Source organism: Microbacterium sp. NPDC087592 (assembly GCF_044743585.1).
Taxonomy (GTDB): domain Bacteria; phylum Actinomycetota; class Actinomycetes; order Actinomycetales; family Microbacteriaceae; genus Microbacterium.
The window spans coordinates 112,593-169,087 of the sequence record NZ_JBIUWT010000002.1; the positions used below are offsets into that span (position 1 = coordinate 112,593).

48 protein-coding genes (2 of these 48 cut by a window edge) are annotated in these 56,495 nt (G+C 68.3%); 31 read left to right on the forward strand and 17 right to left on the reverse strand.

Going from position 1 to position 56,495, the window contains the following annotated elements:
* Positions 1 to 238: the 3' portion of a hypothetical protein gene (locus ACIOTO_RS13515; RefSeq protein WP_400858276.1), read on the forward strand. 602 nt of this gene lie to the left of the window's left edge; only the last 238 of its 840 coding nucleotides appear in the window; its start codon lies off the left edge, out of view; the stop codon is at positions 236 to 238.
* A gap of 152 nt (positions 239 to 390) precedes the next feature.
* Here the strand turns inward: ACIOTO_RS13515 and ACIOTO_RS13520 are convergent, their stop codons facing one another.
* A complete protein-coding gene (locus tag ACIOTO_RS13520; RefSeq protein WP_400858277.1) occupies positions 391 to 4,353 on the reverse strand; it encodes a helix-turn-helix domain-containing protein in 3,963 nt (1,320 codons plus the stop codon).
* A 535-nt stretch (positions 4,354 to 4,888) separates the two neighbouring features.
* Here ACIOTO_RS13520 and ACIOTO_RS13525 point away from each other — a divergent pair.
* From ACIOTO_RS13525 to ACIOTO_RS13535, 3 genes are all read left to right on the forward strand, one after another.
* On the forward strand, positions 4,889 to 5,467 hold the full coding sequence (locus ACIOTO_RS13525; RefSeq protein WP_400858278.1) for a hypothetical protein: 579 nt from the start codon (positions 4,889 to 4,891) through the stop codon (positions 5,465 to 5,467).
* A 132-nt stretch (positions 5,468 to 5,599) separates the two neighbouring features.
* Positions 5,600 to 6,097 (forward strand): hypothetical protein, encoded by a 498-nt coding sequence (locus ACIOTO_RS13530; RefSeq protein ID WP_400858279.1) that lies wholly within the window; start codon positions 5,600 to 5,602, stop codon positions 6,095 to 6,097.
* Entirely contained in the window at positions 6,094 to 6,852 is a 759-nt protein-coding gene (locus tag ACIOTO_RS13535) for a pentapeptide repeat-containing protein (RefSeq protein WP_400858280.1), read from the forward strand. Before ACIOTO_RS13530 ends, ACIOTO_RS13535 begins: the two co-directional genes overlap by 4 nt.
* Here the strand turns inward: ACIOTO_RS13535 and ACIOTO_RS13540 are convergent.
* Positions 6,849 to 7,382 carry a hypothetical protein gene (locus ACIOTO_RS13540; RefSeq protein WP_400858281.1) on the reverse strand — a complete coding sequence of 178 codons (534 nt, stop codon included), beginning with the start codon at positions 7,380 to 7,382 and terminating at the stop codon, positions 6,849 to 6,851. The genes ACIOTO_RS13535 and ACIOTO_RS13540 overlap by 4 nt on opposite strands.
* Positions 7,383 to 7,419: 37 nt before the next feature.
* Positions 7,420 to 8,256 carry a hypothetical protein gene (locus tag ACIOTO_RS13545; RefSeq protein WP_400858282.1) on the reverse strand — a complete coding sequence of 279 codons (837 nt, stop codon included), beginning with the start codon at positions 8,254 to 8,256 and terminating at the stop codon, positions 7,420 to 7,422.
* A gap of 156 nt (positions 8,257 to 8,412) precedes the next feature.
* Between ACIOTO_RS13545 and ACIOTO_RS13550 the strand changes: the two genes are divergently transcribed.
* Positions 8,413 to 9,099: a hypothetical protein gene (locus ACIOTO_RS13550; protein WP_400858283.1), complete on the forward strand. Its 687-nt coding sequence runs from the start codon at positions 8,413 to 8,415 to the stop codon at positions 9,097 to 9,099.
* Positions 9,096 to 9,674 (forward strand): hypothetical protein, encoded by a 579-nt coding sequence (locus tag ACIOTO_RS13555; protein WP_400858284.1) that lies wholly within the window; start codon positions 9,096 to 9,098, stop codon positions 9,672 to 9,674. The genes ACIOTO_RS13550 and ACIOTO_RS13555 overlap by 4 nt, the downstream gene beginning before the upstream one ends.
* A 20-nt stretch (positions 9,675 to 9,694) precedes the next feature.
* On the opposite strand, the gene ACIOTO_RS13560 is transcribed toward ACIOTO_RS13555, so the two are convergent.
* Positions 9,695 to 10,231, reverse strand: a complete 537-nt coding sequence (locus tag ACIOTO_RS13560) for a hypothetical protein (protein ID WP_400858285.1) — start codon at positions 10,229 to 10,231, stop codon at positions 9,695 to 9,697.
* Positions 10,232 to 10,569: 338 nt separating this feature from the next.
* On the opposite strand from ACIOTO_RS13560, the gene ACIOTO_RS13565 reads away from it, so the two are divergent.
* Positions 10,570 to 11,874, forward strand: coding sequence for an ABC transporter substrate-binding protein (locus tag ACIOTO_RS13565; protein ID WP_400858286.1), 1,305 nt, complete (start codon positions 10,570 to 10,572; stop codon positions 11,872 to 11,874).
* Between the two features lie 159 nt (positions 11,875 to 12,033).
* Entirely contained in the window at positions 12,034 to 16,560 is a 4,527-nt protein-coding gene (locus ACIOTO_RS13570) for a polysaccharide lyase family 8 super-sandwich domain-containing protein (RefSeq protein WP_400858287.1), read from the forward strand.
* Positions 16,561 to 16,703: 143 nt separating this feature from the next.
* On the opposite strand, the gene ACIOTO_RS13575 is transcribed toward ACIOTO_RS13570, so the two are convergent.
* Genes ACIOTO_RS13575 through ACIOTO_RS13585 form a run of 3 tightly spaced genes read right to left on the reverse strand, consistent with a single transcriptional unit; the run spans position 16,704 to position 19,628 of the window.
* The gene (locus tag ACIOTO_RS13575; RefSeq protein WP_105710228.1) at positions 16,704 to 17,786 is read right to left on the reverse strand and encodes a glycosidase; all 1,083 of its coding nucleotides are present in this window, start codon (positions 17,784 to 17,786) and stop codon (positions 16,704 to 16,706) included.
* A 34-nt stretch (positions 17,787 to 17,820) separates the two neighbouring features.
* Positions 17,821 to 18,693 carry a carbohydrate ABC transporter permease gene (locus ACIOTO_RS13580; protein WP_400858288.1) on the reverse strand — a complete coding sequence of 291 codons (873 nt, stop codon included), beginning with the start codon at positions 18,691 to 18,693 and terminating at the stop codon, positions 17,821 to 17,823.
* A complete protein-coding gene (locus ACIOTO_RS13585; protein WP_400858289.1) occupies positions 18,690 to 19,628 on the reverse strand; it encodes a carbohydrate ABC transporter permease in 939 nt (312 codons plus the stop codon). Before ACIOTO_RS13585 ends, ACIOTO_RS13580 begins: the two co-directional genes overlap by 4 nt.
* A 217-nt stretch (positions 19,629 to 19,845) precedes the next feature.
* Here ACIOTO_RS13585 and ACIOTO_RS13590 point away from each other — a divergent pair, with 217 nt between their 5' ends.
* Both ACIOTO_RS13590 and ACIOTO_RS13595 read left to right on the forward strand, forming a co-directional pair.
* Positions 19,846 to 20,964, forward strand: coding sequence for a LacI family DNA-binding transcriptional regulator (locus ACIOTO_RS13590; protein WP_105710225.1), 1,119 nt, complete (start codon positions 19,846 to 19,848; stop codon positions 20,962 to 20,964).
* The gene (locus ACIOTO_RS13595) at positions 20,961 to 21,746 is read left to right on the forward strand and encodes an HAD-IIB family hydrolase (protein WP_036303254.1); all 786 of its coding nucleotides are present in this window, start codon (positions 20,961 to 20,963) and stop codon (positions 21,744 to 21,746) included. The genes ACIOTO_RS13590 and ACIOTO_RS13595 overlap by 4 nt, the downstream gene beginning before the upstream one ends.
* Positions 21,747 to 21,768: 22 nt before the next feature.
* On the opposite strand, the gene solA is transcribed toward ACIOTO_RS13595, so the two are convergent.
* Positions 21,769 to 22,950: an N-methyl-L-tryptophan oxidase gene (gene solA / locus ACIOTO_RS13600; RefSeq protein ID WP_400858290.1), complete on the reverse strand. Its 1,182-nt coding sequence runs from the start codon at positions 22,948 to 22,950 to the stop codon at positions 21,769 to 21,771.
* Complete coding sequence (locus ACIOTO_RS13605) at positions 22,947 to 23,513, reverse strand: TetR/AcrR family transcriptional regulator (protein WP_029261516.1); 567 nt, start codon at positions 23,511 to 23,513, stop codon at positions 22,947 to 22,949. Before ACIOTO_RS13605 ends, solA begins: the two co-directional genes overlap by 4 nt.
* Before the next feature lie 94 nt (positions 23,514 to 23,607).
* Here ACIOTO_RS13605 and ACIOTO_RS13610 point away from each other — a divergent pair, with 94 nt between their 5' ends.
* From ACIOTO_RS13610 to ACIOTO_RS13635, 6 genes are all read left to right on the forward strand, one after another.
* A complete protein-coding gene (locus ACIOTO_RS13610) occupies positions 23,608 to 24,834 on the forward strand; it encodes an amidohydrolase family protein (RefSeq protein WP_400858291.1) in 1,227 nt (408 codons plus the stop codon).
* Positions 24,835 to 24,839: 5 nt separating this feature from the next.
* Positions 24,840 to 25,733 (forward strand): alpha/beta hydrolase, encoded by an 894-nt coding sequence (locus ACIOTO_RS13615; protein ID WP_400858588.1) that lies wholly within the window; start codon positions 24,840 to 24,842, stop codon positions 25,731 to 25,733.
* On the forward strand, positions 25,726 to 27,105 hold the full coding sequence (locus ACIOTO_RS13620; RefSeq protein ID WP_400858292.1) for an FAD-binding oxidoreductase: 1,380 nt from the start codon (positions 25,726 to 25,728) through the stop codon (positions 27,103 to 27,105). Before ACIOTO_RS13615 ends, ACIOTO_RS13620 begins: the two co-directional genes overlap by 8 nt.
* Positions 27,106 to 27,300: 195 nt before the next feature.
* Positions 27,301 to 27,687, forward strand: coding sequence for a hypothetical protein (locus tag ACIOTO_RS13625; protein WP_262001178.1), 387 nt, complete (start codon positions 27,301 to 27,303; stop codon positions 27,685 to 27,687).
* Between the two features lie 92 nt (positions 27,688 to 27,779).
* The gene (locus ACIOTO_RS13630; protein ID WP_262001177.1) at positions 27,780 to 28,880 is read left to right on the forward strand and encodes an ATP-binding protein; all 1,101 of its coding nucleotides are present in this window, start codon (positions 27,780 to 27,782) and stop codon (positions 28,878 to 28,880) included.
* Between the two features lie 44 nt (positions 28,881 to 28,924).
* Positions 28,925 to 29,467, forward strand: a complete 543-nt coding sequence (locus ACIOTO_RS13635) for a hypothetical protein (protein WP_262001176.1) — start codon at positions 28,925 to 28,927, stop codon at positions 29,465 to 29,467.
* A gap of 28 nt (positions 29,468 to 29,495) precedes the next feature.
* Here ACIOTO_RS13635 and ACIOTO_RS13640 read toward each other — a convergent pair whose 3' ends face one another.
* Positions 29,496 to 31,289: a 2-isopropylmalate synthase gene (locus ACIOTO_RS13640; protein WP_400858293.1), complete on the reverse strand. Its 1,794-nt coding sequence runs from the start codon at positions 31,287 to 31,289 to the stop codon at positions 29,496 to 29,498.
* A gap of 184 nt (positions 31,290 to 31,473) precedes the next feature.
* Between ACIOTO_RS13640 and ACIOTO_RS13645 the strand changes: the two genes are divergently transcribed.
* Entirely contained in the window at positions 31,474 to 32,142 is a 669-nt protein-coding gene (locus ACIOTO_RS13645) for a FadR/GntR family transcriptional regulator (RefSeq protein WP_400858589.1), read from the forward strand.
* A gap of 11 nt (positions 32,143 to 32,153) precedes the next feature.
* Here ACIOTO_RS13645 and helR read toward each other — a convergent pair whose 3' ends face one another.
* Positions 32,154 to 34,286, reverse strand: a complete 2,133-nt coding sequence (gene helR, locus ACIOTO_RS13650; RefSeq protein ID WP_400858294.1) for an RNA polymerase recycling motor ATPase HelR — start codon at positions 34,284 to 34,286, stop codon at positions 32,154 to 32,156.
* Between the two features lie 164 nt (positions 34,287 to 34,450).
* On the opposite strand from helR, the gene ACIOTO_RS13655 reads away from it, so the two are divergent.
* Both ACIOTO_RS13655 and ACIOTO_RS13660 read left to right on the forward strand, forming a co-directional pair.
* Positions 34,451 to 35,035 carry an NADPH-dependent FMN reductase gene (locus ACIOTO_RS13655; protein WP_400858295.1) on the forward strand — a complete coding sequence of 195 codons (585 nt, stop codon included), beginning with the start codon at positions 34,451 to 34,453 and terminating at the stop codon, positions 35,033 to 35,035.
* A 263-nt stretch (positions 35,036 to 35,298) separates the two neighbouring features.
* Complete coding sequence (locus tag ACIOTO_RS13660) at positions 35,299 to 35,682, forward strand: hypothetical protein (protein WP_400858296.1); 384 nt, start codon at positions 35,299 to 35,301, stop codon at positions 35,680 to 35,682.
* Positions 35,683 to 35,713: 31 nt separating this feature from the next.
* Here ACIOTO_RS13660 and ACIOTO_RS13665 read toward each other — a convergent pair whose 3' ends face one another.
* The 3 genes from ACIOTO_RS13665 to ACIOTO_RS13675 are packed head-to-tail and all read right to left on the reverse strand — an operon-like array spanning position 35,714 to position 41,498.
* Positions 35,714 to 39,181: an error-prone DNA polymerase gene (locus ACIOTO_RS13665; RefSeq protein WP_400858297.1), complete on the reverse strand. Its 3,468-nt coding sequence runs from the start codon at positions 39,179 to 39,181 to the stop codon at positions 35,714 to 35,716.
* The gene (locus ACIOTO_RS13670) at positions 39,181 to 40,719 is read right to left on the reverse strand and encodes a DNA polymerase Y family protein (protein ID WP_400858298.1); all 1,539 of its coding nucleotides are present in this window, start codon (positions 40,717 to 40,719) and stop codon (positions 39,181 to 39,183) included. Before ACIOTO_RS13670 ends, ACIOTO_RS13665 begins: the two co-directional genes overlap by 1 nt.
* Positions 40,716 to 41,498 (reverse strand): hypothetical protein, encoded by a 783-nt coding sequence (locus ACIOTO_RS13675; RefSeq protein ID WP_372466520.1) that lies wholly within the window; start codon positions 41,496 to 41,498, stop codon positions 40,716 to 40,718. Before ACIOTO_RS13675 ends, ACIOTO_RS13670 begins: the two co-directional genes overlap by 4 nt.
* A 131-nt stretch (positions 41,499 to 41,629) precedes the next feature.
* Here ACIOTO_RS13675 and ACIOTO_RS13680 point away from each other — a divergent pair, with 131 nt between their 5' ends.
* The 6 genes from ACIOTO_RS13680 to ACIOTO_RS13705 all read left to right on the forward strand — a co-directional run bounded on the left by ACIOTO_RS13680 (position 41,630) and on the right by ACIOTO_RS13705 (position 46,028).
* The gene (locus ACIOTO_RS13680; RefSeq protein ID WP_262001168.1) at positions 41,630 to 42,100 is read left to right on the forward strand and encodes an A24 family peptidase; all 471 of its coding nucleotides are present in this window, start codon (positions 41,630 to 41,632) and stop codon (positions 42,098 to 42,100) included.
* A 51-nt stretch (positions 42,101 to 42,151) separates the two neighbouring features.
* Positions 42,152 to 42,367 (forward strand): hypothetical protein, encoded by a 216-nt coding sequence (locus tag ACIOTO_RS13685; protein ID WP_029261531.1) that lies wholly within the window; start codon positions 42,152 to 42,154, stop codon positions 42,365 to 42,367.
* Positions 42,360 to 42,974: a CYTH domain-containing protein gene (locus tag ACIOTO_RS13690; RefSeq protein WP_262001167.1), complete on the forward strand. Its 615-nt coding sequence runs from the start codon at positions 42,360 to 42,362 to the stop codon at positions 42,972 to 42,974. The genes ACIOTO_RS13685 and ACIOTO_RS13690 overlap by 8 nt, the downstream gene beginning before the upstream one ends.
* 63 nt (positions 42,975 to 43,037) lie before the next feature.
* Positions 43,038 to 44,198 carry a type III polyketide synthase gene (locus ACIOTO_RS13695; protein ID WP_400858299.1) on the forward strand — a complete coding sequence of 387 codons (1,161 nt, stop codon included), beginning with the start codon at positions 43,038 to 43,040 and terminating at the stop codon, positions 44,196 to 44,198.
* Positions 44,195 to 44,920: a methyltransferase domain-containing protein gene (locus ACIOTO_RS13700; RefSeq protein WP_400858300.1), complete on the forward strand. Its 726-nt coding sequence runs from the start codon at positions 44,195 to 44,197 to the stop codon at positions 44,918 to 44,920. The genes ACIOTO_RS13695 and ACIOTO_RS13700 overlap by 4 nt, the downstream gene beginning before the upstream one ends.
* A complete protein-coding gene (locus ACIOTO_RS13705; RefSeq protein WP_400858301.1) occupies positions 44,907 to 46,028 on the forward strand; it encodes an FAD-dependent oxidoreductase in 1,122 nt (373 codons plus the stop codon). Before ACIOTO_RS13700 ends, ACIOTO_RS13705 begins: the two co-directional genes overlap by 14 nt.
* A gap of 67 nt (positions 46,029 to 46,095) precedes the next feature.
* On the opposite strand, the gene lpdA is transcribed toward ACIOTO_RS13705, so the two are convergent.
* Complete coding sequence (gene lpdA, locus ACIOTO_RS13710) at positions 46,096 to 47,493, reverse strand: dihydrolipoyl dehydrogenase (protein ID WP_029261536.1); 1,398 nt, start codon at positions 47,491 to 47,493, stop codon at positions 46,096 to 46,098.
* 9 nt (positions 47,494 to 47,502) lie between these two features.
* Positions 47,503 to 48,153 carry a copper resistance protein CopC gene (locus ACIOTO_RS13715; RefSeq protein WP_400858302.1) on the reverse strand — a complete coding sequence of 217 codons (651 nt, stop codon included), beginning with the start codon at positions 48,151 to 48,153 and terminating at the stop codon, positions 47,503 to 47,505.
* A gap of 101 nt (positions 48,154 to 48,254) precedes the next feature.
* On the opposite strand from ACIOTO_RS13715, the gene ACIOTO_RS13720 reads away from it, so the two are divergent.
* From ACIOTO_RS13720 to ACIOTO_RS13730, 3 genes are all read left to right on the forward strand, one after another.
* A complete protein-coding gene (locus ACIOTO_RS13720; protein ID WP_029261538.1) occupies positions 48,255 to 48,740 on the forward strand; it encodes an FHA domain-containing protein in 486 nt (161 codons plus the stop codon).
* Entirely contained in the window at positions 48,740 to 49,426 is a 687-nt protein-coding gene (locus ACIOTO_RS13725; protein ID WP_372466526.1) for a MerR family transcriptional regulator, read from the forward strand. The genes ACIOTO_RS13720 and ACIOTO_RS13725 overlap by 1 nt, the downstream gene beginning before the upstream one ends.
* Positions 49,427 to 49,526: 100 nt before the next feature.
* Positions 49,527 to 50,072, forward strand: coding sequence for a MerR family transcriptional regulator (locus tag ACIOTO_RS13730; RefSeq protein ID WP_029261540.1), 546 nt, complete (start codon positions 49,527 to 49,529; stop codon positions 50,070 to 50,072).
* Positions 50,073 to 50,147: 75 nt separating this feature from the next.
* Here the strand turns inward: ACIOTO_RS13730 and ACIOTO_RS13735 are convergent, their stop codons facing one another.
* On the reverse strand, positions 50,148 to 50,960 hold the full coding sequence (locus ACIOTO_RS13735; protein ID WP_029261541.1) for a ParA family protein: 813 nt from the start codon (positions 50,958 to 50,960) through the stop codon (positions 50,148 to 50,150).
* A 93-nt stretch (positions 50,961 to 51,053) separates the two neighbouring features.
* On the opposite strand from ACIOTO_RS13735, the gene ACIOTO_RS13740 reads away from it, so the two are divergent.
* The 3 genes from ACIOTO_RS13740 to ACIOTO_RS13750 form a co-directional block, all read left to right on the forward strand.
* Complete coding sequence (locus tag ACIOTO_RS13740) at positions 51,054 to 54,461, forward strand: pyruvate carboxylase (RefSeq protein WP_400858303.1); 3,408 nt, start codon at positions 51,054 to 51,056, stop codon at positions 54,459 to 54,461.
* Positions 54,462 to 54,529: 68 nt separating this feature from the next.
* On the forward strand, positions 54,530 to 56,335 hold the full coding sequence (locus tag ACIOTO_RS13745) for a MinD/ParA family protein (RefSeq protein WP_400858304.1): 1,806 nt from the start codon (positions 54,530 to 54,532) through the stop codon (positions 56,333 to 56,335).
* Positions 56,335 to 56,495, forward strand: partial view of a peptide deformylase gene (locus ACIOTO_RS13750; protein WP_400858305.1) — the 5' end (the start) only. The gene runs 331 nt beyond the window's last position; only the first 161 of its 492 coding nucleotides appear in the window; its start codon is at positions 56,335 to 56,337; its stop codon lies beyond the right edge, outside the window. The genes ACIOTO_RS13745 and ACIOTO_RS13750 overlap by 1 nt, the downstream gene beginning before the upstream one ends.

A 56,495-nucleotide genomic window follows, 5' to 3' on the forward strand; every position in this document is an offset into this window, starting at 1 on the left:
GCCTGTCGCCCGCGTCATGTTCCCGGACCTGGCAGAGGTGATGTGGGGCGTGCCGGTTGTCGGGGAACAGACGGATAAGCAGATCGCTGGTTACGGGTATCACGCCCGCCCGAAGACCCAGAACATTACGGTCCCATGGCACAAGGAACGCTACTTCAGCCTCGCTGCGGCGCTCACCAAGTATTCACTCGACCTCATCGGCCAGCCGCAGGGAGAAACTGAGCCTGGGCAGGTGTAGCGCCCGCAGCCGAGATTTGCTGAGAGCGCAACCTGGTGGGCGATCGATCAGTTGAGCAGCCCTGCGGGATACTTCCGGCGTGGATCGAGTGCTGTGAGAATGGATCGCGGATGCCTCCCCACGATCCATCGTCGTGGAGGGGTAGAGGAGCATTACCCGTCGTCGCCCATCCGTTCAGCTTCTGCGTCGTTTCGGCGGGCTTCATGCTGATAGCTATCCGCGATGCCCCGCAGGATGCGAGCCGTGCGTGGCCACCCTGTGGCGATCTTGCTAGCCATCTCCCGGTACTGCTGTTCGAGTACACGTTCCTGATCGCCGCCATCGAACATGCCACGCGAAGTCACACCACGTTGATTGGTCTTGCCGATGTGCAAGCCTGTATCGATCCGTGCATTGCCTACGTTTTCGATGACTTCCCGAACGGCTTCGGCTGGCCAAACCCCGTCTGACCCAACAGGGCTCGAGGCAAGTACCTGCCCGATCTGCTCGTCGCCGATCGATGCTCGCCCACTATCCGCGAGGGCAAGGCGGGCGGCGCGTACCCATTCCGTGAGGTGGTCAGCGTCGATATTGCCGTCGTCCGCGAGTCCGGGGAGCGTGCGCCATTTGCGGAGCACCGAGAAGGATAGGTGCGCGAATGCCTGCTGCTGTGGTGTGGGCGTTCGTTTGGGCTCCCCTTCCGCGCGGAAGATGGCGCTCACCATGTTGACGAAGTCAGTGGGATCCTTGCTCAGCGCCCGATACAGGGCGCCCGAAGGCTCATGGTCGTGGACAAGCTCAAAGAACATGAACTCGTAGCCTGGGAGCTCGTCGTCGTCGGGCACCCGTTGTTCCATGTATTCCAGAAGTTTGCCGACGTAGTAGCCGCTCATCGTCGTGTCCTGGGGCGGCTCCGCTCCTCGACGTAATGCGTCGAACACCTCCTTGACGAGACTGATCTCCGGTTCCTGATGCTCATGCAGCATGATGCTCAGAAGTGCCATCGCCTCCCAGGGGCGACCATGTTGAACGAACCGCCGAACGCCCTCCGCCCGATCGTCAGAGGCCGCAGCGAAGGGCTGAGCTCGCTTCCAGTAGGCCTCTTCGAGTCCTTCACCCAGCGAGGACACCTCAGTCCAGTACTGGCGGGAAAGGGGCACTGCCGCCATCAGAATCTCTCGTGCTTTGGGCTCCTGAAGCGCCGGGCTTGCGAAGGCTTCCTTCAGCCACTCCATCCCGACTTCGTGGATCTTCACGCTCACGTAGTTCAACGCTGCTTGATTCAAGTTGGGCTCCGATGAACTCAGCCACCCGAGAATCTCTTGATCTCGCGCGTTGGCCGTGCCTGCGAGCAGCCGTCCCACGACATGGGGTGTCTTGACATCGATGGTGAGCGAGCGCAGTGCGTCTGAGCCGAGCACAAGTACGTGGTCGAGCGCCTCGCGTTGAAGCCGCGCGAGTTCGATGTCGTATCCTTCGTCGCCCAGCTTGAGATTGGGTACGTGAGCCCGCCAGTCGAAGAGACTGGAGAACCGGCGCCCATCTTGGGTGGGGGCGAGGGCGTCGGCAAGTTCGCGGAACGTGACCACGTCCTCAGCGGGCATAGCCCACTCGGCGTCGGAGTACTCCTCGTGCCGATCTGCCTCGCTGCTCAGCGTTTCCCAAACCTCATACATGTCGTCGGGCGACCAGTCTTGAGCGCCGACGACCTCGCGGAGCTTGGCTAGGACTGCGACCCGTTCCTGAGGCGGCAGTTCATCGATCTGCGGAACAAGCTCTTTCCAGCGTGCTGCGTCGGTCCCAGCAGCGGCGGTGACGAGGATCACGAGCTCATGAACGAAATGCCCCCAGTCCGCATAGGTGACCGATGGCCGGATGGGAGACCAGTCGCGATACGTCGGAGCGTGCGGCTGGAAAGCAACTGCGTGACTCTCAGGCCAGACGCCGAGGGCAAGCTTCCAGCCGACATCAGGTTCGCGCTGCATGAGGCGCGCGATCACGGCGAGTTTGTCGTCGACGCTCGCGCCGCTCTGAGGCAACCAGCCCGCGGCGACATTCTGCAGGCTCTCGATCGGACGATTGCTTAGCCGACCACCGGGATCCAGCGCGGACAGCCTTCCGAGAAGCGCTGCCGACCGACCGAAATAGGTCGGCGACCAGCACAGCGTCTCGAGTGCCCACAGCAAGTTGGGGTGTGGCGACGATGGTCCGAAAAGAGTGTCCGCGCCGCTGTCTTGGAACATCGTGCGAAGAATCGGGTCGGCGCGGTCCAAGTCGAGTTCAACCGCATCCTGAAATACCTCCGGGGCGGCTTCCGCCAAGCTGGGCAGAACACTGGCCAGCCGAGCCCAGGTCGTTCCTGTGTCGTCGGCGTTTGCAGCTTGAAGTAGATCGTGGACGAGCCGGCTGACCCGCCCCTGCATGGCTAGGTCAGCGGGAAGCTCGACGTCGCTCGCGGTGGCGAGCGCTAGTCCGTCCGCCACGCCTTTCCTGAGCGTCTCTGAATGGGTCGGGTTGGTGCCTTGGGTGCTCGCGGTCAGACGAGCGACGGCATCCATGCCCTGGTAGGGGTCCGGTGTCAACAGGACATCTGCGACAACCTCGGCCCACCTCGCTAGTTCACCATCAGTGAGCGTCGGTAGGAGAAGAAGAGCGGCCTCTGCCGGCGAGGTCACACGCCAGGTGCCGCCCGAACGGACGAACGGTGCATCCGCACGGCCGGCGAGACTCTTCAGAAGGCGATCGATACTATCGCGTGATCGCCCGGTCAGTCTCTCGATCACTGCGAGGTCGCCTTCAGCGTTCGTCCACGAACCAACCAGAACGAGCGGGGCGAGGATAGCGGCTTGATCGGCATCAGTGACCCACTTTGGGGCTCGGAAGCGTGGCTCGCGCGCGATCGAGCGAACGAGCGCGGGTACACTGCGACGCGCGAGGGCCACCATCGCCTCGGCCTTGTTCGAGTCGGACACGACGGCCTTAAGCGCCTCGCGAGCGGCTGCGCGGTCTACCTTGCGGAGCTCAATCTTCTTGGCGTTTCGAATGATGTCGCCAGGCTGGGCGATCAAGATCACCCGATGTCCGTTGTCGACGGCGGCCGCGAGGTCGGGCGCATCGGAAAACAACGGAACGAGAATCAGAGGAGACCGCGATTCGGTCAGCCGCTGCCAGGCGGTGCTGTCGGTGACAACAATGGCCCGGTGCAGAAGGTCGTTCTGCGCAGCCAAGGCGGCGAACGTGAAGGCAAGGGCCTCATCGCGCCATGGCGCTTGAATGGCCAAGATCGCATCGCCGGATCCTGCAGCAGTAAGGGTTGCACGCAACTCGTCGGCCTCAGCGGCGCGTCCAGCTGCGAAGAAGTCAGCCGGGAGCGCCACCGTCGTGCGACCCTGAAAAGCCTGCCACCACCGTTCGATGGTCTGTGCGTCTCGAGGTCGGTAGCCTAATCGCTCCGAAATCCAACGATGTACGGACGGCGATTCTTGGAGCCAACTCTCCAGAGTGTGCGCATCGATGGCCTTCACGTCAGAGAACTTCTTCTCGGCGGCGCGATCGGAAGCCCACGCGCTACCGCCAGCCCAGTTCCTCGGCGTGGCGAAGACAAAGACTGAACTCGCGTCAGCGGGGAGCGCGAGCACCCGCTTGTCGTAGTCGCGCTGGGCCTTTCCTTTCGGGTTGGCGTCCGTGCCGAACTCGAAGCGCAACTCGCCGACTGGAAGGTACGCACTACCTGCAGACGTGGCGGTGCCGTCCCAACCAGAGGCAGCCGCACCCTCGTGGGCACGGACTTGCAGATTGCTGATCCCGGGGGTCACCGCGAGAAGACGACGCATCAGCTCGGGAAAGGCGGTCTTCGCATCATCGCGGGCAGCCCAGGTGTTCAGTTCGTTAGCGGTGATGAGCTCAGGCCCGTCCGTGCGGAGCGCGGGTGCGACCGACGAAGCGCTCGAGCCACGTTCCTTCTGAAGGCGCAGTACTTCTTCTCTGGCAAAGCGATGCTGCTTCGAACCAGGCACACGAGCCGATACGAGGGTGCCCGCCGTCACCCAGTTCCTGACCGTGTTCTCGTGTACTCCAAGAAGCTTCGCGGTTTCGCGAACGTTCAGGAACGGCTTGAGCTCATCTGCACTGTTCATGACACATGTGTAGCAAATTGTGGACTTTGTGTACATGACTTGTTTTCCAGGAAGCCAAACCTCCGACGCTTCCCCAAGGTGACGCGGAAGTCGTCTGCGCGGGTCGCAACCGCATGAATCGCGAGCGAGCGCCTCCGTTTCCGTGAGTTCAACGGGAGGCGTATCCTGTGCCAGATCTGCCGGAAGAAACGTGCTTCTGGAGTCTGCTCAGTCGAGAACAGAGCGCTCGGGACCCCAAAATAAACCCCACGCAAACCCCTTCCGAATATGCGAGAACCTGCAAAGAGTCGGGACCTGCCCGGGACCTGATTCATGCAAACCAGGCAATCCATGATGTGAAATAAGGTCTTTCGAGGGGCAGAGAAGCCCGGAAAATCAAGGATCGGGGCTGAACCGTCTACCTGGGGTCCTGAGGTCGCAGGTTCAAATCCTGTCAGCCCGACCACATGAGGCTCGGAATCACGCGGAAGTCGCGAGATTCCGGGCCTCTGTCGTATCCGTCGCCGCGCGCCGAGGTGCCCCATAGGCTGGGCGCATGCCTGCGTTCTTGTTCCCCGCGTTGCCGGATCGCGGGGATGAGGCGCGGTTGGGTGGCGCTCCGCCATCGGCGATCGAGACGCATCCGCTTCTGGAGACGCATCGGTATCTGCTGACTCTCGCCGCGGGCTGCGCGTCGTGGACGGGCGGCCGTGAGGTGTCGGTGGTGCTGCGTGCCGGCTTCGGCATCGAAGACGAGGATGTCGTCTATCCGAACATGGCGGTGCGGGCGATCGTCCATGACCCCTCGCCGCGTGGCGGACGGGACGACCTGGGCTGGCCGGGGCTGCGTGCGACAGCGCTCATCCAACGCCCGGACGCCGCGTCCACGCCGGCTCTCGTGCGGATCGATGACGAACCCGTCTTGATCCAGAGCGAGCCGGCATTCGCTGATGCCGTGCGCGCCGACGGGCATCGCTTCCTCTTTCAGATCGATGAGGACGGGTGGCCCGTGGAGGGCGAGCTCGAAGACGTTATCGCGGAGTACCTGTGGGGATATGGCTCGGTGTACTTCTACGGCACACCGGGCGCGGACGGGATCGTGCGCGACGTCGTCGCAGGCTTCCTCGACTTCTAGCCGAACGCGACAACAGCGCTGGCAGCTCGCAGCCCTCGAACCGCTGTCGATAAACTGCCCCGGTGAGCACCGTCGAATATGAGCTCGTGACGCCGGGCGGCGCCACCGAACCGATCCCGGTGGGGCCGCACGATGACTGATTCCTCCGGAATCGACGACGTACCGAATGGGCGGCTCACGTTCCGCACCGTGTGGGGTGGTCCCTCGCCGCAGGCGGGCTTCATCGAAGAGATGGCGCGGATCAAGCAGCGCCTGCGCACGGCGGAATTCTCGTACCGTCTCGACCTCTTCCTGACGGTCGGAGGCGAGATCACGCCGGTGCCCGGGCCGTCCGGGTTGCGAACACCGCGGGTGTTCCTATCGCGACGCACTGCCACGGGAGAGATCCGGATCAGCAACGACGACGTCAGCGCCGCCGCTGCTCCCGTCGCCTTCCTGCGGCAGACGATCCACCAGGCGATCGCCGACCTCATGAGTCGCATCGCTGCCCGTGACCCTGCCTTCGACGCGGCCGCGGAGCGAGCGAAGATCGCCTTCCACATCGAAGACGAGGCCACCGTCGACGCTCAGGCCGTTCCCGCTGCGGAGACGCCTGCTGCCGAGAGGATGCGCGAGAGGATGAGCCGGTGAAAGCGCCTGGCGACGCCGAGCTGACACGCCGGTGGACACCAGAGCGGCTGGCTGCGCTGCAGGAGCAGATCCTGGAGCAGGCGCGCATCCTGAAGGGCCCTCATCGGTTCGACACCGACTGGCCGGCGACGGACGAGGGACTGCTTGATCTCCGCGGCGTGAAATCGGGGCGCGAAGGTCTGCAGTTCCGGTACGTCACTTTGTCCCGCGTTGATTTCCGCCGTGCGCGCGGCCGCCTGATGTTCTTCGAGTCCGAGCTCTCCGACTGCCTGTTCGATTCGGTGTCGTTGACCGGGCAGCCCCGTTTCGACCGCAGCTTCGTGCGATGCAGCTTCCGCGGAGCTTCACTGAAGGGACTGGCGATCGGCACGCAGATCACCGAGTGCGACTTCTCGGGCGCGAACCTGCGCACGGTGAGATCGTTGCCGAACACTCGATTCGAACGCTGCATCTTCGACGGAGCCGACCTCAGCGGAGCCGACTTCTCGGATGCCACCTTCACGGACTGCACGTTCGTCGATGCCACGTTCTCCGCAGGCACGAGCTTCACCCGGTGCACATTTCTGAACACGTCCGTCGCGTTCGGTCTCGCGCGCGTGACACACTCCCATCGTGAGGGCGAGCCGTTGCCGGACCGATGGGACGGCGAGGAGCACGCCGACGCCGCGCGTGAAGCGTACGCGCAGCGTTATGCGCGCGCCGCGGCGGCGGGACGTGCCGACGATCTGCCCTTGGACCCGGAGGTCGAGAGCTAGCGGCCCGGCGTCGTGTCAGTCACGCTGCTGGCATCGAACAGCAGCCTCTCGATGACGTCGTTCCGTGCTGCCGGCCGCGCGATGATGTACCTCAGCAGATCCTCGAACCGAGAGAACACGACGACCGCTTGTTCGAAGTCCGGCTCCGCTCCGTGGACGACTGCTCCGTCGTCGCGCACTGCCAGGTACTCGTATCCGTCGCGGACGGACAGCAGGATGGGTATGTGGCGCTCCCAGAAACGGGCGACCGCGACCAACTCATCATCCGTTGTCGCCGCCTGGATGCTCAGCTGTTCGAACTCGTTCCACGCGAAGGCATCCTCCGCGCCGGTCGAATAGTCGTGGCGGGACAAGAACCACACGGTCTCGTCTGCGTTCGACAACTGCGAGAACGAGGACACCCAGCGGATCACCGTGTCGGGTGCCGTTCGCAGCGCGGAGAGAACCCCGTCTTCCGTGGACAGCGGCGGCTCACACGTCCACCCGGCTTCCTGCAGGCATCCGGTGGCACGTCGGAAGAGTTCCGTCATGCTTCCAGGCTACCGAGCAGTCTCTTCAGGCAGACGGTCACGTGGTCGCGCCCGTGTTGGCCCATTCCAGTGTCGACAGCTTCGCCTCGATCGTCGCGAGGCCGATGTTCCCGCATCCGACCAGGGTAAGCCGGCGCAGTCGGGGGAGGTCGTTGACGGCGGCGATGCCGGTGACCTTCTTGCAGTACTGGATGTTGACGATCTCGAGTCGCTGGAGGGCAGCCAGCTCCGAGATGTCACCGAGAGCGGTGAGATTCTTCAGCCGCAACGACTCCAACTGGGGGAGCACCCTGATCCCGGTGAGGCTCGTCAGCGTGCGTCCACCGATCAGCCCGAGCCGGCGAAGCCCGACCGGTTCGACGAGGCGGAAGATCCCCTCGTCCGTGGGCACGTTCAACAGGTTCAATTCCTCCAGCGGCAGTTCGAGCGCCTGCCGCACATTGTTCAGAGATCTCTGCGGGTAGAGGGAGAGGGCCTGGAGCCGGGGGAAGTGCTCGTTCTTGAAGCGGAAGGGTTCGCCGACGTAGAGGGTCTTCAGGTTCGGCACCACGACATCCGGCCACACCAGGGTCCGATCGCCGATGTGCACCGAGAGGTCTTCCAGACTCTCGGGGAGATCGCCCTGCCGCAGTTCGGTGACGATGGTGGGGAGGACCCGCCCCGGGCCGATGCTGAGGGCTTTCAAATTCGTCATCGCCGAGATGATCTCCGGGAGACGGTCGATCGGTCCGTCCAGCGGAGACCACAGGTGCACATCGGTGATGCGCGACAGCTGCTCGGCGTCGTAGGGCTGGTCATAGAAGACGAGGTCCCTGTCCGGCACGTCGAACTGGTCCTGGTGTGCACTGTGCAGCACCATGGTCCGCTTGCTCATGATGTCCTCATCCATTGATCCGTGAGTCCGCGGGCTGTCGTCCCCGCCGCACAACTCAGATTAGTTGTGCGAGCTGTCGTCGCTCCTGCCGTGCCGGGCCGGTCCCGCTCGCACCGCACGCTTCGCGCGCGTCCTGGTCGTCGGGATAATGGAGCGGTGACGTTGACTCAGGAGGTCGTGACCTACGACGGTTTGCCGGCCTCGGCGGGAGGCGCGCATTCGCTTCGCACCAAGAATCCGCGCACTGCCCACGAGAGCGTGCAGGCTTTCCTCGACGCCGCCGTGGTGACCATCGGTGCGCCGGAGATGTCCTTCCAGCTCTGGGCCGGAGGGCCGCCCGACATCGCAGGCCGGTTCGAAGCGTTCGCGGCCGCGCACCTCGGTGGGCCGCAGAACCGGCAGCGTACACACACCCAGTGGCGGGTTCGCTCCGATGACGTCGATGCCACGCTCGACGCCCTGAGCGGTGCGGGCTCGGGAGCGGTGACCGCCCATGGGCATCCGCTGGCCTCGCTGGTCTGGAACGCGCAGGTGGCTCTCGTCGACCCCGCGACAGGCGCGCCGTACGAAGGGATCGATGCCGACGCGTTCGGTGGGTTCGCGGTGGACGGCTACGGGCGTCTCCTCGGCGCGTCCGGGGCGCGTGCCACGTTCGGCACGACAGCCTCCTCCCTCTCGCTCTGGCTCGCGTTCCCCGCCGACGGCCGGTTGCACGATGCTGCCGCTCACGTGCAGAAGCAGCTGCCCTTCCGCCTGTCGGCGAAGCACTGGCGCCGCTGGCGTGCCTCGAAAGATGGGCAGTCGTACCGAGCGACCAAGCTCACGTCGCCGCTGGTGTCATGAGCACACCGTCGAAGCTCCACCGGCTCTGCGTCTTCCTGACACCCGCGGATGAAGAACAGTTCAGCGATGCGGTGCGAACCAGCCTTCCCGCGGTGCGGTTCGTCGACGCCACTCAACAACCCGAGACGCACACCCCGGCGTTTCGCTCCTCACTGAGCGAGTGCGCGGGCCCTCACATCACCCTCGTGGACACGAGCATCATCTCCGAGAGCATCTTCCATCGTGACAATGTGGTGCGTCACCCCTCCGGTCGGGGGTGGGTGTACGCGATCGTCGGCGCCGGCCTCGCGAGCCTCGTGCGGTCGCGCTCCGACGATGACGGTCTGCGCAACGGCGAGTTGCGGGCATCCGTGCCGGAAGATGACAGCCGCACGGCCGAGTACGTCCGTGAACTGATGCGTGTGGCGCGCACCGGTGGGAGGGGCGTGTTCGCGGTCGACCCGATGACGAAGAGCGTGGCGCCTCGCGCGGAGAGGAACTTCGTCGCCTGGCCGGATGCCGCATCCCGTTTCGGGGCGAAGGATGCGCCGTCACTCACGAACGGCCCCACGGCCTGGTTCACGGTCGAGCGCTGACGAGCCGACCGCGAGGGATCTCAGAGGCGGACGGCGGGCAGCGGTTCGACGTCGTGGCCCCGGGCGCCGAACGATCCGCGAGCCCGCGCCTGGATCAGAGGCAACGCTTCGGAGAGGCTTCCGCCGAGTCGGTGGAGCGAATCGAGCGAGCGGGACTCCCAGACGGCGAACTCCCCGTCCGGGGTGCGCGACGAAGTGTCCCACAGCAGCGCGTCACCGTTCTCGCTCCACCCGAACACTCGCAACGACACCGGCCGCGACCAATCGCCATCGGGCTCGACCATCCACTCGAACTCCTCTTCCTCGCCCTCCCGATACACGGAACGGAACCGAGCGGTGAGATTCTCCCCACGCCCCTGAAGGCCGTCGGCGAAGCCGGGAAGAACGGGTGGGTAGATCAGCCAGAGGCCGAAGAGTCGAGCCCAGCCCGCACGCCGGATGAACGCACGATACGACTCAGGAAACCCTCCTCCGTCCGGAAAACGGTACGAATCGAGAAGCTCCAGATCGACGTGCTCGAGAGTCGGACGACCGTTCACCGTCAACGTGTGAAGCATGAATCGACTCTACGAGAAGTGTCCTGGTGGTGACGGATTCAGGGCACGAGCACGATGCGCCCGAACACCTCACCGGCATCCATGAGCCGGTGCGCCTCGGCGGCGGCGCTCAGGGGGAGGGTGTCGTGAACCAACCGCGGGTTTAGTGCTGTTTAGCATTATGATGGCGAGCGAGGGTTCAGGATCGCTTGCTAGACAAGGGGATGCGCGAGGATCCCACGGGCATTGACTTAACGAAACAAAACCGGTTTACTGATCGTGCCCGGCCTCCCGTAAGCGCCCGGTCCCGACAGCAAGGAAGCCGTCACCCGAGCTTCCGAACGAAGGAGTTTCTCGCAATGAAGCGTTATGCAGGTGTCCTCGCCCTGGCCGCCCTCGCCCTGCCCCTCGCCGCCTGCGGCTCGACCGGTGGCGGCGACGCCCCCGAGAGCGCAGAGCTGACCTCGGGCCCGATCACGATCTGGTACTCCACGAACGAGCAGGAGATCGCCTGGGCGGAAGCCGTGGTCGAGGCCTGGAACGCCGACCACCCCGATGAGAAGGTCACGGCCGCCGCGATCCCGTCCGGCAAGTCGTCCGAAGACGCGATCGGCGCGGCGATCACGGCGGGCAACACACCGTGCCTCGTCTACAACACGGCCCCGGCCGCGGTGCCGGCCTTCCAGAAGCAGGGTGGTCTGGTCAACATCTCGACGACCTTCGACGACGGGGAATCGTTCATCACCGAGCGGTCGGGGGCCGCGGCAGACGGCTTCCGCTCGCCCGACGGCGACCTGTACCAGGTGCCGTGGAAGGCCAACCCCTTCATGCTCTACTACAACAAGGACGTCTTCGCGGCGGCCGGACTCGACCCCGAGAACCCCGAGCTGGCGACCTACGACGACGTGATCGCGGCCGCGGCGGCGATCAAGGAGAGCGGTGCCGCCGACTACTCGCTCTACCCGCCTGCGTCCGGCGACTACACCAACGCGCTCTTCGACTTCTATCCGTTCTTCCTCGCCAACTCCGGCGGCACCCAGCTGGTGAGCGACGGCGCCGCCGCGTTCACCAGCGATGAGGGCCTCGAGACCCTCGAGTTCTGGAAGACCCTCTACGCCGAGGGCTACTCCTCGGCCGAGGCGTACAGCGGCGACGCCTGGGCCGGTCCCTTCGCCGACGGAGTATCGGCCATGGGCATCGCGGGCCCGTGGGGTGCCGGAGCGTTCGACGGCAAGGTCGACTACGGCATCGTGCCTCTGCCGACCGCCGACGGCACCGCGCCCGACGAGACGTACACGTTCGGTGACTCGAAGAACGTCGGCCTCTACACCTCGTGCGAGAACAAGCAGACCGCCTGGGACTTCGCGAAGTTCTCGATGGATGCCGACAACGACCTCGTCCTGCTCGAGACCACCGGGCAGTTCCCCATCCGCGGTGACATCGACACGATCGCCGGCGACTTCCTGGCCGGCGACCCGGTGCTGTCGACGTTCGCCGCCTCCGTCCCGCTGACGGTCGACGTGCCCAACGTCGCCGGTGCGACCGAGATGTGGCAGACCTTCCGCGACGCGTGGGGTCAGGCCGTGCAGGCAGGCGAGGGCGACCTGAAGGAGACCTTCTCGACCGCCGCAGACAAGATCGACGCCCTGATCGCCCAGGGCTGATCGATCCGATCGGTCCCCCCGCCGATCACCCCGGGGTGCGCGCGATCGCGCACCCCGGGCTTCGCTCCGTGCACCTGCAGGCGCGCGCGGTCGCGTTCTTCCTCCCGCTGAGGCATCCGCCTCGCCTGCCCTTCGGCACACCGGCAAAGGAGCCCAGCCATGAGACGCATCACCGCGTTCATCGCCTTCACCGTCGCCCTCGTCATCGGCTCGTCCGCGCTCACCACGGTGCCGGCATCCGCCGCTCCCGAAGACGATGTCGCGACGGTCATCGACCGCCTCGAGGAGTACTACCTCGGGCAGGGCGACGACATCATCATCGCCAACGGCATCTACCTCGCCAAGACCTCGGAGGCGCTGGACTACGTCGCGTCGCAGCAGGAAGACGGGTCGTGGGCCGACGTGAACTACGCCGATCGCACGAGCTCGGCGAACGGCAGCGTCTGGTCGGCGTACACGGCGCTCTACCGGATGCTCGCGATGACGCAGGCGTACAAGGACCCGAAGGCCGCAGGCCACGGTGACAAGCGGCTGGTCGACGCGGTGCAGCGGGCGCTGCTGCACTGGGACCGGGTGAACCCCGGCAACACCAACTGGTGGGAGACCGAGATCGGCGAGTCGATCGCGATGGGACGCATCTCGATGTTCCTCGGCTCCGAGCTCAGTGAAGACGCCTTCCGCGTCAGCCTCGCGCACAACACCGGCAAGCTCGACCCGGTCGGGGCGAACGGCTCGTGGCGCACGTCGAACTACATCTTCGAGGCCCTCTCCACCGGCGACATCGCCAAGGTGAAGGAGGGGTTCGCGACGATCGTCGCCACCATCGCGGTCGACCACTCCGGCACCGTGAAAGAGGCGGTCCAGCCGGACGCCAGCTTCTGGGCCCACGGCGCGCAGCTGTATAGCGAGGGCTACGGGATGGTGCTGTTCACCTACGCGGCCCTGTGGTCGGACGTCGCACGCGGCACCGGACTCGCGTTCACGCGCGCGCAGCTGGACTCGATCGCCTTCTACTTCATCGAGGGAACCCGCTGGCTCATCCGCGGAGAGATCGGCATGCTCTACCTCAACTACCGACCGCCGAAGACCGTGGGCGACATCACCAGCCACGCCTCCGAGTTCATCGAGCCGCTGCAGCGCATGGTGCGCACGGACGCCCTCTACTCGACCGCCTACCAGGCCGTGCTCGACGGGGTGCTCGGTAAGACCGAGACGAACGGCGTCACCGGCGCGAAGTACTTCTGGCGCTCGGAGTTCGCATCTCACCAGCGCGACGACTACGGCATCTTCACCCGTCTCAACTCGTCTCGCACGTTCGGCGCCGAGCTGCGCACGTCCTACCGTGACGATCTCGGCAACCCTGTCTTCTGGAACGCGATGGGCTCGACCGCCATCCAGGTCAACAACCGCGAGTACCTCGATCTGGGTCCCACGTTCGACTGGTGGCACTACCCCGGAGTGACCGCACCTGACGAGAAGCGCACGGAACGCGGATTCGAGAACCGTGGGCGCAACGGAGACGCCGCGAGCTTCACCGGCGGCACGTCCGACGGGGAGTTCGGCGCGAGCGTGCTCACCCTCGACGCCGCGGGCACCGGCGCGCGGAAGAGCTACTTCACATTCGACGAGGGCATGGTCGCGCTCGGCGCCGGCATCGCCTCGACGAGTGGCGCGGCCGTGCACACGACGATCAATCAGACATCCGCCAAGGAGAACGCGACCGTCGGCGGCAAGCCCGTCGCGGGCGATGCAGACGACCAGAGCGTCGGGGGCGCCCGGTGGGCCTACAACGACGAGGTCGGATACGTCTTCGCAGACGGCCAGGACGTGAGGGTCTCGAACCGGGCCCAGTCCGGCAGCTGGGAGGGGCAGGGAGCCGTCAGCCGCGACGCTTTCACGCTGTACGTCGATCATGGGACCAAGCCGACCGCCGGCACGTACGACTACACGGTGCTGCCGGCGGCCACCCCCGCCGAGGTCGCCGCCTTCGCCGACGAGCCCGCCATGCGCACGCTCCGCAACGACACCTCGGTGCAGGCGGTGCGGCACGACGCGGCAGGGATCACCATGGCGACGTTCTACGCCGCCGGGACGCTCGACCTCGGCGGCGGTCGCGCACTGACCGTCGACCAGCCCAGCATCGTGCTGCTGGACGAGCGCGGCGAGACCCCCGTCGTCAGCCTCTCCAACCCCGACCGCCCCGGGCTGTCCGTCGGGGTCTCCCTCACCGGCGGCGGCCAGGACCAGCACGCGAGGTTCGCGCTCGGGTCGGGCGAGAACATGGGCAGGACCGTCACTTCCGCGCTCGCCGCGGGCCCACTCCCGGCGACCTCTGCGTTCTCGGCGAGCAGCACGGCAGACGGCTCGTCCGCCGCCGCGCTCGGGGATGACGACCGGGACACCGCGTGGCGATCGGCCGGCGACGGCACGCAGTGGGCGGCCGTCACGCTGCCCCGCGGAGCGTGGGTCACGAAGGCGACCATCGACTGGGCGGATGCTCCCGCCGGCGACTTCGTCGTGCAGACGTCGCAGAACGGCGTCGACTGGACCGACCGAGCCCACGTCACCGACGGCGACGGCGGGGTCGACGAGATCCCGCTCGACCCGACCCCGGCGGAGCACGTGCGCGTGCTTCTGCTCGACGGCGAGGGGGAGGGCTACGGCATCCGCGAGCTGTCGGTGGCGTCGAGCGTCAATCTCTCGATCGACAGTGCGACGCGGGCCTCGGGCTACGCGGGATACAACCTCGTCCACGCCCTCGCCGACGGCGATCCGTCCACGCGCTGGCGCGGCAACAACGCCAACAGCGCCTGGGCGCAGGTCGATCTCGGCGAATCGAAGCCGGTGTCGACGGTGCGGCTCTCGTGGGAGGCGGCGTATGCCAAGGCGTACCGGATCCAGCTGTCCGACGACGGCAGGAACTGGCGCGACGCCTACGTCACCCCTTCAGCCGGGAGCGACGGCGGTGTCGATGTGATCACGCTGAACGACCAGAGCGCCCGTTTCGTGCGCATGCAGACCGTCACGCGTGCTCTGGACTACGGACCCTCGCTGTGGGAGTTCGAGATCTTCTCCGATCGGCTGGTCGCCGAGGCCCCCGCCGTTCCGGTGGCCAACGCCAACCTCGCGCTCGGCCGCCCGACGACGGCCGACAGTGTCCACCAGAACAACGCCACGATCACCGGGCCTAAGGCGACCGACGGCTCCCGCTCGACCAAGTGGTCGTCGGCGCGAGCGGCCGCCGAGCACTGGCTTCAGGTCGACCTGGAGAGCGTGCGGTCGGTCTCGCGCGCCGTGGTCGCCTGGGAAGCCGGCACATCCAACGACTATCGCATCGAGGGCTCGGTCGACGGCACGACCTGGGTACCCCTGGCCCGCGTCCAGGCGGCGCAGCCGACGCTCATCCACCAGCACGACTTCGCGGCGACCGACGTGCGTTACGTGCGCCTGTCCGGCATGCCGGCGACTCAGTACGGACTCAACATCTGGGAGCTCGAGCTGTACGGCGGGTACACCTTCGAGTGCGCGGGACCGGTCTCGGCCGGGCGCGACGGTGCGGCCGTCGTCGCCGCGACGGTGTCGCCGGTGAACCCCGCCGACACGTTCACGGCGGTGGTGATGGACGACTCCGTCGCTACCGTGAAGGGCGATGCCCGTGTCTCGGCAGACGGCAGGGTCGAGGTCGACCTCGCGACCCACGACCCCGGGCGCACGACCGTCGGCATCCGCCACCAGGGCGGCAGCGAGATCGCCTGGTGCACGGTGACCGTGGTCGCCGACACGGGTCGGCTGCAGGCGCAGGTCGACGCGGCGAACACCCTCGACAGCACGGCCTACACGTCGGCCAGCTGGAAGCCGCTGCTCCCCGCGCTCGAGGCGGCCAAGGACGTGCTCGCCGCGCCCGGGTCACCGCAGGGTCAGGTGGATGCGGCGGCCGACGCTCTCGCGGCGGCACTCGCCGGGCTCGTCCGACTCGATGCCGCTCCGAGCGCGCCGCGCGATGTCGTCGCGACCGCTTCCGGCAACCGGGTGAACGTGCAGTGGACGGCGCCCGAGAGCGTGGGCGGATCGCCCATCATCGCGTACGAGGTCGCCGTGGGCGACCGTGTCGTGCAGGCCGAAGGAGCCGTGCTCACGGCAGCCGTCATCGGGCTCGCCGCCGGCGAGTACGCCGTGACGGTGCGGGCGCAGAACGCGGGCGGGTGGTCCGTGCCCTCCGCCGCGATCGCCGTCGTGGTCGATCCCGAGGTGGTGACCCCGAGCGTGACGGTCGAAGGCTCGCCGAAGGTCGGCGGACGCATCCACGTCAGCGGCGTCGGATTCGAGCCGGGGATCGAGTACACCGTTCAGCTGCGTTCCACTCCGGCCGATCTCGGGACCGTGACCGCCGAGACGGACGGCAGCTTCGCCTTCCGCGGAGTCGTGCCCGAAGATGTCGAGGCCGGCGCGCACACGCTCGTCGTGATGCTCGACGGGGCGGACATCGCCTCGACCCCGGTGCGGATCATCGCCGCCGCCGGCCCGGGTGCGCCGGGCGGGCCGGGCGACGGCGGAACCGACGAATCCGGCGCGCTCCCCGCCACCGGAGGCGACCTCGCCTGGCTGCCGTGGACGCTCGCCATGGCGCTGCTGCTGCTGCTCTCGGGCGCTGTAGCGATGAAGGCGCGACGGCAGCCCCGCGACTGAACCGCGGCACGGACGAAGGGGCCGTCTCCCGAGGGAGGCGGCCCTTCGTCGGTGCCCTCGCGCGAACGCCAGGCCCTTGTTCGGACCACGCATGCGGAAGGGCCGCCTCCCCGATCAGGAGACGGCCCTTCGAACGCTGCGGATCAGAGGCGGGTGAGCTCCGCGACACCGATCGACGAGTCGGCCATGCCGTAGAAGACGAAGGTCCGTCCTCCGATCTCCTCGACCGCAGTGGGGAACACGACGTTTCCGAGGGTTCCCCGCAGCTCCTCCGCGGTCTCGGGTGCGAGCAGGGGCTCCGCCGAGCGGGCGAGCACGCGGCGAGGGTCCTCCGCGTCGAGCAGGATCGCACCGGCCGAGTAGCGCGAGCCGTAGGCCAGCTCGAAGCCCTTCGGAGTGGCGCCGGAGACGCCGTGGTGCAGCAGCAGCCAGCCTTCCGGCACGCGCAGCGGCGAGGGTCCGGCGCCGATCTTCGCGCTCTCGTAGGCCATCTCGGGCCCGACGAGCATCGCCGAGTCGTGCAGGCGCGTCAGGGCCGTGATGTCTGCCGTCGCCTCGTCGAGGTCGATGTAGCCGATCCAGATCGAGGGACGTACTTCGTCGATGCCTGCCGGGGGTCGTGCCCCCTCGCCGGGTCGCAGCCAGTCGAGATCCCACATCGGGCGGTGCAGCACGGCGATGCGCGGCTTCCCGTCAGGACCGGGCACCGGCTCGGGGAAGAAGACGATGTCCTTGTTGGCGAACAGGTTCAGGTCGGTCGCGAGTTCGGGCTGATAGGCGAACTGGATCGGGCCGAGACGGTGCCACGTGACGGTGTCGCGCGAGTACGCGAGCGCCGGTCGTGGCCCCAGCGGTCCGTAGGCGATGTACGTCATGACGTGCAGACCGAGCGGTTCCAGGAAGGTGATGCGCGGGTCTTCGACTCCGGCGTTCTGGTGGCCGTGCTCCCACTGCTCGTCGGGGGAGAGCACGAGGCCGAGGCGCTCGACACCCGTCGGCACGCCGTCCTCGATGATGACGCGGGCTCGCGCGATTCGTGAGACGTTGCCCTCTGCGACGACCCGTGGGTAGAGGTAGAGCTCGTCGTCCGGCCCCCAGGCGGTGCCGGGGTTGAGGACGCCCTCGGCCTCGAGCGGGTCGGCGGGGTCGGCGGTCATGATCGTGCCCAGTCGCGTCAGGGCGTAGGGGATCGCAGTCGTCGGAGCGGAGGAGGGGAATGGGGTCATTGCCTTGCTTTCGGGGTGTTTCGGGGTCGACGGCTCAGCCCTTGATGGCGGAGCCGAGGTTCGCGGACGTGAAGTGTCGCTGGAACATCAGGAACAGCACGACCACCGGCACGGCGAGCACGCACGCGCCCGCGAGGACGGCTCCCATCGGGTTCTCGAGGAACGACCCGTTCGTCTGCGAGAAGTTCGCGAGGCTGACGGCGAGCGTCTGCTTCGTCGCATCCTTGGTGACGAGGAACGGCCACAGGAACTCGTTCCACGGACCGATGAACGTCACGAGCATCGCCGTGAGCACGGCCGGGCGCACGAGCGGAACCGCGATGAGGAGCAGGATGCGCAGTTCGCTGGCTCCGTCGATGCGTGCGGCGTCGAACACGTCGCGGGGGATCTGCAGGAAGTACTGGCGGAAGATCAGCACGGCGACCGAGTTGATCGCGAACGGCAGGATCATCCCGATGAAGTTGTCGGCCAGGCCGAAGTAGCGCACGACCATGACGTACAGCGGGATCATAAGCAACTGGAACGGGATCGCCTGCACGAGCAGCACGAGCGCGAACACGAGCCCGCGTCCTCGGAACGACAGCACCGCGAGCGCATAGCCGACGAGCAGCCCGAACACGAGCGTGCAGCCGACCACGCCGGCGGTGAAGATGAGCGAGTTCAGCAGCGAGCCGAACAGGTTCACCGATTCGTTGATCTCGACGAAGTTGTCGAAGGTGAGGTTCTGCGGCAGCGGGAGAAGGCCGAGGAGGCTGGTGTCGCGTTTGCGCTGGAGGGCGCCGATCACCATGTAGTAGAACGGCACGAGGGCGGCGAGGGCTCCGACGAGGAGCAGGGCGAACCTCAGGGCGGAGATCACCCGGCCGCTGCGGCCGTGGCGCGTCGCCCGGGTGGTCGTGGCGGTCATCGGGTCCTGCCTTCCGTGATGCGGCGCGAGACGAGCGAGACGATCATCACCGCGATGACGAGGATCATCCCGATCGCGGCGGCGATGTCGGGCTTGCCCTGCTGGATCCCCTGCTGGTACATGAGCAGCGCCGGGGTCATGGATGCGCCGTTCGGCCCGCCGCCGGTAAGCAGGTACGGCTCGGTGAAGATCTGGCCGGTGGTGATGATCGACAGCAGCACGACGAGGGAGGTCACGGGGCGCACGGCGGGGAGCGTGACCGAGCGGAAGCGCTGCCAGTGTCCTGCCCCGTCGAGCTGCGCGGCCTCGTGCAGCTCCTTCGGCACGTTCTGCAGGGCGGCGAGGTAGAGCAGGATGTAGAAACCGAGGTTCTTCCACGTGACGTACACCGCGATGAGCGGCATGATCAGGGCAGGGTTCGCGAGCCACGAGGGGTCGGGCGCGAGCGATCCGAGCATCGAGTTCACGACGCCGTTGCCGTTGAAGAGGAAGATCCAGACCGCGAGCGTCGCGACGGATGCCGTCACGTACGGAACGTAGTACGAGATGCGGAAGAAGCCCTTCCAGTGCACGACGGCGTCGAGCCCGGACGAGAGCAGCAGTCCGAGGACGACGGTGAGTGGCACGTTGATCACGAGGAAGATCAGGAGGTTGCCGAACGCCTGATGCACAACGGGGTCGCCGAGGACCGTCGCGAAGTTCTCGAAGCCCACGAAGGGGTGGGGCACCTCCACCCCAGGGGCGGTGAAGTAGAAGTCGTGCACCGACATCCAGATGCCGAAGCCGAAGGGGATCAGGAACACCACGATGACGAAGAGCATGTAGGGGGCGCTCAACAGCAGGCCGAGCGGATTCTCGCCGAGCCAGCGACGCAGCGTGCTGCCGCGTCGGCGGACCCCGACGTTCGATTCCTGCGCTGGTGCGTCACTGCCCATGGCGTGTGTTCCTCACTGATACGACCGTCCGCCGAGTGCCCGTGCATCGATCTCGGACGGGTCCCGGCGTTGACAACTCTCTTAGTAAACCGGTTTTGGTCAATCTGGTCAACTGGTGGGGTCGCCCGGATCATGGCGGCGGGATTCGGCGCGACACAGGCCATATTGGAGATCTCAGAGTGACTAAATCCGGCTAAACGTGGGATACGATTCGAGCATGACAGCGACCCCCTCCGAAGCGCCGGATAGTGGTACGGGTGCGAGAGACTCCATCGCGGCGGCGGCTCCGCGCGACCGCAAAGTGACGATCGATGACGTCGCAGCTCGGGCCGGCGTTTCCAAGAGCGCGGTGTCGTTCGCGTTCAACGGTCGGCCAGGTGTGGGTGAGGAGACGAAGGAGCGCATCCTCCAGGCGGCCCGTGAACTCGAGTGGCGTCCGGATGCGCGAGCGCGTGCCCTGTCGCGGAGCCGCGCACAGGCTCTGGGGCTCGTGATCCTCCGTGACCCTGAACTGGTCAGCACCGATCCGTTCTTCGCTCAGTTCGTCGCCGGTGTGGAAAGCCACCTCTCGACGGTCGGATATGCCCTGGTGCTTCAGGTCGTAGACGGACAGGACGCCGAGAAGGAGGCATACTCGCGGTTCGCGCGAGAAGCGCGCGTCGACGGAGTGTTCATCACCGACCTTCGTGTCGACGACGAGCGGCCGAGCGCGCTCGCCGCGTTGGGTGTGCCCTACGTCGTCCTCGGATCGCCCGAGGGTGAGGGGAGTGCTCCCATCGGATTGGACGACGCGGCCGGCGTCCGGCGCGCCGTCCGTCATCTGCATGCGCTCGGTCACCAGCGCATCGCCCATGTCGCCGGGGGTGACAGGTACGTGCACTCGCGCGTGCGCCGTGAAGCCTGGGAATCGGAGATGCGACGGCTCGGGCTCGAGCCGGGTGGTGTGGCGCAGGGGGACTTCACCGGAGGATCGGGAGCACGAGCCACCCACGAGCTGCTGGACCAGACGGAAGCGCCGACGGCGATCATCTACGCCAACGACATCATGGCGATTGCGGGAATCTCGGCAGCGATCGACCGGGGTCTGCGTGTGCCGCAGGACCTCTCGGTGGTGGGATTCGACGACATCCCGCTGGCGCCGTACATCACACCGCCGCTGACCACGGTGCGACAAGACGTCTTCCGGTGGGGCAATGCCTGCGCCCGCACACTGGTGGCGCTGATCGAAGAGCGGGAGCACGCGCCGATCGACTTGCCCGCGGTCGAGTTCGTGGTGCGGGGAAGCACGGCGAAGGTGCCGATGCCGTCGGAGACCCTCCCGGAAGGGAACGAATGAACGACGGCGCTCCCCGTCTGATCGCGTTCGATCTCGACGACACGCTCGCGCCGTCGAAGAGCGCTATCCACCCCGTGATGGGAAGGCTGCTGTGTGCGCTCGCCGGCCGCATCGACGTCGCCATCATCTCGGGAGGAAGCCTCGAGCAGTTTCTCGTTCAAGTCGTGGATCGACTGCCCGAGGCGGATGCCGCGACTCTCTCCAGCTTTCACCTGCTTCCTGCCTGCGGAACCCAGTACTACCGAATCGGACTCGCCGGCGTCGAGACCGTGTACGCCCGCAGCCTCGCCGCAGACGCCCGAGCCGAGGCAATGGCTGTCGTGGAGGAGGAGGCGCGGCGACTCGGCCTGTGGGAGACCAGGCCCTGGGGCGAGATCGTCGAAGACCGAGGGTCGCAAGTCACATTCTCCGCGCTGGGCCAGCACGCTCCCGTCGGTGCCAAGTCCGCGTGGGACCCGACCGGAACGAAGAAGAATGCGCTGCGCGCCGCCGTCGCCGCTCGCCTCCCGGAGCTGGAGGTGCGGTCGGGTGGCTCGACCTCGGTCGACATCACCGAGCGCGGTATCGACAAGGCCTACGGGATGAAGCGGCTCGTCGAGCAGACAGGCATCCCGCTCGACGACATGCTCTTCGTCGGCGACCGTCTGGACGTCGACGGGAACGACTATCCGGTGCTCGCGATGGGCGTCCCCTGCAAAGCCGTTGCAGGTTGGGAGGACACAGCCGCATTTCTCCGAGGTCTCATCCTCCGCTCAGGGGTGCGGGACAGCACTGCTGGATGAGGCTGACGCGCCCGCCGTCCCGTCACCCTGGTCCCAGCCGGAAGACGGGCACGAAGTCGGGGTCGACGATCGCCGGGCGCCGCAGGCTGAACGCGGAGATGTCGTGCTCGGTGCGGCCGACGGTCAGCAGCTCGGCGAGGATCCGCCCCATCAGGCTCGCGAACTTGCCCGCGTGGCCGGCGCCGTTGAACACCGCGACATGGGGATGGCCGGGGATGGTGTCGAGCACGAAGTCCCTGTCGGCGGGCATGTCGTACACGCAGGTCTTGCTCATCAGGAGCGGGCCGGCGGCGGCCGGAAGGTGCTCCCGGAGGAAGTCGTGGAGCAGCAGCGGCTCCGTGTCGTCGGGGACGAACGTGCGCTCCGACGACGAGATGAAGCGCCCGCGCATGTCCCGGGCGATCTTGATCGCCGCTTCGCCGTAGACGGGGAACCCGTAGTGCACCTCGTCGGCGTGGTGGATCCAGATGGGGAACCTGTCCGGAGTGAACTCCGCGAGGTTCGATGAGGAGAAGTACCCGACCTGCTCCTGGCTCAGCGTGAGTTCGAAGGAGAGGCCGAGGTCAGGCATGAGGTCGCCCAGCCACGAACCGGCGGCGACGACGAGGTGGCCAGCGTCGAACGAGCCCTCCGAAGTCGTCACCGTGACCCCTTCGGCGGTGACCCGCACACCGGTCACGACCACCCCCGAGCGGAACTCGACCCCGGCGGCCCGGGCGAGCGACACATGAGCGGACACTGACCGGCGGATGTCGAGGATGCCGCCCTCTGCCTGATGAATCCCGATCGTGTCGTCGCTCACGTTCCACTGCGGGTACTGCGTGCGGATGTCGTCGATCGTCAGTTCGTCGTAGCGGATGCCTGCGGCATCCATCGCCCGGCGGTACCCGTCGATCTCCGCCGCGCCGGGGCTGCCCGCGGCCGCGAGGTCGATCCCTCCGGTCTTCGTGTAGACCTGCAGACCAGAACGCTCCTCGACCTGGGCCCAGGCGGCGAACATCGCATCCGTGAGCCGGGTGTAGTCCTCGCGATGGTAGGCGCGGCGGATGATCCGAGAATGGTCACCGGAGGAGCCGAAGGCATGGCCGAGCTCGAACTGCTCCAGCACGAGAACGCGCTCTGCGCCGGCCTGCGCCAGCCAATAGGCGGCCGCGGATCCGATGGCTCCGGCACCGATGACGATGTGAGAGTAGCCCTGGGTCATGTCGTCGACTCCTTCGTGAACGATGCGATGAAACGGTCTGCGGCGGCATCCACCTCCGCCGAGGGGCTGAGCAGTCGCTGCAGCAGGAGTCCGCGCATGCCGGCGACGGCGACGAGGCTCGACTGCGCGGCATCCGTCGCCGTGAATCCGTCGCGGCGGGCAGCTGCTTCGAGGAGACGCGTCAGATCGTCGAGATCGGCCACGAACTCGTCGTAGGCGCCGCGCTCATAGACGGCCAGGCCGATCAGGTGGAAGAACGCACGGGTCCGCTCCTCCTGTGCTGGGCTCGAATAGAAGTCCCAGATCGCCCGGAACAGATCGATGAATCCGAGGCCCTCGCTCGTCGCCGCGATCATGAGATTGTCGCGGCGGCGTGCTTCGGAGAGCACAGCGCTGAGCAGACCCGGCCGCGAACCGAAGTGGTAGGTCAGCAGCGTGTGGTGCACGCCGAGGCGCTCCGCCACCTGCCGCATCGACAGGTTCGGGCTGGGGCCGTTCTCGCCGAACTCGTCGAACAGCGCCTCCAGGAGCCGTGCCCTTCCTTCGCCCACCGGTGCTCGCATGTTGCCTCCGTTGACTTCTTCACCACTGTTGAGTACGTTAGCGCACAACCAATTCACCACTGTTGAGGACGCAGTCGTTCTCGGAAGAGGCGTCATGACCGAGATCTGGTTCGCAGGCGGGATCATCGCCGACGGGTCCGGCGCCGAGCCTTCGCCCGCGGACGTCTGCGTGGAAGACGGCGTGATCACCCGGATCGGATCGGCTCCGGCGAGCGCGACCACCGTGGACCTCGACGGCATGCTGCTGACGCCCGGCCTGATCGACGCCCATGTGCACTTCGGACTCTCGAGCCCGATCCGCGCGCAGTTCGGCTTCCAGCTCTCGGCCGCGGAGATCGCCGCCGACATCTTCCACACCGCGAGCCGCACCCTCGACGCGGGATTCACCACCGTGCGCGACACCGGAGGCATCGACGGGGGAGTGGTCGACGTCATCGCGAAGGGCAAGGTCCGTGGTCCGCGGGTGCTGTCGTGCGGCCCCGTGCAGTGTCAGACCGGCGGACATGGCTACTACGGGGCGGCGTGGGAGCCGACCGAGCTGTGGGAGACGCACCACATCCCCGGGCTCACGGCCCTGTCCCTCATGTCGGGTAACGCCGACGAGCTGCGGCGCAATGTGCGGGAGTCGTTCCGGCGCGGGGCGACGTTCCTGAAACTGTGCGTCACGGGTGGTGTCGTCGGCGGCCACGACCGCCTCGAAGACACGCAGTTCACGGTGGCGGAGATCGCGGTCGCCGTCGAGGAGGCCGCAGCGCGCGGCACCTACGTGACCGTGCATGCGCACAACAATGCCGGCATCCGCAATGCGGTGCGGGCGGGCGTGCGCTGTGTGGAGCACGGAACGGACATCGATGAGCCGACCGCGCAGCTCATGCGGGAGCGCGACGTGGCGCTCGTCCCCACCTTCGCGGTGGTCGATCAGATCATGGACCCCGGGAGCCTCGACGTGGACCCATCGACACGCGACCGCCTGGCCGGCGCTCGTCGACGCATGGCGAACGCGCTCGAGATCTCCCGCGCAGCGGGCGTGCGGATCGGCCTCGGCTCCGACCTCCTCGGACCCGAGCAATACCGCAGAGGCGAGGAGCTGCGACTGCGCGCCGAGCTGGAGTCGCCCATGCAGGCGCTCGTCTCGGCCACCCGCGTCAATGCCGACATCCTCGGCATCGGAGACACCGTCGGGATGCTCCGCGTGGGCATGGCGGCCGACATGGTCGCGTGGGAGCGGAACCCGCTCGACGATGCCCGCGTCTTCGCGGATCCGGACATGGCCGTCTTCGTCGTGAAGGCCGGCCGCATCATGAAGGGAGACACCCAGTGAGCGCGATGCTGAACGGCTGCTTGGCCGACACGGAGTACCTCGAGGTCACGGCACGGTCGGGACATCGCTACGCGGTCTGGGTGACGACGCCCCCGGGCTATGCGGAATCCGCCGAGCCCCTGCCGCTGATCTACGTGACGGACGGCAACTGGGCGGTCGGGCTCACGGCCCCGCTCATCGTCACCCAGGCGGACCCCTACCTCACGATCGCCCCCTACATCCAGATCAGCGTCGGCTATGCCGGTGACGAGGCCGCGCAGTGGGCTCAGCTTCGCAACCGCGACCTCGTGCCGCCGGGAGAACCCGTGGGCGACGAGATGCGGAGGACACTCACGGCCGCCCGCGACTCCGGGGCGATGACCCCGGAGCACGTCGACGCCTACCTCGCCCAGCTGGCCGACACCCACGCCGACGTCTTCCTCGAATTCCTGACGGAGGAGCTCCACCCCCTCCTGCAGTCGAAGTTCCGTGTGAGCGAGACCGGTCATGGGCTCTTCGGCTACTCCTACGGAGGTCTCTTCGCCCTGTACGCCTGGTTGCAGGCGACGTCTCCGTTCGCGACGTTCGGCGCCGGCAGCCCGGGTGTCGCGGCCACGGACAGCCAGGTGTTCCCGCTGATCGCCGCGCTTTCGAACCACGATCCCGCCTCCTCCGCTCGGCGGCTGCACGTCACGCTGAACGAAGCCGAGCTGTTCGGAGAGATTCCCATCTACCGGGAGATCGGGCGCAACCTGCTCACCGTCGTCGAAGAACTGCATGCGAGGGGACGCGCGGGGGACGTCTCGAGGGCCATGCTGCACGAGACCCACCTCACCGGGCTGCAGGCCTCGTTCCTGAGCTACCTCAAGACCTGCCACACGCGCTCGGGGTCGATCCACGGCGACGATGCCCGTGAGTGAGTCCGCGCTCCTCGCCGATCTCTCCGCGGCTCTTCCCGCCGACCGTCTGACGACGGACCCGGATGTGCTCGAGAGCTACGCGCACGACGACGCCGAGTGGGCGGAGTGGTCGCAGCCCGCCTGCCTCGTGCGACCGCGCACCCCCGAGGAGGTGCAGGCGGTGGTCCGGGCATGCCTGCGCCATGACACCGCGGTCGTCGCCCGTGGGGCGGGCACCGGGCTCTCCGGCGGTGCCAACGCGCTCCCCGGCTGCGTCGTGATCTCCCTGGAGCGGATGAACGCCGTGCTCGAGGTGGACGAGCTCGAGCGCCTCGCCGTCGTGCAGCCCGGGGTGGTGAACGACGACCTCCGCGCCCGCGTCGCCCAGAACGGCCTCTGGTATCCACCGGATCCGGCGAGCTCGCCCTGGTCGACCATCGGCGGCAACGTCGCGACGAATGCCGGCGGGGTCTGCTGCGTGAAGTACGGCGTCACCCGGGACTACGTGCTCGGGATGCAGGTCGTGACCGGGACGGGAGAGCTCGTGCGTCTGGGACGCCGCACCGCGAAGGGCGTCGCGGGATACGACCTGACCGGTCTTCTGGTCGGATCCGAGGGGACGCTCGGTATCGTCACCGAGATCACGGTGCGACTGCGGCCGGCTCGCCCGCCCGAGCAGACGATCGCCGGGTTCTTCGACTCGCTCACCGACGCGGGGGAGGCGGTGCGCGAGGTCGCGGCTGCCGGGCTCACGCCGTCGGCGCTGGAGCTGATCGACCGGAACTGTCTGCGCGCGGTCGACGACTGGAAGAACATGGGGCTCTCGGCCGACGCCGCGGTCGTGCTGCTCGGGCGTGTGGACACCCCGGGCGCCGCAGGGGAGGAAGAGGCCGCCGCACTGTTGGCCGCCTTCGAGCACGGCGGTGCCACGTGGGCCGACCGGAGCACGGACGAGGCCGAGGGGGAGGCGCTCTTCGCCGCCCGACGACTGGCCTATCCGGCCTTGGAACGCCTCGGTCCCGTCCTGACCGAAGACGTGTGCGTCCCGAAAGCCGCCGTTGCGGAGATGCTCGGACGCATCGAGGCCATCGGACTCGCGAATGACGTGCTCATCGCCAACATCGCGCATGCGGGCGACGGCAACCTGCATCCGCTCCTCGTCGTTCCGGCCGGTGACGACGAGGCGCGCGCTCGCGCGGAGAAGGCGTTCACGGAGATCATCGACGCCGCCCTCGCGCTCGGAGGCACTGTCACCGGCGAGCACGGCGTGGGTCTGCTCAAGCGCGAGGGGTTGGTGTCAGAGCTCGCTCCCGCCGTCCTCGACATGCATCGAGCGATCAAGGCCGCGCTCGACCCCGCCGGAATCCTCAACCCCGGCAAGGTCATCGGGTGAGAGCGGAAGTCGGTGTGCCCGGTCAGGAGCTCGCCCGGGTGATCGGAACGTTCGTATGCGAAAGGGCTCTCCAGGTCGAGCGGCACCAGGCCGATGGATCGAGCCCTCGGCAGGGTCGGAGAGCACACCCGAGCCGAGGGCGCTTCCCACAGGGCCAGGATGCCGATCCTGTCGCTGCATCCGTACTCTGGTGGCATGACCGAAACCGCATCCTCCGTGCAGGGGCGCGCGCAGCGATCGACGCGCCGACCACCGGTCCTCTGGGGGCTGCTGTTGACGGCCACCCTGTTGGCAGCGGGGACGGTCGCGCTCATCTGGCTCGTGGCCGTGCCGGTGGGCCCCGTCGTGTGCGCCGCGGTCTACCCGGCGACGAGCAATTGCTTCCTCGAGCACCGCGAAGGCAGCGCGCTGGTGATGACGGTGATCGTCGTGGCCTTGTACGTGCTCACGATGCTCCTCGCCGCGTTCCTCGGCCGACCGCGGGGCGTGGTCGTCACCGGGGTGATCCTGCTCGCCATCGCTCCGTTCGTGTCCTACGCGGTCGTGGCCTGGGCCCCGGGCTTCGCGATCGGGATCCCGTGACGCAACGCCGCCGACTCTGGCGCCCAGCCGCGGGATCAAGGATGATATCGATCATCGCCAGGACACCGTGAACGAAAGGGCGTACCGCGACGATGACGAACCTCACGATCGGAACTGTTCTCGGCGATGCCGGGGCAAGAGCCGAACTCGACGCGCGGCGTTTCAACCGCCACACCTTCTGGGTCGGTCAGAGCGGGAGCGGCAAGACGTACGCGCTCGGCGTGCTGCTGGAGCAGTTGCTGCTGGAGACCGAGCTGCCGATGCTCATCCTCGATCCGAACGGCGACTTCACCCGGTTGCGCGAGACCAGGGCCACGGCGAACGATGCGGATGCGTCGCGGATCGCCGCGGCGGACATCCGGGTGTTCCGTTCGGGCGCAGGGGTGGGCGACGGGGACCGGCTGCATGTGCGCTTCGTCGATCTGGTGCCCTCATCGAAGGCGGCCGTGCTGCGGATGGATCCCATCGCCGACGCCGAGGAGTACAACGCCCTGATCCATGTCGAGCAGGAGGCCGAGAGCTTCGACGCGCGCGACATGCTCCCCGACCTGCGCGCGTCGGACGACCCCGCCCTGGTCGGACTCGCGAACCGGATGGAGAACCTCGAGGTCCTGGAGTGGGAACTGTGGTCGCGCGGTGCCCTGTCGGTGGTGGACACGATCGACCAGCGCCCGCGGGCGACCGTCCTCGACCTCGGTGGCTTCGAGCACCGGCCGGAGCCGAAGGTCGCCGCTCTCGCCGTGCTTGAGCACCTCTGGTCCCGGCGCGAGGAGCGCCGTCCGTTGCTGATCGTGATCGATGAGGCGCACAACCTGTGCTCGCCGAATCCGGAGACGGCGGTCGAGCGAGCCCTCACGGAGCAGCTGGTGCAGATCGCGGCCGAGGGGCGCAAGTTCGGGCTCTGGTTGCTGCTCTCCACCCAGCGGCCGACGAAGATCCACCCCAACGTCCTCTCGCAGTGCGACAACCTCGCGCTGATGCGGGTCAATGCACCCCGGGACCTCGCCGAGCTCGCCGACGTGTTCGGCTTCGCCTCGGAGGAGGCCATCCGTCGGTCCGCGCAGTTCGTGCAGGGGCAGGCGCTGTTCGCCGGTGGTTTCATCGCCGAGCCGACGTTCGTGCAGATGGGCGCGCGGCTCACCGAGGAGGCCGGTGGCGACGTGAAGGTCCCACTCCGGGCGGGAGATGAGTGAAACTCGACGAGGGCCGTGCGCGGCGAGCGGAAGCGGCGACGGAGATGACGACGAACAGGTCTGCTGCGGACGACGGGATCCTGCGTGTGCACCGTGTGCTGCGCCCCGGATTCGGGACGGAGGCCGCCGTCTACGGCACCATCCTCGTCAGCGGTCTCGTCGCGGTGTCGTCCGCGCACGGGGAGACATCCTTCGCGGTTCTCATCTCCGTAGCCGTGACGGTCCTCGTGTTCTGGGGTGCGCATGTCTACGCCGGCACCGTGGCGAGAGTCAGCGACCGTGATGAGCGAGCTCGCGGTGAGCGCGTCGGTGTGCGGGCGGCGTTCGTCGCGTCGGTGAAGCACTCCCTGGGCATGCTCACCTCGGCGGCCGTTCCGGCGATCATCCTGCTCGCCGGAACGACACGGGTGATCCCCGACGGGCTCGCGAACGACCTCGCGCTGTGGTCGGGAGTCGTGATCCTCGCCTTCCTCGGCTACGTGGCATTCCTCCGCCGCGGAAGCCCCCAGGTCGTCCGCCTGCTCGGGGCGCTGGCCACGGCGTCGTTCGGGATCGCGTTCGTCGTGCTCAAGGCGCTCGTGCACTGATGGGGGTGGCGCGAGCGCGGCAGCCCGATCAGGCGGCGCTACCCACCGGCACGGTGGTGCGGATGCTGTTCGCGGCGGCGATCACGGCCGACAGGGTGGCCGCCAGCACCGAGCGCCCTCGGCCGGCCATCCATCGGTCGCCGCCCGACGAGCGGTGCTCCAACAGGGTCAGTGCGTCGCTGTCGTTGCCGGAGCCGACGCTCGTCTGATGCAGGCTGACCACATCGACGCGGATGCCGTGGGCGTCGAGTGCAGCGGTGAGGGCCTCGACCGGGCCGACCTCGGTGTGGTCGGTGACGTGCGCGTGTCCGTCGATGCGCAGCGTGATGGCGGTGTGGGTGCGCCCGGCGCTCTCGGCGATGTCGTACGCGATGAGCTCGACGGCAGCGGCGGCCGGGCGGATGTACGCGCTCCCGAACACGTCCCACAGCTCGGCGGCCGTGATCTCCGCTCCGGTCGCATCCGCGTGGCGCTGCACGTGGCGGGCGAAGTCGATCTGCAGGCGCCGGGGCAGTTCGACGCCGTACTCGGTCTCCAGCAGGTAGGCGATGCCGCCCTTGCCGGATTGCGAGTTCACACGGATCACCGCGTCGTAGTCGCGTCCGATGTCGGCGGGATCGATCGGCAGGTAGGGAACCCGCCACTCGACCTCGTGCTCCGGGCGCCCCTCTGCGGCCGCACGGGCGCGGTGCTCGGCGAAGCCCTTCTTGATCGCATCCTGATGGGTCCCGCTGAACGCCGTGTGGACGAGGTCGCCCACGTAGGGATGCCGGGCATGCACCTCGATCCGATTGCTGTACTCGACAGTGCGGCGGATCTCGTCGATGTCAGAGAAGTCGATCATCGGGTCGATGCCCTGTGCGTGCAGGTTCAGTGCGAGGGTCGCGATGTCGACATTGCCGGTGCGCTCGCCGTTCCCGAAGATGCAGCCTTCCACCCGCTGAGCTCCGGCGAGCACGGCCAGCTCTGCGCAGGCGATCCCGGTACCGCGATCGTTGTGCGGATGCACCGAGAGGATCACCGCATCGCGGCGAGCCAGGTTCTTGTGCATGTACTCGATCTGGTCGGCGTACACGTTGGGAGTCGCCACCTCGACCGTCGCCGGCAGGTTCAGGATGACCGGGCGCTCGGGAGTCGCATCCCACAGGTCGGTCATGGCGTCGCAGATGTCCAGGACGTAGTCGGGCTCGGTGAGGTTGAACACCTCGGGCGAGAACTCGAACCGCACGTTCGGCAGATCGCCGGCGAACTCGAGCACGTCGCGACCGCCGGCGAGGATGAGCTGCTTCAGATCTGTTTCGCCGTAGCCGAGGACCATGTCGCGCCAGGTCGGAGCCGTCGCGGTGTACATGTGGACCACGACCGGATTGCGGATGCCGCGGATGGAGGCGACCGTGCGCTCGATGAGATCGCGACGGGCCGGGGTGAAGACGACGATGGTCACGTCGTCCGGCGCGATGTCGCTCTCGGCGATGAGGCGGACGAAGTCGTGATCGGTCTGCGACGCCGAGGGGTATCCGACCTCGATCTCCTTGTAGCCCATCGAGACCATCAGCTCGAAGAAACGCCGCTTCCGGTCGGGGTCCATCGGTTCGGCGAGTGCCTGGTTGCCGTCGCGCAGGTCGACGGGCACCCACAGGGGCGCCGCAGTCAGGCGGTGCGTGGGCCAGTCGCGCTCGATCAGGGGAACTTCCACTCGCGAGAACACGTCGCGGTAGCGGTGCGAGGGCATCTGCGAGTGCCGTTGCCGGTTCCAGGACGGTGCGTGTGCGGGTACCGGACCGGCCGGCGTGGAGATGCGGGAGGCGGGTGTCGTGGTCATGGCGGTGCTGCTTCCTTCGTTCAGAGAGGCGACCGGCGCATGTCCGACTCCACGACGGGGAGCCGGTCCGGCTATGCCCCGCCGTGGCGGCGAAGAAGAAGGTGCTCTGACGTGAACATGGCTAGACTGTAGCAGAACTCCTCAGACAAGTAGACGAAACCTATCGATGAGAGATCGGACGATCATGGCGCAGGTGAAGCGCGCACCGCTGGCGGATCAGGCCGCGGAGCTGCTGCTGGAGCGGATCCGCGGGGGAGAGTGGACGCTGGGGGAGAAGCTCCCCGGCGAGACGACTCTCGCACCGCAGCTCGGAGTGGGGCGCTCCACGGTCCGCGAGGCGATCCGTCAGCTCGCCGGGCGCGGGGTGCTGGCCTCGAGGCAGGGGTCAGGAGTCTTCGTCACCGCGCTGGACGCCCCGGAGGACTGGGACTCGGTCCTCCGCCGGGCCGGAGTCGTCGCGGTGATCGAGGCGAGGGTCGCGATCGAGACCGAGGCGGCGGCGCTCGCCGCCTCACGACGCACGCCCGCCGATCTGCGCGCCATCCGCCGTGCTCTGGCCGGTCGTGCTGCGCACCGCTCGGATATCGAGAGCCACGTCGACGCCGACACGGTCTTCCACCGGTCGATCGTCGCCGCAGCACACAACCCGGTCCTGCTCGATCTGTTCGACAGCTTCACCCCGCGGCTGCGGGAGGCCATGGTCGAGATGCTCCGCATCCGCCGGGTGTTCGGCGGCGACGAGGACCACGATGCGCACGCCGTGCTCGCCCGGGCGATCGCCGACCGCGACGCGAAAGGCGCGGCCGACCTCAGCCGCGCCCACCTCCTCACGCTGCGTGACGCGCTCGCCTGAGGGGCCGCTTCTCACCTCAGGATGACCAGCTCTCGAGTGGTCCTGGTCATGGCGACGTAGCGGTCGACGGCGCCCGTCACATCGTCACCGAACTGCTCCGGCCGCACGAGGGCGACCAGGTCGAACTCGAGCCCCTTCGCGCCCTCGGGGGTCAGCGACCGTACCCTTTCCCTCGGTGCGAAGCCGGGGTCGCCGATGACGCACGCCACGCCGTCGGGATGCGCGTCGAGCCAGGTGTGCAGCACCTCCGGCAGTGATGAGGCTTCGCCGAAGCGCACCGGAACGCCGCTCTCTCGCACCGACGTCGGCACGTTCGCGTCCGGGATCGCCGCCAGCACGAGGGGGGCCGCCGTCGCCATCACCTCCGCGGGGGTCCGGTAGTTCACTCCGAGGTGGGTGATCCGCACGTCGCGCAGACCGATGCGCGTGAGCCTCTCCTCCCAGGTCTCGGTGAAGCCCTGCCGCGCCTGCGCGCGGTCGCCGACGACCGTGAAGCTGCGCGAGGGGCAGCGGGCGACGAGCATCCGCCATTCCGCATCCGTCAGCTCCTGCGCTTCGTCGACGACGATGTGGCCGAAGGGGCCGGCCAGCGCGTCGGGGGTGAGCGCCGGCGGGGCGTCGACGCCGAGCAGCACGTTCCGTGCGTCCTGCCCGCGCAGGATCGACATCACCTTCATCTCGCTGTCGTCGTCTTCGATCAGGTGGTCGACGACGTGGGAGATCTGCTCCTGCGCCGAGGCGATCACGGCCTGACGGCGGTGCTCCTCGCGCACGGACTCCGGGTCGCCGATGCGGCGCCGCGCCGCGTCGAGGAACGGGAGGTCCGCCGTGGTCCACGGCGTCGTCCCTTCCCGGTGCAGCAGCGCGACGTCGTCAGCGGACAGCCCCGGAGCGCACTGCCGGAGCAGATCGGGCGAGCTCCACATCCGCTCCACCACGGTGGTCGGGGACAGCAGCGGCCAGGCCCTCACGAACGTCCCGGTGAGGTCGTCGTCCTGACGCAGCCAGCGCCGGATCGCGTGCGGTGGCACCTCCTCGTCGCCGACCTGGTCGACGAGGATCTCCAAGAGCTCCTCCCACACATCATCCCGAGCCTCGTTGTGCGACGCTGCGGGGTCGGCAGCGGCGAACACCTCGCCCCACTCCTGACGGCTCAGCCAGAGGTCCGCCCACGGCGACTCCAGACGCATGGCGTGCTGCGGCGGACGCTCGAAAGACCGCGCCGCGGCATCGAGCATCAGGTCGGGGGAGAGGGAGGCCTTCAGTGAGGCCACGCGCGGATCCGGCTCCTCGACGGCGGTCGCACCCTCCGGGACGAGGTCCCGCAGCGTGCACAGTCGCACCGTGTCCTCGCCGAGGCTCGGCAGCACGTCTTCCACATAGGCGAGATAGTGCGCGTTCGGCCCGACGAGCAGCATGCCCCCTGCGCCCTGTGTCAGGCGCGGTTCCGCGTACAGTAGCTGCGCGGCCCGGTGCAGAGCGACGACCGTCTTTCCCGTGCCAGGACCGCCGTCCACGACGAGCGCGCCGGGGGAGGGCGTGCGGATGATCGCGTCCTGGTCGGCCTGGATCGTCGCGAGCACGTCGCGCATCCGCGAGGTGCGGTGCGTGCCGAGGCTGGCGATGAACGCGGACTGATCGTCCAGGGACGCTGCGCCGTCGAACCCGGCGGGGGTGAGCGCCTCGTCCCAGTAGTCGTTGATGAGCCCGTCAGTCCAGCGGTATCGACGACGCGAGACGATGCCGCGCGGATCCTCCATGGTCGCGGCGAAGTACGGTTCGGCCGTCGGGGTCCGCCAATCGACGAGCAGCCGGGTGCCGTCCGCCGCAGCCAGCCCCGTGCGGCCGATGTAGATCGGTTCGCCCTCTGCCGGCGTCATTCTGCCCAGGCAGATGTCGATGCCGAACCGTTGCAGGATCCGGAGCCTCCCGCTCAGGCGTCGGATCTCCAGGTCGCGGTCCACGGCACTGTCGCCGAATCCCGCACGCTGGCGGCGCACCTCGGCGAGACGTCGGGCGACCTCGGCGCGCTGCTCCTCCAGGGTGTCGGCGATCCGTCGGAGGTGCTCGCGGTCGGCATCGAGAAGGGCGGGGGTGGCTTTCGCACTCAGATTCTCGGGCAGGTGGAAGGGATCGAAAGGCATGGGTCTCCTTCACGCGCGAGGGCCGGATCGCACGAGCGAGGGTCGATTCTGCCGCAGGGATGGGGCCTTGCGGCAAGCCCCCATCCCGGAGATATCCTGGAAATGGAAGGACGCGGGGATCACGCTGACGCATTCGACCGACTGCCCTCCCTGCGGAGCACACCATGACGCATCGCATCGGCTATCTCATCGGAAGTCTCGCGCAGGACTCGATCAACCGGATTCTCGCGAAAGCGCTCGTGGGGCTCGCGCCGCCCAGCCTGGAGCTCGTCGAGATCCCGATCCGGGACCTCCCGCTCTACAACCGCGACGATGAGCTCGATCCGGTAGCCGCGGTGACGGAATTCAAACGCGCCATCGAGGGCTCCGAGGGGCTGCTGCTGGTGTCGCCCGAGTACAACCGCTCCATCCCCGGTGCGTTGAAGAACGCGATCGACTGGGGTTCCCGCCCCTGGGGCCACAACTCCTTCGCCCGCAAGCCCACCGGCATCATCGGCGCTTCCACCGGAGCCATCGGTACGGCAGTGATGCAGTCGTCGATGCGCAGCGTCCTCAGCTTCCTCAACGCCCCGCAACTGAACGCCCCGGAGGCGTACATCACGTTCGATCCGGAGGTCTTCGGCGCGGACGGCGAGGTGAAGGATGCCGGCACGCGGGAGTTCCTGCAGCACTACATGAACGAGTACGCCGCCTTCGTCGCGCGGGTGCTGTCGCTCACCGCACCGGGCCACGTCGGGGATCAGGGCTAGTCGGCGGGGTATGCCCTCCCGAACGATCCGCCCCAGACGGTACCGCCGAGAGGGCTGACCGTCCTTCCCGGACGGTTGGGGAGGCGGCGAAGTTCTCGCTGCGCTCTCGGCTGATCTCCCCAGATCTCAGCCTGTAGCCCCCGCTACCTGAGCAGAGTACCGCTTAATCGGCTTGTCCGCCATTTGGGGGACAAAGAAATTTACGAATGTTGCACATCCAGGTCACCTGTTGTCTTCCCTGCGGCGATGCCTAGGGTGGACTCATGGACAGATTGCTCGTGCTCACCGCTCAGGTCGCCATCGCCCACGGCCACCGGGTCGAGGTGACCGAGCAGGTCGATCCGCTCACCGACGAACCCGTCGTCCTCGCTCTCGTCGACCTCGACACGGGCATCCGCTACCGGCGCGCGGAGGAGCCGGGCGGTGATTTCTCGCGATGGATCGGCCGGGTGTTGGAGTGCACGGTGACCATCGGCGGAGTCGGAGCGCGCACCACTTTGCTGGTCGATCCCATCGGCCCCGGAGCGACCGGAGCCAAGATCGCGCTGCGCGGCGCCGACGCGGCCGCCGACGCCGCGAAGGCGGAAGCCGACCGATGGGGTGGCGCGGATCGTCCCCCGGTGGAGGAGCCCGAGCGCTTCTGGTGAGATCGCCCCGGGGGCGCTGAGGCCCGTGTCGTCAGCGGAAGTCCCTGGACCGATGCGTGAGGCCGGTGCGCAGATCCTCGAAACCGTCGGCGAGCACATTGACCACGCCCTCGGCTGACCGCTCCAGGATGCCGCGGATGATGAGCGCCGGTGATTCCCGGGCGACACGGCGGTAACGGTTCCAGACCCCCGCCGAGCAGACGATGTTCACCAGGCCGCTCTCGTCCTCGAGGTTGACGAAGGTGATCCCGGACGCTGTCGCCGGCCGCTGACGGTGGGTGACGAGGCCGGCGACCTCGATGCGGCGGCCGACCTCGTGGCCCTGCAGATCACCGGCGGTGAGCACCCCGCGGGTGCGCAGCGCCTCCCGGAAGTGCGCCATCGGATGATCGTCGGTCGACACCCCGGTCGCCCAGAGGTCCGCCGAGAGCCGCTCGTAACTGGTCTGATCGGCGAAGAGGGGCGGCTGCACGGCGACAGTGGTCCCCGGAAGGAAACGGGAGCGGTCGTCCGCCGCGGCGCCGGCGAGCCAGATGGCCTCTCGGCGCTCCAGTCCCAGGCAGTCGAAGGCGCCGGCGGTGGCGAGCGCCTCCAGCTGCGTGGCGGTGGCATCCGTCCGGCGGACCAGATCGTGAAGGTCCCGGTAGCGTCCATGCGCCTCACGCTCGGCGACGATCTTCTCCGCCATCGGCACGCCGATCCCGCGGATGCCGCTGAGCCCGAGCCGCACCGCGGATCCGCCGTCCCGCCGATGTGCCGCGGACTCGTCCGGGGCCTCCCTGTCGAAGCGGAGGGTGGGCGGTTGCGGATCGTCGAGGCAGTCCTCCCGGCCGGTCGGCCCCTGCGCGGATGCGCCCTCGTCGAGAGGCTCCAGCATCTCCGTCGCCCCCGAGACGTGCAGATCGGGGCGACGCACCTCCACCCCGTGCCGTCGGGCATCCGCGGTGAGGGTCGCCGCGGAGTAGAAGCCCATGGGCTGCGAGCGCAGCAGGCCGGCGAGGAAGGCGGCGGGGTAGTGCAGCTTCAGCCAGGAGCTGGCGTAGACGAGCAGAGCGAACGACAGTGAATGCGACTCCGCGAAGCCGAAGTTGGAGAACGCCTGGATCTGGGCGTAGATGCGATCGGCCGCCTCATCGACGAGGCCGCGCCTGGCCATGCCGGCGTACAGCTTGTCCCTGACCTTCTCGATCTTCTCCAGGCCGCGTTTCGATCCCATGGCCCGGCGGAGCAGGTCGGCTTCGTCGGCCGTGCAGTCGCCGATGGCCGTCGCCATCTGGATGAGCTGCTCCTGGAAGATCGGGATGCCCAGCGTGCGTTTGAGGATGTCCTCCAGGTCGCTGTGCGGGTAGGGGATCGTGAAGTCCACGGGCTCCTCGCCCCGTGCCAGGCGCCCCCGGTTCTCCTCGTCGACACGATCCTTCGCCATCTTGCGCCGTACGAAGGGGTGCACGGCCCCACCCTGGATGGGACCGGGACGGATGAGCGCGATCTGGATGGCGAGGTCGTAGAAGCAACGGGGCTGCAGGCGGGGGAGCAGGCCGATCTGCGCACGGGACTCCACCTGGAAGACTCCGATCGAATCCGCGCGACAGAGCATGTCGTACACCCCCGCCTCCTCTTTGGGGATGCTCTCCAGCGTCCACTCCTCGCCGGTGTTCTCCCGGATCAGGTCGAAGCAGTGCTGGAGGGCGGCGAGCATCCCGAGCCCCAGCAGGTCGAACTTCACCAGGCCCATGAAGGCGGAGTCGTCCTTGTCCCACTGGATGACGGTGCGGTTCTCCATGCGGGCATGCTCCACCGGCACGACCTCGCCGACCGGGCGTGCGGTGAGGACCATGCCGCCGGAGTGGATGCCGAGGTGACGGGGTGCCTTCAGCAGCTCACCCGCGTAGGCGAGCACGTTCTCCGGGATGTCATGACCCTCGACGGGTTCGAGCCCCACACCCCAGCCGTCCACCTGCCGGGACCAGGCGTCCTGCTGTCCGGGGGAATGGCCGAGCGCTCTCGCCATGTCGCGTACCGCGTTCTTTGGACGGTACTGGATGACGTTCGCCACCTGCGCCGCCCGCTCCCTCCCGTACTCCCGGTACACCCACTGGATGATCTCCTCGCGTCGGTCGGAGTCGAAATCCACGTCGATGTCCGGCTCCTCCGTCCGTGTGGTCGCGAGGAAGCGCTCGAAGGGAAGACGGTAGAGGATCGGATCGACCGCGGTGATCCCCAGCAGGTAGCAGACCGCGCTCGCCGCGGCCGACCCCCGGCCCTGGCAGAGGATGCCGCGTCTGCGCGCCTCGGCCACGATGCCGTGCACGATCAGGAAGTACCCGGGGAAGTCCTTCTCCTCGATCACGTCCAGCTCGCGTTCGATGCGACGGTGGCCGGCGTCGTCCAGTCGGGGGTACTTCGACGGCACGGCCTCCCAGACCAGGTGACGAAGCCAGCTCATCGGCGTGTGCCCCTCCGGCACCTGCTGCTGGGGGAGCGCCGGTCGTGCGAGACGCAGCGGGAATGCGGATGCCGCGGCCAGCTCGAGCCCGTACGAGATCGCGCCGGGGTAGCGCTGGAAGCGGGCGGACATCTCGGCTCCGCTGCGCAGATGCGCGCCGCCGTGCGCGGGCAGCCAGCCGTCGAGCTCATCCATGCTGCGCACCGCGCGGACCGCGGCCACCGCCTCGGCGAGCGGTGCCTGTGCGGGGGTGGCGTAGTGCACGTTGTTGGTCGCGACCACCGGCAGCCGCATCCGACGGGCGTGATCGGCGAGGGCATCGTTACGGCGGGTGTCCAGGGGGTCGCCGTGGTCGAAGAGCTCGACGGCGACGTTGTCGGCTCCGAACAGGTCGACGAGGGAGCGCAGCGGAGTGGCCGCGTCTCCGGCCGCGAGCCCACGACGCACCGCACCCTTGCGGCATCCGGTCAGGATCGTCCAGTGCCCGCCCGCGCGCGCGGCAAGATCGTCGAGGTCATAGACGGGACGCCCTTTCTCTCCACCGCGCAGCTGTGCGGCGGAGATCGCGCCCGAGAGCCGGTGGTAGCCCTCCATCCCGCGAGCGAGGACCAGCAGATGCTCCCCAGCGGGATCGGCCGAGCCTCGTTGCGGTGCGGGCAGGTCGAGCGACAACTCGGCTCCGAACACCGTCTGCAGCGGACTCTCCATGAGGTCGGCGACCTCGGCGAAGCGGGCAGCGCCGTAGAAGCCGTCGTGGTCGGTGAGGGCGAGGGCGGTCAGGCCGAGACGGTCGGCCTCGGCGAGGAGATCCTCGGGGGAGGAGGCGCCGTCGAGGAACGAGTACGAGGAATGGGCGTGCAACTCGGCGTAGGGGACCGCATCCTCGGGGCGAGCGATGGCGGTGGGCGGAGTGCGCTTGCGGCGCCGGCTCACCGGCCCTGGATCCGTCCGCTGGCCGCGCGGCTCGGCGCCGGGAGGGGGCGGGGGCGACTCGTCGCCGCTGAGGGTGCGCTCCAGGTCTTTCCAGGAGAGGGGCGGGTTGTGCCAGCCCATCAGCGATACCTCCCCTCGGCCCACCAGCGCTCGCCGGTGTGGAAGACCAGCCAGGCGCGGTCGCGGTCGTCGACGATCTGCAGTCGGTGCCCGCGCTTGCCCCCGCCGGACGACCAGCGACGCTCGTGGATGGGCCAGGGGCCGGCCCACGCCTGCACGGCCGCCCCGTCGATGCGGGCGGGATCGCTCGAGAGCGCCCCGCGCTCATCGATGGTGATCGTGGTCTCGTCCGCGGACAGCACTCCGATCGGACGCGGCGGGCGGAACACCTCTGCCGGGAGCGGATCGGGCAGGCTCCCCGGCCAGGGCGATTCCGGGTCGCGCGGGGGGACCGTGCGCTCGCCCCAGGGCGTCAACACCTGCCGATCGGCGAGCCAGCGGCCGCCGGCGACCGCGGCGGTGACGACGCCCTGATGGCCCAGCATGGTCTGCACGCGGGAGACCGCATGGTGCAGGCGCTCGTCGGTGCCGGATCCGAAGAGCCCCGGCTGGTGATGGGCGGCGTCGTCCACGGCGGCGGGGACGATGCGCACCGCCATGATGCCGCCGAACGCCCGTGCCTCATCGACCGGCTCCTTCGCCGACTGCGCGGCCAGTGCCTCCAGCTGCCAGCGCACCCGGTCGACGAGGTCGGAGGCGTCGAAGCACGTCGGATGCAGCCAGGCCCGGGAGAAGACCACGCCGTTGTCATCGGTGAGATCGATCCGCACCTCCGTGCACACGACCGAGGCGTCGCCGAGTGCGAGCATGACCGCATCCGCCGTCTGCCGCACCGCGAAGGCGACCTGATCCGCTCCGGCCAGCGGCGAGTCGAACTCGATGTCCCGAACGAGTTCGGGGTCGGGCGGACGCGGCGTCAGCGGGCGGGAGTCGGCGCCGGCGGCGAGAGCGTGCAGACGTGCGCCGTGTTCACCGAAGCGGTCGCGCACGTCGAGCGGGGTGAGCGCGGTGAACTCGCCGAGGGTGCGCACCCCGAGTCGGACGAGGAGACCGGCGATCTGCTCGTCGCGCAGCACCTGCACGGGGTAGGGGGCGAGGAACTCCCGGGATCCGCCGGGCGGCACGACCGTGCAGGGGGTGGGTCCCCGCGCGGCGATCTCGGCGGTGAACGGGCCGTCCGCGACGCCGATGCGCACCTCGGGGAGACCGGCCTCCGCGAGGACGGTGGTGAGCGCCTCGGCCGCCTCCGCCTCCCCGCCGTGATAGCGGGAGATGCCCCGGGCGCGGACGATCGCGAGTCCCGGTCGCAGCAGCGTCACCCCGGGCGCATGCTTCTCGATGAGGTGCAGCACGGGGAGGAAGGCACGCTCGTCGCGGTCGGGGTCGTGGGGGAGCACGCGCAGCGAGGAGAGATGGCCCTGTGCGACGCGGCGGCGCTGACCGGTGCGCACGCCGTGCTCGCGGGCGGAGGCGGTGCAGGCGACGATCGTGTTCGCCTGCACCAGGGCGGTGGGCGGGTGCGGAGGCGGACTGCCGAGCGCGGCCCGCAGGGGCCAGTCGGGGAACCACAGCACGAGCACGCGGAGCGGGCTGTTCATCCGGCTTCCGCCCATCGCAGGAGTTCGGGCGGTGCGGAATCGCCCTGCCCGACGATCTCGGGCGGGAGCGCGGGCAGCGCGGTGAGCTCGGCCCCGACGGTCTCGACGGCGCCGTGGCCTCCCGGCAGGCGCACCTGCACGCTCGACGGGCGAGAGGTGTGCCGGGTCTGCGCAGTCACGGTCACCGTGCAGTCGGAGAGCAGGCCCCAGCCGGCGCCGAGGCCGTGCCAGTGCGGGTCCTGCAGGCGTATCGTCCCCTCGCTCTGCGGCCACCGTCCGGTGCCGGGCGTCTCGGTGACCAGGAGCGTGCATCCGCGATCGCGCAGGCGAGCGCTCAGGCGGGAGACGTCGGCATCCCGCGCCCGTGTGGCGGGATGCACGACGATCAGGGGTACGACCTCGGCCAGCGCGGAGGTCGCCGCGAGCCAGCGTTCTCCCGGGTCGGGGACGAGGATCAGACGGGCGAGATCGATGCCGAATGCGGCCGCCGCTTCGACGCCGAGTGTCGGCATGCCGACGACGGCGCACCAGTGCCCCTTCTGCGATGCGGCGCTGAGCAGTGCGAGCACGAGGCTCGGCGAGGGGGAGACGGTGTAGGAGGTGCCGGTCTGCAGGCCCTCCTCGGGGAGGAGGGCGGAGAAGGCGGGGTCGAGGGGGAGGAGCGTATGCTCGCTGCGCCGCCGTTGCATCCGGCTGATCTCGCGGCGCAGTCGCAGCACTTCTCCCGCGCGGGAGTCGCTCGCCGGCGAGAGGGAGGCCAGCGCATCGAGACCGATCACCCTGCATCCTTTCTCGAAGATATATTCTAATATAACAAGTCGTGTGGATGACGATAGTTCGTACATCGGACATCGGCGGAGTTCTCCACAGGGCGTCGGCACCGGGCCTGCAGATCTCCTAACCTGCGCGTATGGATCCCCGGCTCGCACTCCTCTCGCTCGTGCACGTGATGCTGGCGGGCGTCGGTGGATGGCTGATCGTGATCGATGCGCGCACGCACCGCCTCCCGAATCGCATCGTGCTGCCGACGCTCGCCGCCCTGATCGTGCTCGGTGCCGGCGACGCCCTGGTCACGGGGCAGAGCACCGCGTTCCTGCGCGCCCTCCTCGGCATGGTGATCCTGGGTGGCTTCTACGCCGTGCTGCGGGGGATCAGCCGTGCGGGGATGGGTGGCGGCGATGTGAAGCTCGCCGCGGTCATCGGGTTCGTGCTCGGCTGGCACGGCTGGCAGTCGCTCGCGATCGGAGCCGCCTCGGCGTTCGTGCTCGGGGCGCTCTACGCGCTCGTGCTCATTCTCCTGCGCCGAGCACACGGGGCCACCCGCATCGCCTTCGGACCGTGGATGATCATCGGCGCGCTCCTCGGCATCGTCCTCGGCTGAATCCGCCGGGCCTCGCACGGATAGTCCGATGTCGGGGCTACCCTGAAGCACATGGCACTTGCACGGCTTCACGGCGGCCCGCTGGACGGGCAGATCATCCCCCTCGGCGACGCGGACGACAAGCTGATCGTCCCCTACAGCGAGACGCAGGTGGTGTACAACCGCCGTAGCGAACCGCACAACACCGGCCCGAACGATGGGCCGACCGAGGTCGACTACTGGTTCGAAGAGTCTCTCGAGGATCTCACTCTCAACGACGATGACTGAACCGTCCCGCACGGTCGAGGTCGAGCGCAAATACGACGTCGACGGCGAGACCCCGCTGCCGGTCTGGGAAGCGATCCCCGGGGTCGACGCCGTCACCGCCGGGGAAGCCCGGGCGCTCGACGCGCAGTACTTCGACACAGCCGACGGCGATCTCGCCCGTGCTGGGGTGGCGCTGCGCCGTCGCACCGGCGGCCCGGACGAGGGCTGGCACGTGAAGGGACCGCGGGAGGGCGACGGCCGGCTCGAACTCGGCTGGCCGCTCGGCGAGGGCGACGAGCTCCCCGGGGCCGTGGCCGACACCGTGTCCGCCTGGACGACCGCGCCACTCACCCCGCTCGCCCGCATCCGCAACGACCGCACCGCCTACCTGCTCACCGGTCCCGCGGGAGTCGTGGCCGAGTTCGTCGACGACCGGGTGCAGGCGACGGATCTCCGAGGCGACGTGCAGCGCGAATGGCGCGAGTGGGAGATGGAGCTCGGTCCCGCAGCCCCGGCAGACGACGAGGCGCGCGCCGCCTTCTTCGCTGCGGTGGAGCGCGCCGTCCTGGCCGCGGGAGGCCGGGAATCGGCATCCGGTTCCAAGCTCGCCCGCGCCCTCGGCTTCTAGTCAGACGGCCGAGTCGAACGCAACCCCTTTCCCCGGGACGACACCGCGTGCTTGAGTGACAGCATGAGTCGACCGCCTGTGCTCCGATCGCTGCAGACGATCGTCCCCGACACCGTTCTCGTCCAGGAGCAGGTGCGCGACGTCTTCGCCCAGCAGCCCGACCTCGGGCGCTTGGCGCAGCGGATCGTCACGACATCGTTCAACGTCTCGGGCATCGACCGCCGCCACACCGTGATCGACGAGTTGTCACTCGACTCCGACGTGGCCGATCCCGTCTTCTTCGACCGGCGTTCCGGCGAGCTGCTGGCTCCGGGCACGAAGGCGCGCAACGACATCTACACCCGGGAGGCCGCCCGGCTCTTCGTCGACGTCGCGCGGCGGGCCCTCGACGCCGATCCCGAGATCGGCCCGGAGGATGTGACTCACGTCATCACGGTGTCCTGCACCGGGTTCCACGCTCCCGGACCGGAATACGAGATCGTGCGCGCTCTCGGGCTGTCCGATGCGGTGCAGCGCTTCCACCTCGGGTTCATGGGCTGCTACGCGTCGATGCCGGCGCTGCGGGCAGCGAGCCAGTTCTGCATCGCCGACGAGAACGCGGTCGTCCTGGTCGTCAGCGTCGAGCTGTGTACCCTGCATCTGCGTTCCTCGGAGAACCCGGACACGATCGTCGCCTCCTCGCTGTTCGCCGACGGTGCGGCGGCCGGCATCGTCACGGCCCGCGACCTTCCGTCGACATCACCCGCCCTGCGGTTGGACCGGTTCCACACGGCCATCGCCCCGGAGGGCGAGAAGGACATGGCCTGGACGATCGGCGACACCGGATTCGAAATGATCCTCTCCACCGCCGTCCCGCAGATCATCGGGGAGACCATCATCGGCGCGCTCCGGCCGCTGTATTCCGCTGATGCGGAGATGGCCGAGGCTTTCGAGGCGGGGCGGGTGGGGCAGAAGGTCGAGCATTGGGCGATCCACCCCGGGGGCCGCAGCATCCTGGACCGGGTGCAGGAGCGGATGCATCTCAGCGATGCGCAGCTGCACCCCGCCCGCGAGGTCCTGCGCGAGAACGGCAACATGTCCAGCGCCACGGTGCTCTTCGTCCTCAAGCGCATCTTGGAGGAGGAGGGCGCGGCTGCGGGCGAGCGTGTCGCCGCGATGGCCTTCGGGCCGGGGCTGACCGCCGAGAGCGCGCTGCTCACCGTCGTCGGTCCTTCGGCCTCATGATCCCAGCCCTGGCGGCCAGGGACGTCGAGGCCCGTGAGCTGATGGACGACCCGCACGCCGATGCACGGATGTTGGCGCGGACCTACGGGCGCTTCGGCTTCGTGAACGCGCTGGTCTCGCGACCTGGCACCCTCTATCGCCGCGATATCCTCCCGCGTGCGGAGCGTGCGGGGCGGCTGCGCATCCTCGATGTCGGCGCCGGCGGCGGAGACCTCTGCCGCCTGCTCGCCGGGCGGCTGCGTCACGACGGGTTCGACGCCGAGATCACCGCCCTCGACGCCGATGAGCGGGCGATCCGGTGGGCCTCGACGCACGACCGGGGCGCCGGCATCCGCTATCGACGGGCGCTGACGACCGAGCTGGTCGACGCGGGCGACACCTACGATGTCGTGCTGTCCAATCACGTGCTGCACCATCTGGACGAGGACGAGCTCCAGACGGTGCTCAGCGACTCGATGCGGCTCGTCGCGCCGGGCGGGCTGGTGTCCCACCACGACATCGCCCGGAGCCGAGCCGCTCATCTGCTGTTCGCCGCGGCGACCTGGCCGATCTCGCGCACCCTCCTCGCCGACTCGTTCATCCGCGAAGACGGTCTCATCAGCATCCGACGCTCGTACACGGTCGCCGAGCTGACGGCGATCGCTCCGACCGGGTGGACCGTCCGCGGGGGACTGCCCTCGCGGCTGGAGCTGCGGTGGGAGGAGGGCAGTGCCCGATCATGACGTGCTGATCGTGGGAGCGGGGCCCGTCGGCCTGCTCCTGGCCTGCGTGCTGCTGCAGGACGGATTGCGGGTGGTCGTCTGCGAGCGGCGCACGGATGCCGACGATAGGACCAGGGCGATCGGCATCCATCGGCCGGGGCTGGACGCTCTCGATGCGGCCGGAGTCGGGCCGGACGTCCGATCGGAAGCGCTGCGGCTCGAAGGCGGAGAGGTGCGCAGTCGCCGCAGGACCCTGGCCACGCTGACCTTCGGCCCGGACCGCCCCGTCCTGATCCTCCCGCAGCCACGGACGAGCGCGCTGCTCCGAGCCCGCCTGCAGATGCTCTCCCCGGATGCGTTGATCCCCGGGTGCACGGTGCAGAGTGTGCGGGAGACCGCTGATGCTGTTCAGGTCTTGACGCAGAGCGGGGCGGGAGCGCGCAGGTTCACGGCGTCGATCGTCGTGGGGGCGGACGGGGTGCGCAGCCGTCTGCGCGATGATCTCGATCTCGGCTGGCGCCGTCGTCCGGGACGCGCGTCGTACTCGATGCTCGACGTCGAAGACGTGACGCCGGGCGCGCGTGCCGTCCTGCACTGCGAACCGGAAGGGCTCGTCGAGTCCTTCCCGCTTCCCGGAGGGGTTCGGCGCTGGGTCGTACGCGAAGGGTCCGACGGGGATCTGCGTGACCCCGAGGCCTTTCGCGCGGCGATCGAGGCGCGCACCGGGATCGCCATCGAACTCCCGCCCGATGCGGAGCCGACCTCCTTCGTCGCCGCACAGCACCGGGCGACACGGCTGACCAGGGGTCGGGTGGTGCTCCTCGGAGACGCCGCGCACGAGATCAGTCCGATCGGCGGGCAGGGGATGAACCTGGGGTGGGTGGACGCCGCTCGTCTCGCGTCCGAGCTCGCGCGGTCGCTGCCGCATCGGATGCCGGAGCTGGCGAGGTTCGAGTGGCACGTCCTGCGCTCTGCGTCGCGCGCACAGCGGCGCTCGGCGTTCTACATGTCGATGGGTGCTCCGGCGCCGATGCCCGTGGTCCGCAGCAGGGAGCTCCTGATGCGCGCACTCGGCTCGCCGCCGGCGCGGGGATGGACGGCCGGGCTCCTCACGATGCGTGGCCTCTGACCATGACCTGAGACGCCCGAAGGCCCGGTCCGCGTTGCGCGCGGGACCGGGCCTTCGAGAAAGCGGATCAGAAGTTGATCATGTGGCCGGCGAGCCCGTGGAAGCCCTCCTGCAGCGCCTCCGACAGTGTCGGGTGCGTGTGCACGTTGCGGGCCAGCTCCAGGGCCGTGAGGTCCCACTTCTGGGCCAGCGTCAGCTCGGGCAGCAGCTCGGAGACATCCGGGCCGATCATGTGGGCGCCGATGAGCTCGAGGTGCTCGGCGTCGGCGATCAGCTTGACGAAGCCGACCGGCTCGCCCAGACCGTGCGCCTTGCCGTTCGCCATGAACGGGAAGGTGGCGACCTTGATCTCGCGCCCCTCGTCCTTGGCCTGCTGCTCGGTGAGGCCGAACGATGCCACCTGCGGGGAGCAGAACGTCGCGCGCGGCATCATGCGGTAGTCGCCCAGCGTCTGCGTCTCCGCGCCGCCGATGGTCTCGGCCGCGACGACGCCCTGTGCCTCGGCCACGTGGGCGAGCTGCAGCTTGGCGGTCACGTCGCCGATGGCGTAGATGCCCTCGACGTTGGTGCGCATGTGGTCGTCGATGTCGATCGCGCCGCGCTCGGTCAGCTTCACACCCGTGGCCTCGAGGCCGAAGCCCTCGATGTTCGGGGCGAATCCGACCGACATGAGGACCTTGCCGGCCTCGATCGACGACTGCTGCCCGTCCTTGGCGGTGTAGGTGACGGTGACGGACGAGCCGTTGTCGACGACCGACTCCACCTTGGTGGAGGTGAGGATGTCGACGCCGTAGTTCTTGTACTGCTTCGCGATCTCCTTCGACACGTCGGCGTCCTCGTTGGGGAGCGCGCGGTCGAGGAACTCGATGATCGTGACCTTCACGCCGTAGTTCGTCATCACGTAGGCGAACTCCATGCCGATGGCGCCGGCGCCGACGATGACGATCGATTCGGGCAGCTCACGGCTCATGATCTGCTCTTCGTACGTGACGACGTTCTCGCTGAGCGTCACACCGGGCAGCAGGCGCACCTTGGAGCCGGTCGCGATGATCACGTTGTCGAAGGTGACCTCTTCAGTCGAGCCGTCGGCCTTGGCGACCGAGATGGCCTTGGGGCCGGTGAAGGTGCCGCGACCGTCGTACTCGGTCACCTTGTTCTTCTTCATCAGGAAGTGGATGCCCTTGACGCGGCCATCGGCGACCACGCGGCTGCGGTCGAACGCCTTGCCGTAGTCGATCGTGAACTCGCCGGAGATTCCGAAGAAATCAGCCTTGTGATTCAGGGTGTGCGCGAGCTCCGCGTTCTTCAGGAGCGCCTTGGACGGGATGCAGCCGACGTTGAGGCAGACACCGCCCCAGTACTTCTCCTCGATGATGGCGGTGGACAGACCGAGCTGCGCGCTGCGAACCGCAGCGACGTATCCGCCAGGACCTGCACCAAGGATGACGACGTCGTAATGTGGCATGCCTTAAGCCTATCGCTCTACGGGGGCGTCGGAACCGGTCGCGGAACCGCCACGACGGCGGCTCACGACGATCCACGTGACCACGCCGGCGACGACCAGCACCGCGACGATCACGAGTACCCAGATCCACGGGGACCCACCTTCGGCGTCACCGGAATCCGCCGCCGGCGTCGTGGTCGCCTCGGGGGCGGCAGTCTGCTCGGCCGTCGGTGCCGCGGACGTGGGGGCGGCAGTGGGTTCCTCTGTCGGAGCCGCGTCGTCGCCGACGGTCACGGTGAAGGAGTACTCGCCGGAGGTGGGATGACCGTCGCTCGAGACGACCTTCCAGATGACGTGGTACTCGCCAGCCGGGCCCGAGCCCTGCAGCGGCTGGGTGACGATCGCGCCGTCGACCGTCGCGGCGCCGTCGGTGATCGAGGAACCGTCGGGGCCGGTGACGACGACCTCGGTCGCGCCGTCGCCGTCGATGAGCTTCGCGCTGAAGGTGAGTGTCAACGCCGAAGGCACGGTCTCGACGGACTCGTCCGCGGCCGGAGACGACGACACGAGCGCGTCGTGCGCGGAGGCCGAGAGCGGCGAGAAGAGAACGAGGAACGCAGCGAGCAGGGTGGCGGCGAGGGCGATCGGGGTCGCCGGGCGCCGCAAGGCTTTGGTCTTCACGGCTCCACCCTAGGAAACACCGGTATGTGGTGGCTGAGTGCGAAAGCGGCCTCCCGCGAGGGCCTCGGCATCCGTTAGTCTGGACAACCAAGGAGGGCACAGTGACTGACAGCGACAGCCGACCGGCCGGAGAAGCCGCGATCCACCGTTCCGGTGAGCAGAGACATGACGTGACGCAGACGTTCGGGCACGATTCCGACCTGTCATTCGTGCCGTTCGGGGTGGAACTCACCGATGTGGAGCAGAGCGCGATCAGCGCCCTCCCCGCAGGATCGGCGTTGCTGCTGGTCCGTTCCGGCGCCCTCGCCGGTGCGCGCTACCTCCTCGACACCGACGTGACCACGGTCGGCCGTCACCCGGAGGCCGACATCTTCTTCGACGACGTGACCGTGTCCCGTCGTCATGCCGAGATCACCCGCACCGGGTCGACGTTCGAGATCATCGATCAGCGCTCGCTCAACGGAACGTACGTCAACGGGGAGCGCGTCGACCGCAGCCCGCTCGTCGACGGCTCAGAACTGCGTGTCGGCAAGTTCCGCCTGAACTTCTTCGCCTCCCCTCGCGATCGCGCGGCGGCGAACGACTGATGGCGGCTACTCCCGCCCGCGAACGTTCCGCGTCCGCGGGCTTGCTGAGCATCGGCCAGGTCCTCGCTCGGCTCACACCGGAGTTCCCCGACCTCACCTCCAGCAAACTGCGCTTCCTCGAGGTGCAGGGCATCGTCAGTCCCTCTCGAACCGAGTCCGGCTACCGCAAGTTCTCCGCGTCGGACATCGAGAGGCTGCGGCTCGGCCTCACCCTGCAGCGCGACCACTATCTTCCGTTGAGCGTGATCCGCGAGCAGCTCGACGACGTCGATGCGGGTGGGGAGGCGACACCGCTCGCTCCGCCGCCCTCGATCACGCCGGCGCCGCGCAGATACCGTCGCGACGAGCTGCTGGCCGCAGCCGGTGCGGGCCCGCAGCTGCTCAACGATGCGATCAGCACCGGCGTCATCATCGCGCAGGAGAGCTACCAGGAGACGACGGTCACGCTGCTGCGCGGCCTCGTCGCCCTCGACCGCCACGGCATCGAGCCGCGGCACCTGCGTTCCCTGCGTCAGGGGGCGGAGCGCGAGGTCGCGCTCATCGAATCGGCGATGTCCGCGCTGCTGCGTCGGACGGACGCACCGTCTCGCGCCAAGGCCAGCGAACTCGCGCCCGAACTGGCGACGAAGATCGACGAAGTGCGCTCGCTCTTCGTCAGGGACGCACTGTCACGAGTGCTTTCGTAACGAACTGGTTGCGACACACCTTCGCGGTCCCGCGGATGTGATTGCCGGTGCCCAGGCACTGCTCTACCGTGGAAGATAACCGTTCCAGGGAGGATTTCAGATGAATGCGGATGAGCTCGCAGGAGACCCGCGGTTCGTACCCGAACTCCTCTTCACCGACGGTCTTCCGGCCATGGATGACGAGGTCGGCTACCGTGGCGCGGTCGCCGCTCGCGCCGCCGGCATCACCTACCGTCAGCTGGACTACTGGGCGCGCACCGAGCTGGTGGAACCCACCGTTCGCGGGGCGAACGGTTCCGGCTCGCAGCGTCTCTACGGCTTCCGCGACATCCTCGTGCTGAAGCTCGTGAAGAGTCTGCTCGACACGGGCATCTCGCTGCAGCAGATCCGAACGGCCGTCGACGAGCTGCGACGTGCGGGTATCCGCGACCTCGCCGGTACGACGCTCATGAGCGACGGTGCGTCGGTCTACCTGTGCACCTCGAACGACGAGGTCATCGACCTCGTGAGCCGCGGCCAGGGCGTCTTCGGCATCGCCGTCGGCAAGGTCCTCCGTGAGGTGGAGTCGACGCTGGTCGCATTCGATGCGACCGCTCCGGATCCGGTCGACGAGCTCTCCGCCCGTCGGACCAAGCGCTCCGCCTGACACCGCGCCTCCCCGACATACAGAAAACGGCCGTCCTCGATGAGGATGGCCGTTTCGCTGTGCGCGTGGGGAGGATCAGCTCTGTGGACCGCTCTCGGGCACGGCGATCCGACCGGTGCGGATGATCCGGTCGAGAAGTGAATCGAAGTCGGCCGCCAGTTCCTGGGCGGAATCTCCGGGCCAGATGTGCAGCGGCTTGGCGGCACCCTGCGCCTGCTGCAGCGAAGTGCGCTCCGGCAGCTGCGGGGAGAGCACGAGGGGGCCGAACATGTCGCGCAGTTCCTTGATGCGGAACTGGTGCTCGATGGACTGCGGGCGCACGCGGTTCACGACGATGCCGAGAGGCTGCAGTCGGGGAGAGAGACCGCGACGGATCTCCTCGATGGCGCGAAGGGCGCGATCGGCGGCGGCCACGGAGAAGAGACCGGGCTCGGTGACGACCATGACGCGATCGCTCGCGGCCCAGGCCGTGCGGGTCAGGGCGTTCAGCGAGGGTGCGCAGTCGACGAGCACGAGGTCGTAGTCGGCCTCGACGGAGGCGAGCGCCTCCTCGAGCTTCCAGACGTCGCGCACGCTCGGGTGCGGGCCGTCGAAGTTGATCGCAGAAGGGCTCCCGATCAGCACGTCGATGGTGCCGGGGTGGACCTTCGCCCAGCCGCTGGAGGTGATCGCCTGGCGGACCACCTTCTCCTTCGGGTTCGCCAGGACGTCGGCGATGTTGAGTCGTCCGGCCACCTGGATGTCCATCCCGGTGGAGACGTCGGACTGCGGGTCGAGGTCGACGACGAGAGTCCGGACGCCTCGGGCGAAAGCCGCTGAGGCCAGCCCGAGTGTCACGGTCGTCTTGCCGACGCCCCCCTTGAGAGAGCTGACGCTGAGTACGTGCACGGACACCACGTTACCTTCCCCTAGGCTGAGGGAACACTCAGCCCCGCCCCATGCGCATCGAAAACGCTGCGCATCGAGCTTTCAGAGGTGTGCATGTTCCAGAAGATCCTTGTGGCGAACCGCGGCGAGATCGCGATCCGCGCATTCCGTGCAGCAGTCGAAGTGGGGGCGCGCACCGTCGCGGTGTTCCCTCATGAGGACCGCGGCTCGGTGCATCGGCTCAAGGCCGACGAGGCCTACGAGATCGGGGAGCGCGGCCATCCGGTGCGCGCATACCTCAGCGTCGACGAGATCATCCGCGTCGCTCTCGAATCGGGAGCGGATGCGATCTACCCCGGATACGGCTTCCTCTCGGAGAACCCTGAGCTGGCCGAGAAGGCTGCAGCCAACGGCATCGTGTTCATCGGTCCGCCCTCCAAAGTCCTGGAGATGGCGGGGAACAAGGTCGAGGCGAAGCGTCATGCGATCGAGGCGGGCGTGCCCGTCCTCCGATCCACGGAAGCCTCCGACGACGTCGATGCTCTCGTCGCCCAGGCGGAGGACATCGGGTTCCCGCTCTTCGCCAAGGCGGTCGCCGGCGGCGGCGGTCGCGGCATGCGCCGTGTCGAGACGTTCGGTGATCTCGCCCCCGCGCTGGCCGAGGCCATGCGCGAGGCGGCCAGCGCATTCGGAGACGCCCGGATGTTCCTCGAGCAGGCGGTGGTGCGCCCGCGGCACATCGAGGTGCAGATCCTCGCAGACAAGACCGGCGAGACCGTGCACCTGTTCGAGCGCGACTGCTCGGTGCAGCGACGTCACCAGAAGGTCGTGGAGATCGCTCCGGCTCCGAACCTCGACGACAGCGTCCGCACCGCGCTGCACGGGTACGCGGTCGCGTTCGCACGGTCCATCGGCTACGAGAACGCCGGCACGGTCGAGTTCCTGCTCGAGACGGCGGGGGAGCGCACGGGCGAGGTCGTCTTCATCGAGATGAACCCGCGCATCCAGGTGGAACACACGGTCACCGAGGAGGTCACCGATGTCGACCTCGTGCAGAGCCAGATGCGCATCGCTTCCGGTCAGACCCTCGCCGACCTCGGCCTGCAGCAGGAGAACCTGCATCTGCGTGGCGCGGCGCTGCAGTGCCGGATCACGACGGAGGACCCGACGCAGGGCTTCCGCCCCGACACCGGGAAGATCACGACCTACCGCTCGCCCGGCGGCGCCGGCATCCGTCTCGACGGCGGAACCGTCCACCAGGGGGCGCAGATCAGCCCGCACTTCGACTCCATGCTGGCGAAGCTGACCTGCCGTGGTCGCGACTTCCCCGCCGCCGTCGCCCGAGCGCGTCGCGCCCTGGCGGAATTCCGCATCCGCGGTGTCTCCACCAACATCCCCTTCCTGCAGGCACTGCTGGAAGACGACGCATTCATCGCGGGCGATGTGAGCACCTCGTTCATCGACGAGCGGCCCGAGCTGCTGCGCGGCCGGGTGTCGAAGGACCGTGGGACGAAGTACTTGAACTGGCTGGTCGATGTCACCGTCAACAAGCCGCACGGCGCCCACCCGGGTGTGATCGATCCCTCGTCGAAGCTGCCGACGGTCGATCTGACCGCGGAACCGCCGGCAGGCTCTCGTCAGCGGCTCCTCGAACTCGGGCCGGAGGGCTTCGCCCGCAGCCTCCGCAAGCAGACCGCACTGGCGATCACCGACACCACCTTCCGGGATGCGCACCAGTCCCTCCTGGCGACCCGGGTCCGCACGAAGGACCTCGCCGCCGCCGCTCCCTACCTGGCGCGGCTGACTCCCGGCCTGCTCTCCGTCGAGGCCTGGGGCGGCGCGACCTACGACGTCGCCCTGCGGTTCCTGGGCGAGGACCCGTGGGAGCGGCTCGACAAGCTGCGTGCCGCATTGCCGAACGTCGCGATCCAGATGCTGCTGCGCGGCCGCAACACGGTCGGCTACACGCCCTACCCGACGGCGGTCACCGAGGCGTTCGTCGCGGAGGCGGCTGCCAGTGGGGTCGACATCTTCCGCATCTTCGACGCGCTCAACGACGTGGAGCAGATGCGACCGGCGATCGAGGCCGTCCGCAAGACGGGCACGGCTGTCGCCGAGGTGGCGCTCTGCTACACCGGCGATCTGCTCGACCCCGCAGAAGACCTCTACACGCTCGACTACTACCTGAAGCTGGCCGACCAGATCGTCGAGGCGGGCGCGCACATCATCGCGATCAAGGACATGGCGGGCCTGCTGCGCCCGGCGGCCGCGGCGAAGCTCGTCGCGGCGCTGCGTGAGCGGTTCGACCTCCCGGTGCATCTGCACACGCACGACACGCCGGGTGGTCAGCTGGCCACGCTCCTCGCAGCCAGCGCCGTCGGCGTCGATGCCGTGGATGCGGCGTCGGCACCTCTGTCCGGCACCACGAGCCAGCCGTCCCTGTCTTCGCTCGTCGCAGCTCTCGCGCACACCGAGCGGGACAGCGGGATCTCGCTCGACGGGGTGTCCGACCTCGAGCCGTACTGGGAAGCGGTGCGTCGGGCGTACGCTCCGTTCGAGTCCGGGCTTCCGGGGCCGACGGGGCGCGTCTACCACCACGAGATCCCCGGCGGTCAGCTCTCGAATCTGCGTCAGCAGGCGAAGGCGCTGGGCCTCGCGGACGACTTCGAGCTCATCGAGGACATGTACGCAGCCGCCGACCGGATCCTGGGACGCGTGCCGAAGGTGACTCCCTCCTCCAAGGTGGTCGGCGACCTGGCCCTTCACCTCGCAGCCGTGAAGGCGGATCCCGCCGACTTCGAGGCCAACCCGGAGAAGTACGACGTGCCGGATTCGGTCGTCGGCTTCATGGCGGGCGAGCTGGGCGATCTGCCCGGCGGGTGGCCGGAGCCCTTCCGGACGAAGGTTCTCGCCGGACGCTCGGTGCGGCTCGGTCTCACGGAGATCACCTCGGAGGACGAGGCAGCACTCGCCGGAACCAGCGCCGAGCGGCGGACACGACTGAACACCCTGCTGTTCCCCGGACCGACCGCGGAATTCGCGCAGCGCCGTGAGCTCTTCGGCGATCTCTCCGTGCTCGACACCAGCGACTACCTCTACGGCTTGGTCGCAGGGCAGGAGCACATGATCGAAATCGATCGGGGAGTGCAGCTCTACGTCGGCATCGAAGCGATCGGTGAAGCGGACGACAAGGGCATGCGGACCGTGATGACGACGCTCAACGGACAGCTCCGCCCCGTGTTCGTGCGCGATCGCTCGATCGTCGTCGACGCGCACGAGGTGGAGAAGGCGGACACTTCTGTTCCCGGGCAGGTCGCGGCGCCGTTCTCCGGCGTCGTGACTCTGAAGGCCGAAGTCGGCGCCGCGGTGCGGGCCGGGGAGCCGGTCGCGTCGATCGAGGCGATGAAGATGGAAGCGGCCATCACCGCGCCCGTCGACGGCGTCATCGAGCGCCATGCGATCGCCGAGACGCAGCAGGTGGATGCCGGAGATCTTTTGGTCGTGATCCGCCCCGCGCACTAACCTTGTGCGGGCGAGGCCTGTGCACCATGTGCGCATACCCGAGGCCCGCACAGGCTGGGAGCGACATCGTGACACCGAAGAACATCACTGACCCCGACGAGAGCCCGCTGGGGGTGCTCGATGAAGCCGCGTCACTCGACACGGCCGGCATTGGCATCCTCGGCGGGACCGCGCAGGTCAGCGTGACGCTGCCCAAGGACGAGGATGACGACCTCACCGACGACGGGGTCGTCGAGGGAGAGGTGGTCGGCGACCTCGTGATCGACCCTCCCGCTGCCGTGCAGTCCGCGGTGGCGCCCGCGTCCGCGGCGAAGCCGTTTGCCTCGGGGGAGCCCGCCGTGGAGGCTACCGCCGCTCCGACCGAGCGTGCGGCCCCCGTGAAGAAGCCGAAGAAGCAGAAGGCAGCGGCGAAGACCCCGACCCCGGTCCCGGCTCCGAAGAAGGTCGAAGATCTCGGGCGTCCGGCGAGAGGGGTCGAAGAGACCGCGGTCGAGAAGCCCGCGGTCGACGAGCCCGAGCCCGAGGCCGAGGTCGTCGAGTCGGCGGTCGTCCATGCCGCCGCGATCGACGAGGCCCCGGTGTCCTCGCCTCCGCTCGTCCATCCGCGTTCGGAGAACATCATCGATGCCGTGGTCATCGAAGAGCCCGACGCCACCGCGCTCGTCGATATGCCGGACGACGACGAGCAGTCCGAAGAGGCGGCGACGGCGGAGCGCTTCCTCGCGAGAGCGAAGGCCGACGTCGCACCGGCGCCTGCCGCATCCGCGCCCGCGGCATCCGTGCCCGCGCGAGCATCCGTCGAGAAGGAGAACAGGTCCGTGTCCACTCCCGATGAGAAGAAGTCCGTCGCCTCCCAGCCGGTCCGGCCCGCTCCGCGCGTCGACGTCACGCTCACGTCCAAACGTCTGGACGACCTGGGCGATGCCTCGAGGGAGTCGGCTGACCTGCTGACCGCGGACCGGCTGCTCGACCCGCACCGGCTCGCGAAGCCCGAACCGGAAGGCGCATGGAGCCACTTCCTCTATGCCGTCTCGGGGCGTCGCATCAACATCGGAGACGGACGTCGTGCACGCGAGCGCAAGGCCCTGTCGGCGAGGATCGCCGCTCCGCTCGCCGGTGGAGCGCGGTTCGTTCCCGTGCTGTCGCGCAAGGGGGGAGTCGGCAAGACGACGATCACCGCGCTGCTCGGCATGGCTCTGGCCGACGCGCGCGAGGATCGTGTGATCGCTGTCGACGCCAACCCTGATCGGGGCACGCTCGCTGAGCGCATCGTGCGTCCGCACCACAGTAAGTCCGTACGCGACCTCGTCCGCATCCATGACGACGTCAAGGGATACCACGACATCTCGGCCATCGTCGCCAGGGACGCGACACGACTCGACGTGCTCGCCTCCGACTCCGACCCGCGCATCGCCGAGGCCTTCAGCGACAGCGACTACCGTGACGTCGCCGGTGTCGCCGCGCACTACTACTCTCTGGTCCTCACGGACACCGGAACCGGCATCGTCCACTCGGTGATGTCGGCGACCCTCGATCTCGCGGATCAGATCGTCATCGTCTCCGGACTCAGCGTCGACGAGGCCCGGCTGGCCTCCGAGACCCTCACCTGGCTCGAGACCAACGGCTATGCGGAGCAGGCGCGCGACGCGATCGTGGTTCTCAACCAGTCGACGCCGGGAACCCCGTTGGTGCGACTGAACGAACTCCAGGCGCACTTCGCCACCCGTGCCCGCAGCGTCGTTCGTGTCCCCTATGACCCGCAGATCGCGGGTGGAGGGACGATCGTGTTCGCGAACCTGCTCCCGGAGACCCGGATCGCCGCCCGAGAGCTGGCGGCACTGCTGGTCGAGGGCCTGCGGGCGAAGGCTGCCTGATGGCGGTTCGTGAGATCCGCATCTTCGGCGACCCGGTTCTGCGCAGCGTCTGCGCACCGATCGACGAGGTCGACGACGGTGTGCGGGCGCTCGTGGCCGACCTCGTCGACACCGTCGAACTCCCCGGACGTGCCGGCGTCGCCGCCCCGCAGATCGGTGT

What these genes read in the sequence shown, in the direction of transcription:
- ACIOTO_RS13520 (WP_400858277.1), bottom strand. Translation starts at nt 4,353, where the DNA reads ATGAACAGTGCAGATGAGCTCAAGCCGTTCCTGAACGTTCGCGAAACC.
- ACIOTO_RS13525 (WP_400858278.1), top strand. Translation starts at nt 4,889, where the DNA reads ATGCCTGCGTTCTTGTTCCCCGCGTTGCCGGATCGCGGGGATGAGGCG.
- ACIOTO_RS13530 (WP_400858279.1), top strand. Translation starts at nt 5,600, where the DNA reads ATGACTGATTCCTCCGGAATCGACGACGTACCGAATGGGCGGCTCACG.
- ACIOTO_RS13540 (WP_400858281.1), bottom strand. Translation starts at nt 7,382, where the DNA reads ATGACGGAACTCTTCCGACGTGCCACCGGATGCCTGCAGGAAGCCGGG.
- ACIOTO_RS13545 (WP_400858282.1), bottom strand. Translation starts at nt 8,256, where the DNA reads ATGAGCAAGCGGACCATGGTGCTGCACAGTGCACACCAGGACCAGTTC.
- ACIOTO_RS13555 (WP_400858284.1), top strand. Translation starts at nt 9,096, where the DNA reads ATGAGCACACCGTCGAAGCTCCACCGGCTCTGCGTCTTCCTGACACCC.
- ACIOTO_RS13560 (WP_400858285.1), bottom strand. Translation starts at nt 10,231, where the DNA reads ATGCTTCACACGTTGACGGTGAACGGTCGTCCGACTCTCGAGCACGTC.
- ACIOTO_RS13565 (WP_400858286.1), top strand. Translation starts at nt 10,570, where the DNA reads ATGAAGCGTTATGCAGGTGTCCTCGCCCTGGCCGCCCTCGCCCTGCCC.
- ACIOTO_RS13570 (WP_400858287.1), top strand. Translation starts at nt 12,034, where the DNA reads ATGAGACGCATCACCGCGTTCATCGCCTTCACCGTCGCCCTCGTCATC.
- ACIOTO_RS13575 (WP_105710228.1), bottom strand. Translation starts at nt 17,786, where the DNA reads ATGACCCCATTCCCCTCCTCCGCTCCGACGACTGCGATCCCCTACGCC.
- ACIOTO_RS13580 (WP_400858288.1), bottom strand. Translation starts at nt 18,693, where the DNA reads ATGACCGCCACGACCACCCGGGCGACGCGCCACGGCCGCAGCGGCCGG.
- ACIOTO_RS13585 (WP_400858289.1), bottom strand. Translation starts at nt 19,628, where the DNA reads ATGGGCAGTGACGCACCAGCGCAGGAATCGAACGTCGGGGTCCGCCGA.
- ACIOTO_RS13590 (WP_105710225.1), top strand. Translation starts at nt 19,846, where the DNA reads ATGACAGCGACCCCCTCCGAAGCGCCGGATAGTGGTACGGGTGCGAGA.
- ACIOTO_RS13595 (WP_036303254.1), top strand. Translation starts at nt 20,961, where the DNA reads ATGAACGACGGCGCTCCCCGTCTGATCGCGTTCGATCTCGACGACACG.
- solA (WP_400858290.1), bottom strand. Translation starts at nt 22,950, where the DNA reads ATGACCCAGGGCTACTCTCACATCGTCATCGGTGCCGGAGCCATCGGA.
- ACIOTO_RS13605 (WP_029261516.1), bottom strand. Translation starts at nt 23,513, where the DNA reads ATGCGAGCACCGGTGGGCGAAGGAAGGGCACGGCTCCTGGAGGCGCTG.
- ACIOTO_RS13610 (WP_400858291.1), top strand. Translation starts at nt 23,608, where the DNA reads ATGACCGAGATCTGGTTCGCAGGCGGGATCATCGCCGACGGGTCCGGC.
- ACIOTO_RS13615 (WP_400858588.1), top strand. Translation starts at nt 24,840, where the DNA reads ATGCTGAACGGCTGCTTGGCCGACACGGAGTACCTCGAGGTCACGGCA.
- ACIOTO_RS13625 (WP_262001178.1), top strand. Translation starts at nt 27,301, where the DNA reads ATGACCGAAACCGCATCCTCCGTGCAGGGGCGCGCGCAGCGATCGACG.
- ACIOTO_RS13630 (WP_262001177.1), top strand. Translation starts at nt 27,780, where the DNA reads ATGACGAACCTCACGATCGGAACTGTTCTCGGCGATGCCGGGGCAAGA.
- ACIOTO_RS13635 (WP_262001176.1), top strand. Translation starts at nt 28,925, where the DNA reads ATGACGACGAACAGGTCTGCTGCGGACGACGGGATCCTGCGTGTGCAC.
- ACIOTO_RS13640 (WP_400858293.1), bottom strand. Translation starts at nt 31,289, where the DNA reads ATGACCACGACACCCGCCTCCCGCATCTCCACGCCGGCCGGTCCGGTA.
- ACIOTO_RS13645 (WP_400858589.1), top strand. Translation starts at nt 31,474, where the DNA reads ATGGCGCAGGTGAAGCGCGCACCGCTGGCGGATCAGGCCGCGGAGCTG.
- helR (WP_400858294.1), bottom strand. Translation starts at nt 34,286, where the DNA reads ATGCCTTTCGATCCCTTCCACCTGCCCGAGAATCTGAGTGCGAAAGCC.
- ACIOTO_RS13655 (WP_400858295.1), top strand. Translation starts at nt 34,451, where the DNA reads ATGACGCATCGCATCGGCTATCTCATCGGAAGTCTCGCGCAGGACTCG.
- ACIOTO_RS13660 (WP_400858296.1), top strand. Translation starts at nt 35,299, where the DNA reads ATGGACAGATTGCTCGTGCTCACCGCTCAGGTCGCCATCGCCCACGGC.
- ACIOTO_RS13665 (WP_400858297.1), bottom strand. Translation starts at nt 39,181, where the DNA reads ATGGGCTGGCACAACCCGCCCCTCTCCTGGAAAGACCTGGAGCGCACC.
- ACIOTO_RS13670 (WP_400858298.1), bottom strand. Translation starts at nt 40,719, where the DNA reads ATGAACAGCCCGCTCCGCGTGCTCGTGCTGTGGTTCCCCGACTGGCCC.
- ACIOTO_RS13680 (WP_262001168.1), top strand. Translation starts at nt 41,630, where the DNA reads ATGGATCCCCGGCTCGCACTCCTCTCGCTCGTGCACGTGATGCTGGCG.
- ACIOTO_RS13685 (WP_029261531.1), top strand. Translation starts at nt 42,152, where the DNA reads ATGGCACTTGCACGGCTTCACGGCGGCCCGCTGGACGGGCAGATCATC.
- ACIOTO_RS13690 (WP_262001167.1), top strand. Translation starts at nt 42,360, where the DNA reads ATGACTGAACCGTCCCGCACGGTCGAGGTCGAGCGCAAATACGACGTC.
- ACIOTO_RS13695 (WP_400858299.1), top strand. Translation starts at nt 43,038, where the DNA reads ATGAGTCGACCGCCTGTGCTCCGATCGCTGCAGACGATCGTCCCCGAC.
- ACIOTO_RS13700 (WP_400858300.1), top strand. Translation starts at nt 44,195, where the DNA reads ATGATCCCAGCCCTGGCGGCCAGGGACGTCGAGGCCCGTGAGCTGATG.
- lpdA (WP_029261536.1), bottom strand. Translation starts at nt 47,493, where the DNA reads ATGCCACATTACGACGTCGTCATCCTTGGTGCAGGTCCTGGCGGATAC.
- ACIOTO_RS13725 (WP_372466526.1), top strand. Translation starts at nt 48,740, where the DNA reads ATGGCGGCTACTCCCGCCCGCGAACGTTCCGCGTCCGCGGGCTTGCTG.
- ACIOTO_RS13730 (WP_029261540.1), top strand. Translation starts at nt 49,527, where the DNA reads ATGAATGCGGATGAGCTCGCAGGAGACCCGCGGTTCGTACCCGAACTC.
- ACIOTO_RS13740 (WP_400858303.1), top strand. Translation starts at nt 51,054, where the DNA reads ATGTTCCAGAAGATCCTTGTGGCGAACCGCGGCGAGATCGCGATCCGC.